The following is a 57,671-nucleotide window of genomic DNA, read 5'->3' on the forward strand; positions in this document are numbered from 1 at the left end:
GAACGGGTTGGTGCAACTTTGGAAATTGAGTCGGGAACCAACGACCCGATGGCGGTGTTTTTGACCGTTACCTTGATCGCAGTGCTTGGCAGCGCCGAAACCAATTTAAGCGCAGGGTTTTTATTGCTCAGTTTTATCCAGCAGTTTGGTGTCGGAGCGCTGCTTGGCTTGGCGGGTGGCTGGATTTTATGGTGGCTAATCAATCGCAACCAATTACCGGAAGGTTTGTACTCGATTCTGGCGGTGAGTGGCGGTTTGATGATTTTCGCCTTGTCTAACGCGTTGGGTGGCAGCGGAATTTTGTCGATTTATTTGACGGGGTTATTGCTCGGCAATCGTCCTACGCGCAGTCGTCACGCGATCCTTAACGTGCTTGATGGCATGACGTGGCTGGCGCAAATTGGCATGTTCTTAGTGCTCGGTTTGTTAGTCACACCATCGGAATTGATGGAGATTGCACTTCCCGGTTTAGCGTTGGCGGTGGGGATGATCCTCTTTGCGCGCCCCATTGCGGTATGGATTGGCCTTGCGCCGTTTAAAAGTTTTACCGCACGTGAGAAATGGTTTGTCTCTTGGGTTGGGCTACGTGGCGCCGTGCCTATCATCCTTGCGGTCTTCCCAATGATGGCGGGTTTGCCCAACGCCCAGCTTTACTTCAACCTCGCGTTTTTCGTGGTTATGGTGTCGCTGGTGGTGCAGGGCGGAACGCTGACCAAAGCCATGTCGCTGGCTAAAGTGGAACTGCCCCCAAAACCGGAGCCGATTTCGCGCACGGGCGTGGAAATTTATCCGACCAGCGAGTGGGAGCTGTTTATCTATAAACTCAAAGCCGACAAATGGTGTATCGGTGAGCCGCTGCGCAATCTCTTTATGCCTGAAGGTACCCGGATTGCGGCGGTGTTTCGCGATAATCAACTGCTGCACCCATCGGGGAGTACCGAATTATGCGAAGGCGATACCTTGTGTGTGATGGCGCAGGAGCGCGATCTGGAATCGCTCAGTCGTCTATTCAGCGAAGCACCAGAAAAAGCTTCTCTTGCGCGCTTCTTTGGGGACTTCTTCCTCGATATTGAAGCGAAATTGCAAGATGTGGCTTTGTTATATGGTCTGGACTTAGGTGAGCTTGAGGCTGACGCTAAGCTTAAAGATCTGGTGTTAGAACATTTGGGCGAAACGCCAGTGCTCGGCGATTACTTCGAATGGCATGGTTTGCAATGGGTAGTCGCCGATGTGGTGGACTGGAAAGTGACCAAAATCGGTCTGCGCTTACCGCCCGAAGAAGAGCTACAAGAAGGCGCGGAGTAACGATCGTTTGCGCCTTGATATTGCGGTGCTGTTCAACGCCGCCGACCAGTAATGCCAAGGCGTTTGGGTATAGCGCGAGTAAGCAGAAATGAGCGAGTAGATCACTCGCTCATTTCTTTTAGCAAGATCACTGCTTGAGTGCGGTTTTTCACCCCAAGTTTGCGGAAAATGGCCGTCATATGCGCTTTTATGGTGGCTTCCGACACATTCAATTCATAAGCAATCTGCTTGTTGAGCAGACCATCAGACAGCATGCCAAGTACCTTGTATTGCTGCGGAGTCAGCGCGGCGACTTTTTCCGCTAGGTCATTACCGACAAAGCCATCAACCAGTAAATGTGCGGGGAAATAAGGCTCGCCGTTGAGCACTTGATTGAGCGCGGCAATCAGGCTGCGCATATCGCTCGATTTTGGAATAAAGCCAAACGCGCCGTGACTTTTCACCTGCGATACCACGCTGGGTTCTTCACTAGCGGAAATGACTACTATCGGTAAATCTGGGTATTCGGAACGCAAGTGAATCAAACCGGACATGCCATTGGCACCGGGCATTTTCAGATCCAGCAGCAGCAGATCGGGCTCTGATTCTTTATTGAGTAGGGTGAGCAAAGCATCCAGCGAGTCCGCTTCCAGCAAATTCGCACCGCTGATCGCCATGTGCACCGATTGAAACAGCGCATTACGAAACAGGGGATGGTCATCAGCAATGATGATGGTGTAGGTCGAGTCCATGACGTCACAACAGGTTTACCAAACAGTTATAGGAATTATTGTTCTGTTTAGCGCAGTGAACAATCTTTACCCGTTAAAAGTCTGAACTGTATCCCTTTTTAAATGCATGAGTTTGAATAGCGAACACGATTTCGGAGGCGTCGCCCCATCGCAGTGCGAATGGGGCGACAACTTATAAACCTTGTTGTGTGAGATGGTCGAGAAACGGTTGCTCGGCCATAAAACCGGTAATACGAGCATTCGGTACCGGCTCGCCTTGCGCATTCCAAAACTCAATGGTTGGCAAACCGAGCACATTCAGCGCCTTGAGTAACTCAATATCCTGCGGCTGATTTTTAGTGACATCGGCTTGCAGCAGTACAAAGCCGCTGAGCTTGGTTTCCACTTGCTTGGCGTGAAAGGTGTATTTCTCAAACTCTTTACAGGCCACGCACCAATCCGCGTAGAAATCGAGCATCACAGGTTTGCCTTGTGCTTTAGCCCCTGCCAGTGCGCCTTGCAGCTCGCTCAGGTTAGCGATGCGAGTAAATTGGATCTGTTTGACCTGCTGAGCGGTTTGAGTCGGTGCCAACCAGTGATTAAGCAGGGGCTGCGCAGAAGCCAGCAGTCCTAAAATCGCGACTATCCCAATTAAGCTCTGTTTCCAACCACCAAACGGCAGACTGTTTTTGACATGGTATAGCCAGCCAAACGCCGCTAAACCGAGAGCCGACCACAGCACGCTGGACCAAAACTCAGGCACAATGCGTTCAAGCAGGAAAATCGGTGCCGCGAGCAGTACAAAACCGAACAGGGTTTTCACTCGCTCCATCCAGTTGCCCGCTTTAGGCAGCAATTTATTGCCAAATACGGCCACCAAAATCAGCGGAATACCCATGCCGATAGCGAGCGCGTAAAGGGCGACCGCGCCGGTGAGCAGATCGCCACTTTGTGCCACATAAAGCAGGGCGCCAGAAAGTGGCGCAGTCGTGCAGGGTGAGCAGACCAAGCCTGAGATGGCGCCCATGGCAAACACACCGGGTAGACTGCCGCCTTGCTGAGCGTTACTCAATGAATTCAGCCAAGTTTGCACCCCGCTTGGTAACTGCAGGCTGTACAAACCAAACATAGAAAGGGCGAGCGCCACAAACAGCACGCTTAAACCCATCAGCACATAAGGGTGTTGTAGTGCGGCTTGAAATTGCAATCCAGCCGAAGCGACCACTAACCCAAGCAAGGTGTAAGTGAGCGCCATGCCTTGCACGTAAATCACGCTGAGCAGTAACGCGCGGCGTTGGGTGAGCTGGGCACCGCCAAGTACGATACTGGTTAAAATCGGATACATGGGCAGCACGCAAGGGGTGAAAGCCAGACCAACCCCAAGCGCTAAAAACAGCAGTGGCGTCCACCAATTTTGCGCCAGTTTGTTGGCCAGTGAATCTTGTGCAGACGTGGGGGCGTTATCGGTTTGTGGCAGTGTTGTTTGCGTTGATGTGTTGGTCTTAGGCTCGATAACGCGGTTTGATTCTGCGTTAAATGGCGTAATGTCGATCACTCGTGTTTCTGGTGGATAGCAGAATCCTGCTTTGGCGCAGCCTTGATACTGCACGATGACTTTGGCTCCGCTTTGATAAGCCACCAAAGGCAGCGGAACAGATAAAGGTGTTGTGTAGATTTTCACATCACCAAAAAACTCATCGTGATAAGGCTCACCTTCGGTCAGTGAGTACTCACCGATCTCAAGATGTTCACCACTGATGCTGATCCTGTCTTGATAGAGGTAATACCCCTCTTTGACTTGCCAATCGATAAACAAGGTTGAGCCTTGCTGGAACGCATTAAACGGAAACGCTTCATCGACCGGAACAAAACGGTTTTGTGTCGGAGCAAAGCTTGCAGTGCCAGCGTTATTGCCAGCGTTATTACCAAAGAGTGCCCAAGCGGGTTGGGTAAGCAGGGCAAACAGCAGTGAAAAACAGAGTATCAGTGTGCGCATGAGTCAAATCGTGATTAATCATTTACCGGTGATAGTAACCCAATCAGACCCGAGAAGGGCGCAATAAGTTTCAATAAGATGAACATCAACAAGGGAAGCCAGTGGCTTCCCTTGTCATTAGGTGTTGTTGATTCGAGGATGCGAAAGCTTTCCCCTTCCTTAAGGATGTCGTTTTTCAAATACGGCGACTGACCATGCAGGAACGCTCAGTCGCTGGTTAACTACGCTCGCGGCTGCGCCGTTATAAGCGATGGAACGATTGCCCAGATCCGCTTGAATGGCATGCAACTGATAATCGGTGGCATCAAAGTGGGCAAACTCGGTGAGCGGTGTTGGGCTGGCGTTGAGTACCACCACCAAGCCTGATCGCGCAGCATCGAGGGAAGCATCATGTAGGTCGCCTTGGTTATCAATGCTCATCACTATGACGCCCGGAATTTGCTCACTGCCTGTGTTGTGGAAATGGACGCGTTTGATGATCTCACTGCCTTTGCCTAACGTGAGTAGGGATGACGAGCGACGCAGTTGCACCAATTCATTGAAATAATCATTCATGGTGGCAATGTCGACGGCTTGTGGCTCGGCATTGGCTCCGGCTTGCGCAATCACGGTTTCAATGATCGACCAGTTGCTGCCGTCCTTGTCTTGACGTGGCAGGCCCACATTCCAGTTATTGCTGGTTTTGCCAAAATCAACGCGGTTATACCAGTCACCAGAGTCGTAAGAGTCACGCTGCATGGATTTAGAACGCAGTAACTCGCTTCCCATGTGCACAAAAGGCACACCTTGGCCTAATACCGCCGTCGCTAAGCTGACCGCTTGCATGCGCACTCGAGTGCGGAGTGGTAGCGCATAGTCAATTTTGTACTGCTGGTTATCCCACAAGGTTTGGTTATCGTGCTTAGAAACATAGTTTTGGATCTCCCAAGCATCATTGGCATAACCTGCCGCTTGCCCGTTGTAGTCGAGTTCTGAGCCCTTGATGGTGTTGCCTGTTTGGTCAATAAAGGTGAAGGCTTTTAAATTCCCAGCCATACCAAGGCGAGTTAAATCTGCCAAGTGCAGTGCTTGAGCTCGCGTGTTGTTGCTCAGATCATTTTTTTGCACATAAATACCGTTACCCCAGCCTTGGTTAGCGCGTAGGCTCGCTTCGCCATCAAATGGGCCGCCACCGCGCACGGCATCACGCAGACGATCTGAAAACGAGCCAATGCCCGTTCCGGCCAAATTGGGTTGGGTTGCCTGTTTGAACTGGCGATCATTCGCCACTTCGCCAAAGTTCCAACCTTCGCCGTAGAAGTAAACATCAGGATTGATTTGCTTGGCCGCCGTTAAGGTTTGCTCAATTTGCGCCAGCGGGTGATGTCCCATCAAATCCCAGCGGAAGGCATCGATTTTGTACTCTTTAACCCAAGTACGAATCGAATCATCAATCAACTTAGCAAACATGCGATTTTCCGGTGCGGTATTCGAGCAGCAAGTAGAATTCTCGACCTGACCACTCCACTCATTCAAGCGTTGGTAGTACCAAGGGACGATGCGATCCAGTACCGATTTATCCGAAACCCCCGCTTCGTTGGTGTGGTTGTAAACCACATCCATCACCACATTCATCCCAATCTCTTGTTTGACCGCTTGCACCATCTCACGAAATTCTTTGATGCGGGTAACGCCGTCAGGTTGAGTGGCATACGAGCCTTCAGGCACGGTGTAGTGGAACGGATCATAGCCCCAGTTGAAGCTATCCACATCACGCAGAAAACCATTCAAACGCTGCACGAGAGGCTGCTCTTTCGAGTCTCTGGCTTTTAACATGGTAAAGACGCTTTGCAGTGTGTCATCACCAGTGCAGTAAGCCGCTAAGTCACTGTCGTTTTTGAGCGCGGGTTTGAGGTCACACAAACGGCTAAATGGCTGATCCAAATTGACCACTTGCTCTGGATCTTCATTGATGGTGGCAATATCAAACACGGGCAGCAAATGCAGATGGGTCACACCAGAACGGGCTAGCTGTTTTAAATGTTGTACGGGCTGACTCTCTTGCTCGCTAAAGGCGGCAAATTTACCGCGGTGCGCCGAAGTGACGGTGGTGTCGTGGGCAGAAAAATCACGGACGTGAGCTTCATACAAAATAAAATCGGCACGCTCGTGTTGTGGATGTGGCGCAGCTAACGTATCCCAGCCCTCAGGTTTGAGATCGGCATGATTGAGATCCACTACCTGACTGTAGAGTGAATTGATGGCCAAACTGTGCGAGTAAGGGTCTGTCACTTGATAGGTTTCAATCTGGTCAGTCGCAGGGTGATAGACGGTGATTTGATAGCGATAGTAATCGCCATGCGCCAGTGCCGTATTGACGGCACTCCAACTGCCTGACTGGGTATCAAAGCTCATCGCAATCGGTGTTTTGGCTTGTTTATCCGTCCCGTAAGGGATCATCGATACCGCTTGCGCTGTCGGAGCCCATAAGCGGAAAGTGGTGCTGCCATCAGGATTGATCAGTGCGCCATATTGCAAAGTGCTCGCGCTATCCGCATACAGCGCATCCAAGGCACTGGCGGGCTGCACTTCGGTTGCTAAAAGGACGCCTGTGGCATCACTGGCGACCAGTAACAGTTGGCCTTGCAATAAAGTTTTGAGATCTAACCCTGCGGCTTGGAAATCAAACTCAAAGCCACGAAAGTCTGAGGTTAAATGCGGTTTTTGCGCTTGCCATTCGGTGCCGCTTGGGCGCTGAGAGGTAATCGTATGGTCGGCATTGAGTACGGTTTTACTGGCACTGTCAAAACGGAGTTGACCTTGTCGGGAGTAATACAGAGTGGCTGATGTCGCTTCCAGATTGCCCACCAGTAAGGTCGACGCATCCGCAAAAATCGCGCTTGCACCACTCAGTTCAACCTGATTTTGTGGCCGTTTTGCCAAAGGCTGGTAGTAAATTTTGTCGGTGCCTTTGAACACAAAGCCGATAGGGCCAATCGCTCCCGTTTTGGTGAAATCTAGTTTCAAATTGGCGGTTTGATAGTCGCCGTTGGTTTTATTGTTGGGGATAACATTGATGCAGTTATCGCGGCCATTAATCGGTAAATCCCAATAAGGGCCATAGGTTTTACTGTATCCGCTCGGCGCGATGCCCGGCCAAGCTGAATTGCTGGCCGCATAGTTTTGGCATTCACCTTCATTCCACACATGCAGGGTGAAGAAGCTTCCATCGCCATCTTGCGTATTGAGATACAGGCGCGCGGTATTGGTCGGCAGTGCATTGCGGGGGATTAACTCTGGATAGACTGCCGCAACGCCTTGCTGGGTGTAAACCGCATTACCGGCACCTAACTGAGTTAAATCGACTTTGGCATCGTAATCGCCCAGTGGTTTTTGCCCATCAATCCGTGGAATAAAGTTAATGCACTGAGTGGATTCATTCGCGTGATAGGGCAACTCCCAATAGGCGCCTAACTCATCATCAATCCCGGTGGGCAATAGACCCTTAGCCCAATCGTTCGCGTCGGGGTGATTGCCCGCATAGGCCGCGCACTGCTCATTGTTCCAAACATAAAGAGAAGCTTTGCTGTAAGGCGAGCTGTCACCACTGCGCTGGGCGGTGGTCACTTGGTAATAGACTTTCACCAACTGTTGAGGGGTGACTGGGCCTTGGGTGTTGTTATCTGGATTAGTGTTTGACTCATTGCAGCCGAGCAGCACGGTACTGGCCAACATCGGCAGCAGCACGCGATTCACGCGTGAGAGATTGAAAGTAGGATTATTCACGTTCTCGTTCCTTAGAATTATAGAGGTTGTTGTTCAACACTATGAATAGGCTAAGGAAAATGCTGGGCTACGGAGTGTGAGACAACTCAATAAAGATCTTTTCGATGAAGAAAAATCCTCAAGCAGGGCAGAACATCACGAATGGTGGGAGGAGGAGCTGTGATTTAGAGCACGGATTGTAGGGTGAGATGACGTGCTATACAGAGCAAAGCCTTACTGAGCGCGCCAGTTAGCCTCGCTGTGCCTGATGGTGATGACAAGGTAGGGTTTGAAACGGATCGCATTTCTCAAGAAGATGATTTTCAGGAGAAATAAAGCTCCTCTAATCAGGAGAATGGCGATTGGCAGCGACAAAAAAGGGAGCCGCAGCTCCCATGATTTTGCACTTTATTCTTAGATAAACAGACTGCCAAATAGGAAGCCAAAGGCAACGGCGCTGGCGATGGTGACCACACCTGGAATAAAGAATGGGTGGTTAAATACATAGCTACCAATACGCGTTGAACCTGTGTCATCCATTTCTACTGCGGCCAACAAGGTTGGGTAGGTTGGCAGTACGAACAGGGCGCTCACCGCAGCAAAAGAAGCTACTGCGGTCAGAGGCGCCACACCAATCGCCAGTGCGGCAGGCATCAGCGCAACTGTGGTTGCACCTTGTGAGTAAAGCAGCATAGAAGCAAAGAACAGCACCAGTGCCAGCATCCATGGGTAGTCAGCCAGCAGAGTACCAGCCACTTCTTTGATGCCATCGACGTGTGCGTTGACAAACGTTGAACCAAGCCAAGCCACACCCAGTACACAGACACAGGCTGTCATACCTGAGCGGAAGGTTGAAGCGGCTGGAATTTGTGCCGCGTCAATCTTAGTCAGTAGCACAATACCGGCTGCAGCTGCGAGCATGAAGGTCATGATCGCTTCGTTACGGCCAAGCGCTGGGTTTTCGATTAGACCAATCGAGTTTGAAATCGCCGCCGCGTAGCACACCACCAGAATGATCGCGGTGAGGAAGATGTAAGTCGCGGTTTTCGCGGTTGGCAGAATTTCACGCTTCTGAGTACCCGCAAGCTTGATCAGACCTTGTGCCAGACGCTCTTGATAAATCGGATCATCTTTCAGCTCGCTGCCCATAAAGTTGGCCACAAACGCGCCGACCATACAGGCGGCGAAGGTAGTTGGGATACAGATCGCCAGCAGTGTTAAGTAATCCACACCAAACGGTACCAGCATTGCCGCGAAGGCAACGACGGCCGCTGAAATCGGTGAAGCGGTGATCGCGATTTGTGAGGCAACAACAGCAATCGAGAGTGGGCGTGAAGGACGCACGCCTTGACCTTTTGCCACTTCGGCAATCACAGGCAAAGTGGAAAATGCGGTGTGGCCTGTACCTGCCATCAGTGTCATCAGGAAAGTGACAATCGGAGCGTAGAAGGTGATTCTTTCCGGATGTTTACGTAGGAAGTTTTCGGCCAGTTGGACCAGCCAATCCATACCGCCAGCCACTTGCATTGCGGCAATTGCGGTGATGACCGACATGATGATCAAGATGACGTCGACCGGAATAAAGGCTTGTTTAGTCGGTACGCCAAGGATTAATGACAAGGCGATCACACCAGCACCACCGGCCAAACCAATGCCGATACCGCCAATCCGTGCGCCTATGAAGATGAAGAGGAGAACAATAGCCAGTTCGACCCAAATCATAATGATTACCTCATTTAAAGATGAAAAAATTATCTCAACACTCACCATAACGAGCGTTCAAATAATGCTTTCACCGCATTGAGTTTGATGAGAAAAGCCCCCAACAAAGGGGGCTTAAACCGAACGATTATTCGTAACGTTTTGCTTTGTACTGAGGATGCATCAGGTTCTCAACCGAGAAGATGTCATCGAGCTGCTCTTCAGTTAGCAAGCCGCGCTCAAGTACCACTTCGCGTACGCTCTTACCGGTTTCGGCACAGATCTTACCGACAATGTCACCCTCATGGTGGCCAATGTATGGGTTTAAGTAAGTCACGATACCGATAGAGTTAAACACGAAGTTTTCACAGATTTCTTTGTTGACTGTGATGCCATCAATGCACTTGTCGCGTAGGTTGACACAGGCGTTAGTCAGCAGAGAGATAGACTCAAACATCGCTTGAGCAATCACAGGCTCCATGACGTTCAACTGCAGTTGACCCGCTTCTGCGGCGAATGTAATGGTGTTGTCGTTACCGAATACTTTAAAGCAAACTTGGTTCACCACTTCTGGGATTACTGGGTTTACTTTCGCTGGCATGATGGACGAACCCGCTTGCAGTTCAGGCAAGTTGATTTCATTCAGACCTGCACGTGGACCAGAAGAGAGCAGACGTAGATCGTTACAGATCTTAGAGAGCTTCATCGCTAGACGTTTCAACGCGCCGTGAGTCATCACGTAAGCACCACAGTCAGAGGTGGCTTCAATCAGATCTTCTGCTGGAACGGTTTCTAAACCTGTCACTTGCGCCAGATATTTCACGGCCAGCTCTTGGTAACCCGGAGCGGCGTTCAGGCCAGTACCGATCGCGGTTGCGCCCAAGTTCACTTCCAAAAGCAGTTTTGAAGTGTATTGCAGCGCGCGGATCTCTTCATTCAGCGTCACAGCCCATGCGTGGAATTCTTGACCTACGGTCATAGGTACAGCGTCTTGCAACTGAGTACGACCCATTTTCAGGATGTTTTTGTACTCAGCCGCTTTAAGTTCGAATGAGCCTTTTAGGTATTCAATCGCATCAATCACTTTCAGGATGCTGTTGTAAACCGCGATGCGGAAACCCGTTGGGTATGCACAGTTGGTTGATTGGCTCTTGTTTACGTGGTCATTGGGGTTGATGAACTCGTATTGACCTTTTTGTTTGCCCATCAGCTCGAGTGCAACGTTAGCAATCACTTCGTTGGTGTTCATGTTCACTGACGTGCCCGCACCACCTTGGAATACATCTGACGGGAATTGATCCATGCACTTACCTGTTTCAAGAATCAAATCACACGCTTGAAGGATGTAGTTCGCCACATCTTTAGGAATCACGCCCAGCTCTTTGTTTGCCAGAGTGGCCGCTTTTTTGGTCATGATCATGCCGCGTACAAATTCAGGCACGTCAGAGATCGTAACGTTAGAGATGTTGAAGTTTTCGACAGCGCGAAGGGTATGAATACCGTAGTAAGCATCAGCAGGAACGTGACGTTGACCTAACAGATCTTCTTCAATGCGGGTAGCCGGAGTCGCTGTTTTAGGCGCTTCAGATAGGGTAGCCATAAGGGGATCCTTAGATAATTATTCTGGTAAAAAACTAAATTAATAGCCATTTCTGTAATTTAAGAATCCATTCGTCAGAGTTTTTGGCTGGAAATCCGTCCTGACTTACGAGGCACATAATACTGTAAATGCATATTAAAAATAGTAACTGGATCACCTTTTAATACAATTTGATGGAAAATTTGCTGAGAGTTTTATCTATAACTATATAAAGAGAGAAAGCGGTATAAAAAGGAACGGATTTATGGTGAATCGTGCCGATTCAGCAAGGTTGTTGTCGGACCAAGATTTACAAGGATATGTCAGCCGCATACTGGATGTGATTCCGCTGCCGATCATTATTTCTAAATCTTCTGTGCTCGGACAAGGCGAGCGTGAGCATCTGCATTTTAATAAAGCTTTTGTGAAAGAGCTCGGGTATACCATGGCGCAGATCCCAAATATCGAGACTTGGTTTGAAAGGGCTTACCCACAAATTGACTATCGACAGGAGATCATTGCGCAATGGCAAAAGACGGTCGATGAAGCGCGGGCGCAAGGCGAAGATGTCGCGCAGATGTCCGCTTTGATCATGTGTGCTGATGGGGTGCAGCGCTGGTTTTCCGTCTCAGCGCAAATCGAACCGTCCTGTCGTGACGATCTGCATATCATTACTTTTCGCAATATTCATGACTATAAAATCTCTCTTGCTGAAGCTGAGCGCCAATCGCAAATTGATCCATTGACTCAACTGAAAAATCGCCGAGGTTTCTTCACTTGGAGTGAGCCGATAGCACCTGAGACGCTATTGGGGTTGATCATTTTTGATATCGACCATTTTAAGCAGATCAACGATACCTACGGCCATCCTGCTGGAGACTATGTGCTGCGCCAAATCGCCGGATTGTTGGAGCAAAACTTACCTCCACTGTCTTGCTGTGTGCGTTGGGGCGGTGAAGAGTTTTTGGTCTGCTTTGAATGCGACGACATGGCGAATGTGATTGGGCTGGCCGAAAACATACGAGACTATGTTGAGAGCCATACCTTGATGTGGCAAGGACAGCAGATTGCGTTGACGCTCAGTGCTGGGTGCACCATGGGAGCGATGATGAGTCACAATTGGGACAATTTGTTACACACTGCTGATCAAGCGCTGCTGTCGGCGAAACGCTTGGGGCGCAATCGGGTGATTGCTGATCGGTAAACAAAAAGTGTTTGTTGGCGTCGGTTTTCTCTCAGGGTGACTTGTCAGCCATCTCGGTTGTGGTTAACGTGACCAAAACCAAGGAGGTATTGTGTTCCCGATACTACTGTTTGTATTTATTGCAGTCCCTGTGATTGAAATCGCGCTGTTTATTCAAGTCGGCGGCGTGCTCGGAGTGTGGCCGACCATCGCCCTTGTGCTGTTAACCGCAATTGTTGGTGCTTCGCTGGTGCGTAGCCAAGGTTTACAAACGCTGTTAACCGTACAACAGCGCCTAGCGCAAGGCCAACTGCCCGCTCAGCAAATTTTAGAAGGGGTAATGTTAGCCGTGGCGGGTGTGTTGTTACTGACCCCCGGCTTTTTCACGGACATCCTCGGTATGCTGGTACTGCTGCCTGCGCCGCGTGCTTATTTCGCAAAGCAGTTGATGAGCCGTGTGGTGGTCGGCAATATCCACGCCAGTGGAGCCGGTTTTGAGCAGCCCAACCCTTTTCACGATCGTGCAAATCCAAACGGCACGACCTATGAAGGTGAGTTTGAGCGCAAAGACGATCAAGACCAGCACCGTTTGAAATAATACCTTAGGTCAGTCGGTTACTTTGATGGTGTATTAGCGTGCGCCATCAAACCCCATTTGACGCCACGCTTCAAAAGCAATAATTGCTACCGCATTGGAAAGGTTTAGGCTGCGCGCTTCTGGCATCATAGGGATGCGAATCCGCTGCTCGGCGGGCAAGCTGGCAATCAGCTCGGCAGGCAAACCGCGTGTTTCTGGACCAAACAGCAGCACATCGCCTTGTTGAAATTGGGCATCTACATGATGTTGTGTGGTTTTCGTGGTGCAAGCAAACACGCGGAAAGAGCCTCGCTCACGCTGTAAGTATTCGATAAACGCGGCGTAATCTTTATGGCGCGTCACTCGAGCTAAATCATGGTAATCCAAACCGGCGCGGCGCACCTTTTTCTCTTCCAGATCAAAACCCAGTGGCTCGATGAGATGCAAGTTCGCGCCACAGTTGGCACACAAACGAATGATGTTACCCGTATTGGGCGCGATTTCGGGTTCGTAGAGAGCGATATCAAACATAACGGATGGTCAATGAAATAAAGAAGGGGCGAGTATAGCCCCTTCTGATGATTTACGCAGCTTGGGTGAGTGCGATGGCGTAGTTTTCACTGACCGCTTCCCAGTTCACCACATTCCACCACGCATCAATGTACTCAGGGCGGCGGTTTTGGTAGCGAATGTAGTAAGCGTGTTCCCACACATCAAGGGCAAGAATCGGCTCGCCACGCACGGCAACCACATCCATCAATGGGTTATCTTGGTTGCTGGTGGAAGTAATGCTCAGTTGACCTTGTTGCACGATAAGCCAGACAAAACCAGAGCCAAAGGTGTTCACGGCCGCTTGCGAGAAGGCTTCTTTGAACTGCGCAAAACTGCCAAATTGACGTTCTATCTCTGCGGCCAATTCGCCTTGTGGCTCGCCGCCACCGTTAGGCTTCATGCAGTTCCAATACACAATGTGGTTATAGTAGCCACCACCGTGGTTACGCACGGCCGCGGGTAAGGTCGAAACGCGCGCGAAAATCTCGCTCAGTGGCCTATCTTCATGCTCAGTCCCCTTGATGGCAGACAGAAATTTATCGTAGTAAGTGCGGTGGTGCTTGCTGTAATGCACCTCCATGGTCTTGGCATCAATATAAGGTTCTAACGCATCGTAAGCGTAAGGTAGATCGGGAAATAGATGGGGCATAGTATCCTCCTTGGATGAATATCGCTTGGCTATCAGCAAGGCGGATAGCAAGGGTATTCTTTCATGTTAATGATAATTAATATCATTAACAACCTGAAGATTGTGAGGATATTGCTGCCCCGAGTTACTGCGTTAAGCGCTCGCCAGAGGTAAAGTAAAGCGAACTTGTAAGCCTCCTAAGTGACTGCGGTTTGCGCTGATAGTGCCACTGTGTTGGCGAATGGCATTTTCGGTGATGGCTAAACCAAGCCCTGTGCCACCGCTGTGTCGATCCCGCGCTGTCGAGACGCGATAGAACGGGCGGAAAATATCCGCCAACTCCTCTTCGGGTACACCTTCGCCATCATCATCGACGCTCACGATGAGTTGCTGGTCTTGAATGGTAAAGGCTACGTGGATCTGCTGTTGCCCGTAGTGGATTGCGTTACGCACCACGTTTTCCAATGCACTCATCAGTAATTTGGGCGTGCCGTTGATGGTTCGCTCTGGGATCGCGTCAAAAGTCAGCATTTTGTGCATCTGTTCAGCTTCAAATTGCGCATCTTTGAGCAACTCTTCCCATAAACTACTCAGTGGCTGCACTTCGCGCATTAAATGGCTATTGATTTGCATGCGTGAGAGCGCCAGTAAATCCCCAATCATCTGCTCTAAACGTTGTGCTTCGGTATCGATCCGTTCTAATTCACTGCTACTACCGAGTTTACGCATTGCCAGCGCGTTGGCCATGCGTAGCCGAGTTAAGGGTGAACGCAATTCGTGGGAAATATCAGAAAGCAGTCTTTGCTGCCCAGAAACCATCTGATTGACTGCATCCACCATCTGGTTAAAGCTGCGTCCCGCCTGTTGAAACTCCGCTGTGCCGCGTTCTAATTTCGGGTCATGCACAAATTCGCCCCGCGCGACACGCTGCGCGGCTTGAGCCAGATTTTGCGCCGGTTTACTCAAGGCCCACGCCAGCCACAGTAGCAGCGGGGTGCTCACCAGCATGATCGCCAACAAGAGTTGGAAGGGTTTATCAAACAGACGCAGCAAAAACGGCGGCGGTTCATCCCAGCGCATACCGACATACAACAGCAGATCTTGCTTAGCTAGCGTAATGGGCACTGGGCCTGCCAACATATAACGGCCATACAGGCGCTGCTGCGGTTTTTGAACCGATTCAATACTGGAGCAGAAGTTTTGCATCGCTTTAAAACGAAAATCGGTCTGCTTTGAGTTGGTGATAATGTTGCTTTCTAAATCGGTGATAAAAAAACGCGGCTGACCATCGTGTTTACGGTGCTGACTGTCTGGCCCTTCGAGCTGAAACAGAATGGCTCTTAAGTCGGTTTGGTTGCGAAATTGCTGTTCAAAGCGATCTCTGCTCTCGAGCAAACGTTGATGCGTTTCGGGTGATAAGTCACGCGATTTACGCGGGTCAAGATGAGGTAGGGTCAATACCGCGAACAGTACCAACAGCATGGTAAACCAGAAAATCGCAAAGATGCGCCCATACAGGTTATTCAATTTCGGTAACGGTAGACGCATTACTCCTCCTGAACCATTAAGTAGCCGCGACCGCGCAAGGTTTTGATCCGTGCTTTGCCATCTGGCCGCTCAGGCAGTTTTTTGCGCAGGTTAGACACATGCATATCGATGGCTCGATCAAATGCCGCAAGGTGTTTGCCGAGCACTTCAATGCTCAGCATCTCTTTGGTCAAGGTTGCTCCGGGCGACTGCACAAAGTGAGTGAGTAGGGCAAATTCCGTAGTCGTCAGTTCCAGCAGTTGTCCTTGGCAGTAGGCTTCCTGTTTCCCGGGGTAGACTTGAATGTCCTGACACTCGATGACATCGCTGTTTTTAGGCGTGAGGCCGTTTTGCGTACGGCGCAAAATCGCACGAATGCGCGCCAGCAACTCGCGATCGCTAAAAGGTTTGGGTAGATAATCATCCGCTCCGAGCTCTAAGCCGATCACCCGATCGATCTCTTCGCCTTTCGCAGTCAGCATTAAAACCGGCGTTGCCCATTTTTCGCGCAGACGCTTGAGGGTTTCCATGCCATTAAGCTTAGGCATCATCACATCGAGTAGGATCAAGTCGATCTCATCGCTGACCGCGGCTAGTCCGGCTTCACCGTCATTGGCTTGTGAAATTTCAAAGCCTTCGTACTGTAAAACCTCGGTTAATAGACTGGTCAATTCGGTGTCATCGTCGATCAAAAGGATATGTGCCATAGCTGCCTCGTGTATTGCTTGGTTACCTTCAGTTTACCGTGAAAAAAGTGCTGTGGTCAGTGAGCAATCTGCTCTTTACGATTCTTTACGCTCCCTATACGTCACTTGACCTTGCAAGTCGTAATCTATGTTCAAGCGCTGCAGAGCAGCCTAATCGATAACGAAACGAAATGTAGAGGAACGAACGATGAAACTTGCCAAAAAAATGATTTTAGCCGCGGCTGTCCTACCACTGACTCTGGGAACGACGGCGGCGCTGGCTTACGGTGGTCACGGTTGGGATAAAGAGGGTGATGGACATTGTGGCGACCGCGGTGAACGTGGGATCTGGAAACAGCTTGATTTAACCGCTGAGCAGCAAGCCCAACTCAAAGAGATGCGTGAGGCTGGACGTGAAGAGATGCGCGCTAATCGCGGGCAAAACCATGATGCGATGAAAGCATTGCACGCGCAGGAGCGCGCTCTGGTGCTCGCGGCTGATTTTGACCAAGCAGCCGCTGAGAATCTGGCAAAACAGATGGTAGATCAGCAAGTGACTCATCGCGTAAAAATGATGGAAAAACGCCATCAAATGATGAGCATTTTGACTGCCGAACAGAAAGCCAAGTTGCAAACCCTGCAACAAGAGAAAATGGCGGACTGCACGCAAGATGGCCAACATGGCAAAGGCAAAAAACACGCTAATCAATAATCGAACGACTCACGACTCTTACTTCAACAAGGCGGCCTAAGTGCTGCCTTGTGGTTTTTGGTTTCTCGGTTATCTCCTCCTTCTTCCGCTTGAAGCGGCGCAGTGTTGACTAGGCTCGTTCTACCCAATACCTGCAACGCTCACTCGTTTGGGTATATACTCGGTCTTCTGTCTGACAACCCAAGAAAAAGGGAAGCGTGATGAAAAAAGAATACGCTCGTTTGGTCACCATGGCCGCTTGGACCGCGACGGCGGTAGCCTCGCTGCTCTTGGTGGTCAAGGTTGCAGCGTGGTGGGTAACGGGGTCAGTGAGCTTACTGGCGTCTTTAATCGACTCGGTACTCGATATCGCCGCCTCTGTGGTTAACCTTATCGTATTACGTTTTGCACTACAGCCCGCTGACCATGAACATGCGTTTGGGCATGGTAAAGCAGAATCGCTCGCGGCATTGGCACAAGCCATGTTTATTTCGGGCTCCGCGTGCTTTTTGATCCTCAACGGTGTCGATCGCTTCTTCCGACCCCATGAATTGAATGCCCCTGAATTAGGCATCTATGTCAGCGCCATCGCCATGTTGGTGACTTTTGGCTTAGTACTGTTTCAGCGCTATGTGGTCAGAAAAACCGGCAGCCAAGCGATTGCCGCAGACTCGCTCCATTATCAATCCGATCTGCTGATGAACGCGGCCATCATGGTTGCGTTGGGATTAAGTTGGTGGGGATTGGGTCAAGCGGATGCCATTTTTGCGATCGGTATCGGTCTCTATATCTTATTCAGCGCCTTTAAAATGGTGCATGATGCGGTGCAGACGCTGCTTGACCGTAAATTACCCGATGAAGAGTTGGAACAAATTCATGCGATCTGCCTCAGTGTGGCTGGCGTGATTGGTATGCATCAACTGCGTACGCGTATGTCCGGCCCGGTGCGCTTCATTCAGCTCCATTTGGAATTAGATGACAACATTTCGTTGCTGGAAGCACATCAGATCTCGGATCGGGTGGAAGATAAATTGCGTGAACATTTTGTGGGGGCTGATGTTTTGATCCATCAAGACCCGCATTCCGTGGTGCTTGAGGCCGAGCAGCAACAAAAATCGCTCCAGTGAGGCGACAAAAGGCGTCAGTTTGACTATCTTTTCCCCAAGTTAACAAAAAAACGCCAACCCTGACATGAATCAACACAGGGTGAGCACAAAACTGTAATACTCTTACATAAGTAGAAAACTTACAGAATTTAGTGCAAATAACAGTAGTATTCCTAATCGGGAAAGGTAACATTACGCACAGTTTTTGAATTTTTCTGTCTGGTTCCTTACAAGCCAGACGGCGTAGAAATTGATATTCGATTCGCAAAGTTCGAGGGTGAGCATGATTAAAAAAATCGGTGTTTTGACGAGTGGTGGCGATGCCCCAGGTATGAATGCAGCTATTCGCGGCGTGGTGCGTACAGCACTTGGCGCAGGTTTAGAAGTGTTTGGTATTTACGACGGCTACCAAGGTCTGTACGAAGATCGTATTAAGCAGCTAGACCGTTCAAGCGTGTCTGACGTGATCAACCGTGGCGGTACTTTTTTAGGCTCTGCACGCTTCCCACAATTTCGTGAAGTTGAAGTGCGCGAAAAAGCGATTGAAAACCTGAAAAAGCACGGCATTGAAGCGCTGGTTGTGATTGGTGGTGACGGCTCTTACATGGGCGCCAAAAAACTGACCGAAATGGGTTTCCCTTGTATCGGTCTGCCAGGCACGATTGATAACGATATCGCGGGCACCGACTACACCATCGGTTATTTGACTGCCCTGAACACCGTTATTGAAGCGATTGACCGTCTGCGCGATACCTCTTCTTCACACCAACGTATCTCTATCGTAGAGATCATGGGTCGTCACTGTGGTGACTTGACGCTGACCTCTGCGATTGCGGGTGGCTGTGAATACATCATCACCCCGGAAACGGGTCTGAATATGGAACAGCTGATTTCCAATATCAAAGATGGTATTGCGAAAGGCAAAAAGCACGCGATCATTGCGCTGACTGAGCTGATGATGGATGCCAACAAACTGGCCAAAGAGATTGAATCGGCGACAGGCCGTGAAACTCGCGCAACTGTATTAGGCCACATTCAACGTGGTGGTAAACCTACCGCATTTGACCGTGTACTGGCATCACGCATGGGTAACTACGCAGTGCATCTATTGATGGAAGGTCACGGTGGTCGTTGTGTGGGTATCCAGAAAGAGCAACTGGTTCACCACGACATCATTGATGCGATTGAAAACATGAAGCGTCCAGTACGCACTGACCTGTACAAAGTCGCTGAAGAGCTGTTCTAAGCTCGCAGCACTTTGTATTCAGAGACAAAAAGACCGCCAAGGCGGTCTTTTTTATACGGGTTTGTTTATATGCGGATTAGAGAATGATGTCGCGCACTTGTTGGTCTTTACGCTCCAGATAGTGAATTGAGCGAATACGACGAATGGTGCGACAGCGGCCGCGGATCAGCAGTGTTTCTGTTGTCGCGATATTGCCTTTGCGACTGATGCCATCAAGCAAATCACCTTTGGTGATGCCGGTGGCCGCGAAAATCACGTTATCGCTGCGTGCCATGTCTTCCATTTTCAGCACTTTACCGGCTTCTACGCCCATTTGTTGACAGCGTTCGAGCTCTTTTGCCCCCCAAATGCGATTATCTTCGCTATCGCCTTTGACTTGATGACGCGGCAGTAAACGGCCTTGCATGTCGCCATCCAGCGCGCGGATCACCGCCGCAGAGACTACGCCTTCTGGTGCCCCACCAATGCAGTACATCATGTCCACTTCACTATCGGGCATACAGGTCAGAATCGATGCGGCGACATCGCCATCCGGCACCGCAAAAACACGTACGCCCATCTCTTGCATTTGCGCAATCACTTGGTCGTGGCGCGGTTTGGCAAGCGTGATCACCACCAAATCGGTTAAGGGTTTGCCGAGTGCTTTTGCGACATGGTTTAGGTTATCTTTCAGCGGCAAATTGAGGTCGATGCAGCCTTTTGCACCGGGGCCAACCACCAACTTTTCCATGTACATATCGGGCGCTTTCAGGAAACTGCCTTTTTCACCGGCTGCAAGCACGGCTAAGGCATTGGATTGTCCCATGGCGGTCATGCGAGTACCTTCGATAGGGTCGACCGCAATATCAACCGCATCGCCCCCCAGACCGACTTGCTCGCCAATGTACAGCATAGGCGCTTCATCAATTTCGCCTTCACCAATCACAATTTCACCGCTGATCTCCGTTTGGTTGAGCAGGATGCGCATCACTTCTACCGCAGCGCCATCGGCGGCATTTTTATCGCCACGTCCTAACCATTTATAGCCTGCGAGTGCGGCACCTTCGGTGACGCGGGAAAAAGCCATTGCTAAATCGCGTTTCATGTTTGCTTTGCTCCAAACCCAAGAGAGAAATTTTGCGCGGCATTCTACCACACTCCCAAGTAAACGTTTGCCTTTTGCGGCGATTCGCCTTTGCCTTTGATCAAAAACGCGCAAGAAAAGTCGAGGTTTGCTCGAAAATGCCAGCTCGGATCGGGCTTAGCGGCTCGTTAAGTTAAGCTTGGGTCAAATTGCGCGGTTTTTTTAACCGAATAGCGAAAAAGATCGAACTTAGGGCGTGTTTCTGTGCACAGGGCTGAGTAGAATGAACTCAATCAGTGAAGTCCACTTCACCTTAACCGAATCAACAAGGGTAAAACGTCATGTCTTTTGAAGTATTAGAAAAACTGGAAGCGAAAATTCAAACTGCAGTCGACACCATTGCACTGCTGCAAATGGAAGTTGAAGAGCTCAAAGAAGAAAAGCAACAGCTGCAAAATGAAGCGCAAGAGCTGCGTGAAGCGCGTGAAGCACTTGAGCAACGTGCACAGCAAGTTCAGCAAGAGCATGCGGCATGGCAAGAGCGCATTCGTAGCCTGCTGGGCAAAATGGAAGACGTGGAATAATTTTCCTCATGCAAACGCCGACAGTGATGTCGGCGTTTTTGATCTAGGCTCGAAGTTTTCACTTAAGCTTGTGGGCGAACGCCCAAGGTGTGGCATAACGCGTAGGTCATTTCGGCACGGTTTAGGGTGTAGAAGTGGAAATCCTTCACCCCTTCACGGCACAGCACGCGCACCATATCAATGGCTTGGCTTGCACCTACCAACTGGCGAGTCACCGGATCGTCTTCTAATCCTTCAAACTGCTTCACCATCCAATTCGGAACTTTGACGTTGTTTTGCGCAGCGAAGCGCGACGCTTGTTTAAAGTTAGAAACCGGCAGAATGCCAGGCACGATTTCTACGTCAATCCCAGCCGCTACGCAGCGATCGCGAAAGCGTAGGTAGCTTTCTACATCAAAGAAAAACTGCGTGATGGCACGATTCGCACCCGCATCGACTTTGCGTTTTAAATTGAGCAGATCCGCTTGCGCACTTTTCGCTTCAGGGTGCACTTCAGGGAAGGCGGCCACGGAAATATCAAAATCGTGGCGTGATTTGAGCAGCGTCACTAGATCGGAAGCGTACATCTCTGGCTTACCACCGCCAGCCGGGATATCACCACGTAGCGCCACAATATTCTGGATGCCGTTATGCCAGTAGTCATCGGCGATCTGGATCAGTTCATCACGAGTGGCATCGATACAAGTCAGGTGTGGCGCGGCAATTAAACCGGTTTGATCTTTGATCGCTTTAATGATCGAGTGAGTACGGTCACGCTCACCAGAGTTTGCGCCATAAGTGACCGAAACAAATTTCGGTTGGAGTGTTTTCAGACGGTGTACCGAGCCCCAAAGCGTTTCTTCCATTTGTGGTGAGCTGGGTGGAAAAAACTCAAACGAAACATTGATGTCGGAAAGCTCCGCAATGTTTTGGTTCAATGCATCGATATGGCTAGCGTGTGTATATCCCATCTTGTACTCCCTGTGACCAAGTGTCACTGCCTGAATCTGAATTGACGTTTAGACGTCTATATGGCTGTAGAATGTCGTGAATGCGCTTTGATGTCAACCTCGCCATTATGAAGATTACTCATGTTGATCGTGAAGTCGATTCACGCTCGAAAATGTCATTCAGCGCTATGTATGGTTCTTGGTGAGAGAGATAGAGCATGATGCTTTCTATACCCAAAAGTATAGAGGATGGGAGGGAAAGCTCGCCATTTCGACGAGCTTTGTTTTAAGGGGCAGAACAAGAGACTTAGAGTAGGCTCGCGAGCAGATTCAAATCCGACTGAATCGCGCCAGCGGTTACTTCACGTCCAGCGCCGGGACCTCGGATCACCAATGGATTATCGCGATACCATTTGCTCTCGATGGCAAAGATGTTGTCACACGGCAGTAAGTTAGCCAGCGGATGATCTTGCTCAAGCGCTTCAACGCCCACGCTGGCTTTGCCATTTTTCTCTAGCCTTGCGACGTAGCGCAGCACCTTGCCTTGCTTCTGCGCACGGGCGAGGCGTTCGGCTAGCTGCTCGTTGAGCAGTTTGCTGTTGTCGAGAAAATCATCCAGTGATACAGAGCGCAGCTCGGCAGGTACCAATGATTCCACTTTGACATTCTGCGGCTCGATCTCAAGGCCAGATTCACGCGCCAAGATCACCAATTTACGCATAACATCAGAACCATCCAGATCACTACGCGGATCGGGCTCTGTTAAACCTTGCTGCCACGCTAAATCCACCAGTTCACTGAATGGCAAGCTGCCGTCGTATTGTTGGAACAGCCATGAGAGCGTGCCGGAGAAAATGCCCGAAAGTGCCATGATGTCATCGCCGCTTTCACGTAGGTCACGCACTGTGTGGTTAATTGGTAAGCCCGCGCCTACCGTGGCGTTATACAGCCAGTGGCGGCCAATTTTGTGAAAGGCATCTTTAACTTGATAGTAATAATTCCCCGCAGCAGAGCCAGCCACTTTGTTGGCGGAAATCAGGTGCAAACCGTGTTCGGCAATGTCGAGATACTGCTCAGCTAACTCTTCGCTGGCGGTGACATCAATCACGACTGCTTCATCGTAACCTTCTAATGCGCCGAGTTTTTTCAGCCAGCTTTGCTCTTGATTGGGCAGTGCTTCATCTTGGAAATGCGTGGCCACTTGGTTTGGATTAATGCCTTGCTCATTAAACCAGTAGGTTTGGCTATCGACTACCGCAACCAACTCAAAATTCATGCCGTGGCGTTGTTCCAATTTCTCTTTTTGTTCAGCAAACAGTTTGAGCCAACTTGAACCAATATTGCCTTTGCCACACAGCGCAATCGCAACGCGTTTTTGAGCTTGGAAGAGCTGTTTGTGAATGGCGTTAACCAATGAATGAATCGGCGTTTGGCGAAGTATGGCAACCAAACTGAGGCTTGATTCTGACGCGCTGATAAACTCGACTGGTAAAGCATTCAGCTGTTGGTAGAAGCCATAACAGTGGTTCGGGTTTTTGGTGACGCCCGCACCGACCGCAGCAATCAGGTCATAGCCTTCTTTGAGTTTGATTTCCGCCTCGAACGCAGCATCTTGCAGCACCGCAAATGCGCCAGGCGCAATTTCTGCTGTGTAAGCTAAACGCAAACGGTATTGGTCAGGTTGTGCTTCGTAAGTCAGCGGTTGCAGTTGTACGCGCAGCAAATGTTGTAACACATCTTCTTGCAAGCGCTGGAAATCATGGTGATGAGCAAAGCTCAGCTCAATCAGCAGCACATCATCGAGTGAAGTAATGATTTTCGCGCCGCGACCAGAAGCCAGTACCCGCTCAATGCGAGTAGAACCCGATTCCGGTTGGTGGCTGCAACGTAAGTGAAGCTCCATGGTGCTTTGTGCCACAGGTTGTAGTGTGCGGCTGTGCATAACTGGCGCAGCTAAGCGTGCCAGCTCATTGGCTTCATCGAGTCTTAGCAGTGGCAGCAAACAGGCATCGCTGACAATGCGTGGATCAGCACTGTACACGCCAGCCACATCACTCCAAATGGTCACGCGTGAGACTTCAGCCAGTGCGCCAATCACGGTCGCAGAATAATCGGAACCGTTACGACCGAGTAGGACAGTATCGCCCTGTTCGTTTTGCGCCATAAAACCGGTGATCACCACACGGCGCTGGTTATGTTGTGCCAACACGGCTTTCAGTAGCGGGTAAGAGCGCGCGCGATCCACTTCCGGCTGTGTGCCCGCTTCGGCACGTAAAAATGTTCGCGCATCTTGTGCGACCGCTGGTAAATCTTGCTGGTTCAGTAATGCGGCGAGCAGGCGTGCCGACCATTGCTCGCCATGTCCTAAAACCCAAGCGTATTGTGCGTGACTAAGAGGAGCCGTGAGCTCGCCTAACACGCTGATCTCTTGTTGCAGTTGGCTAAGTAGTGGTTCGGCTGCTTCGTTGCTGAGTAGCTTAGTAATCAATTCAGACTGATATTGGCGCAGCGCATGTAAGGTTTCATGGGCAACGCGACCATCTTTACTGAGTGCTTCGACAAAACTGATCAAACGGTTAGTGGTTTTGCCAGCCGCAGAAACCACCACCAGATCATCACTTTTGGAATAACTTTTAAGAATTTTCGCGACACGCTGATAACACTCAGGGTCAGCAAGGCTACTACCACCAAATTTATGCAATTGACGGGGATGGGTCATTCACAAATCTCCTTAATTCGCGGCAAGAGTGTGCAAAAAGGCTTGGTCAAGATCGGCAATCAGATCAGAGGCATCTTCAAGACCGACGGAAAGACGCAGCAACTGCTGGGAAATTCCCGCTTCAGCTAAGGCTTCTTCGCCCATTGCACGATGAGTCATAGACGCGGGATGGCAGATAAGACTTTCTACCCCACCAAGTGACTCTGCCAGTGAAAACAGCGCCAACTTACCCACAAAGAATTTCAACTGCTCAAAACTGCCGGCAAACTCGAAACTGAGCATAGCGCCAAAGCCAGATTGCTGTTTTTTGGCAATCTCATGACCCGGATGGTCGAGCAGACTTGGATGATAAATTTTGCCAACCAAAGATTGAGTCTGTAGATAAGCCAAAATCTGTTGCGCACTCTCTTCATGCACGCGCATCCGCGCGCCCAGCGTGCGAATACCACGTAAGGTCATGTAGCTATCAAATGGAGTACCAGTTGAACCTAAACAGTTGCCCCACCAAGCCAACTCTTCTGCATGTTGCTTGTGTTTACAGATCAACACGCCGCCAATCACATCCGAGTGACCATTAATGTATTTGGTGGTGGAGTGCAGCACAAAATCCGCGCCCAAGGTGAGAGGCTTTTGGAATACCGGGGTTAAGAAGGTGTTATCGACCGCTACCAAAGTGCCTTGCGTTTTCGCTAACTGGCAAAGATGAGCAATATCCACCACACGCACTAAAGGGTTGGAGGGGGTTTCAATCAGCAGCAGTTTGGGCTTGCGGGCTAAAGCTTGGGTGAGTGCGGCTGCGTTGGATTGATCCACAAACTGCACTTTGAAATCGCCTTTTTTAGCGCGAGTGTTGAGCAAGCGATAAGTGCCGCCATAGCAGTCATGCGGCGCGACAATCAGATCGTCAGGGCCTAACAAGGCTGTGACCCACAAATTGATGGCCGAAGTGCCACAGTTGGTCACTACGGCACCTTCTCCACATTCAAGCTCATATAAGGTTTGTTCTAATAGGCCTCGGTTTGGGTTGCCTGAGCGGGTGTAATCGTATTTAGGTACTTCGCCAAATGCGGGAAAACCATAGTTGGTCGAAAGATAAATAGGGGGCACAACGGCATGGTATTGAGTGTCCGATTCAATCCCGGTACGAACCGCAATAGTGGCTGGCTTGCGTGTGGTCATGGAGTTTCCTTGCTGGCTATTCTGTCCTAGAGGGCTTCATCATATACCTTTCCTGCTTTAAGCTGCAGTGTCGGTTGTCGCATCGCAACTTTCCCTAACTGGGGGATGAGGTTTATTCGTTGCCCATAAATTACTCGACACTTTACTGATGTTAAATAAAGACGTCAACACTTCTAGACGTCTATATGTCTTTGCTTATGGCGGTAAATCCCGCTAAAATTAGGGCCTTTGAAATTTCGATTCGAACCACAATAACGAAGGTGCGCAATGGCAGACTGGAATGGCGAATACATCAGCCCCTATGCAGAGCATGGGAAAAAGAGCGAGTTGGTAAAAAAAATCACGGTATCCATTCCGCTGAAAGTTCTCAAAGTGCTAACGGATGAGAGAACACGCCGTCAAGTCAATAACTTACGTCACGCAACCAACAGTGAATTGCTGTGCGAAGCCTTCTTGCATGCTTATACCGGCCAGCCGCTGCCGACGGACGAAGACCTACGTAAAGATCGCCCTGATGATATTCCTGCCGAAGCCAAACGTTTGATGACCGAAATGGGGATTGAGTTCGAATCTTACGATGAGTAACGATTGGCGTGAGTGATACGGGTTCATTGAACAAATCCTGCTTATAAAAAAGCCCCTCATATAACTGAGGGGCTTTTTTATCGACTTTTTATCCAAATAAACAAGCAGATTAAGCCTGCATGTAGTTTTCTGGCATTGGGATACGAGCAACACCCGATTCCACTGCCGCTTCCGCGACGGCGCGTGCTACGCGTGGCAATAGGCGTGGGTCCATCGGTTTTGGAATGATGTAATCAATACCGAAACTGAGCTTATCCACTCCAGCAGCTGCCAGCACTTCGGCTGGCACAGGCTCTTTCGCCAGTTGGCGAATCGCCTCTACCGCAGCCAGTTTCATCTGGTCATTGATTTCACTCGCGCGCACATCGAGTGCTCCACGGAAAATGAACGGGAAACAGAGCACGTTGTTAACTTGGTTTGGATAGTCGCTGCGGCCTGTCCCCATGATCATGTCGTTACGCACTTGATGAGCAATTTCTGGCTTGATTTCAGGATCTGGGTTGGAACAGGCAAACACCACAGGCTTGTCGGCCATCAGCTTAAGGGCATCCGCTGGCAGCAAGTTAGGGCCAGAAACGCCTAAGAACAGATCCGCTCCCGCAATCACATCTTCCAACGTACGCTTGTCGGTGTTGTTGGCAAACAGCGCTTTGTATTCATTGAGATCATCACGGCGAGTGTGGATCACGCCTTTGCGATCCAGCATGTAGATTTTCTCACGCATTGCCCCGCATTTGATCAGTAGCTCCATACACGCCACCGCTGCGGCACCCGCACCAAGGCAGACGATAATACAGTCTTTCAGTTGTTTACCTTGCAGCTCAAGGGCGTTAAGCATGCCAGCCGCGGTGACAATCGCAGTACCGTGTTGGTCATCGTGGAATACAGGGACATCACAACGCTCAATCAGGCGGCGCTCAATTTCAAAGCAGTCTGGGGCTTTGATATCTTCTAAGTTGATGCCGCCGAAAGTATCAGCAATGTTAGCGACAGTATCGATAAATTCGTCGATCGTGCGGTGTTTTACTTCAATATCAATCGAATCCAATCCTGCGAAGCGTTTAAACAGCAGTGCCTTACCTTCCATGACAGGCTTAGAGGCCATCGGGCCTAAATTTCCCAATCCTAAAATTGCGGTGCCGTTAGAGATCACGGCCACCGTGTTGCCTTTCGCGGTGTACTTATACACATTGTCAACGTTTTGCGCGATTTCACGCACTGGCTCAGCTACACCTGGGCTATAAGCCAGAGCGAGATCGGCAGCAGAATCGGCTGGCTTGGTCAGTGCAATACCAATTTTGCCCGCGGTTGGGTAAGCATGGTAATCCAGAGCGCGTTGGCGAAATTGTTCTTCAGGTGTTGGGTTGAGGCGATTGTCATCGGACATAGGGCTGTTCTCTTATTGTTATTTATGGGGGAGGTCGCAAATTTTAAAGTAACTATTGCAAACTGCCTAGGTTAGACACTGAGCAAAGCGTACAAAAAAAGCGAAGATCTTGCTGATAAGACCAGTGAAAATGTGAATCACGGAGAAGAAATAGCCAGAATGTGCCAATTCAAAGGGTTGTATATGCAGATAAGTGAGTGTCCAATTCATCCTCGCTGGAAGTGAGATGAGATAGCGGTGGCGGGGTTTAAGCTATGAAAAAAGGACGCCGAAGCGTCCTTTTTCAAAATCTAGCGTAAAGCAGAAATTACTTCTTCGCAGACAGTGCGCCGAAACGCTTGTTGAAGCGCTCAACACGACCACCGGTGTCAACGATACGTTGCTTACCAGAGTAGAATGGGTGGCACTTGTCACATACGTCTAGGTGCATTGTGTCTTTACCTAGAGTAGAGTTGAAAACGAAAGAGTTGCCGCAAGAACAAGTTGCGTTTACTGCTTTGTATTCTGGGTGGATACCAGCTTTCATGGGATAACCTCAATTTAGGCCGTGTCGCCATCCGAATCGATTGTCGTCGGACACCACACGTAGTGTTAAAAATAACGAGTTTGCATATCCAGAGAGGTCAACCCTCTAGGATGCCGTAAGGCGCGATATATTAATGAATCTCGAGTTTCGGATCAACCGATCGCGCCGATTATTTCACCAAAAGCGCGGGTCGAATTTCTGTCAAGCTTCCAGTAGACTGTGATCCGTTTGATTTTTCCCTGTTTTGGACCCTGATGCGACCCACCATTGCCCGAGTTTGCCTGCCTGTACCTCTGGATAAGTCTTTCGACTATCTGATCCCAGCTCATCTATTTCCCGTGCTGGGCGGTCGTGTGCAAGTGCCTTTTGGGCGACAAACCTTGGTCGGTATTGTCCAGTCGCTGACACATCAATCCGATTTTCCTATCGAACAACTGAAATCCGTGCAAGCCGTTTTGGATGACGCGCCCGTGTGGCCAGATAAACTGCAGTCTCTGCTGCACTGGTGTAGCCAGTTTTATCATTATCCGCTCGGTGAAACGTACGCGAATGCCTTGCCCGGCGCACTGCGCAAAGGCAAAGCGGCAGAGCTGACTAGCCATAAAGAGTGGCGTTTGACCGCGCTTGGTCAAGAGCAACTGATGCAAGGGGTGAAGCGTGGCGCGGTAAAACAAGCGCAAGTTCTCCATTTGTTGCAGCACGGCGCTTTATCGCACCAAACTTTGCTTGATGAAGAGGTGAGCAGTACGACCCTCAAAGCCTTGGTCGAAAAAGGGTGGATTGAGTGTGAAGAGCGTAAACCTGTGGCGCGTCCTTGGCCGCAAGAGCTGGAAGCTAAAGTCGATAAACCTAAGCTTAATCAAGAGCAGGCGATCGCGATTGCGGCGGTGAATAGCCAGCAAGGTTTCGGCTGCTTTTTATTAGAAGGGGTAACGGGCTCAGGCAAAACAGAGGTGTATCTTAACCTCATCACCCCTGTATTGGCGCGTGGTGAACAAGCCTTGGTGTTGGTGCCGGAAATTGGTTTAACTCCACAAACCATCAACCGTTTTCGCCAACGTTTTAATGTCCCCATCGAAGTGATGCACTCGGCGCTCAACGATACTGAACGCCTCAACGCTTGGCTGGCGGCGCGCGATAAAGTGGCGGGGATTGTGATTGGTACGCGCTCGGCGCTGTTCACACCCTTTGCCAAATTGGGCATTATTATTGTTGATGAAGAACATGACAGTTCTTACAAGCAGCAAGATAGTCTGCGTTATCACGCCCGAGATGTCGCTGTGATGCGCGCGCATTTGGAGAATATTCCGATTGTGCTCGGCTCGGCGACGCCAGCTTTGGAAACGTTGCATAATGCGCTCAGTGGTAAATACCATCACTTGCAACTGACGCAGCGTGCTGGTAATGCACTACCCACACGTAACCACGCGTTGGATGTGAAAGGGCTCTATCTGGAAAGTGGCCTGTCTGCGCCTTTGATTGCGGAAATGCGCCGCCATTTGTCGGCGGGTAATCAGGTGATGCTGTTTTTAAACCGCCGCGGTTTTTCTCCGGCCTTGATGTGTCACGAGTGTGGCTGGATTGCGGAGTGCCAGCGCTGCGATGCCTATTACACCTATCACCAACACAGCAATGAAATGCGCTGCCACCATTGTGGTTCACAGCGTCCTGTTCTCCATCAATGCAACGGGTGCGGCTCGACTCAACTGGTTACTGTCGGCGTTGGTACGGAACAGCTTGAAGCGCAATTACGCACTCTATTCCCTGAGTATCGTTCAGTGCGGATTGATCGAGATAGCACGCGGCGTAAAGGCAGTTTGGAATCGGCGTTAACCGCGATTCGCAAAGGCGAATATCAGATTTTGATTGGTACGCAAATGCTCGCCAAAGGACATCACTTCCCCGATGTTACCTTGGTCGCGTTGTTGGATGTCGATGGCTCATTGTACAGCAGTGATTTTCGCGCTTCTGAGCGTTTGGCTCAGCTCTTTATTCAAGTCGCAGGGCGGGCAGGGCGTGCCAGCAAGCCGGGCGAAGTGGTGTTACAAACGCATCATCCCGAACACAGTTTGCTACAAGCCTTGCTGCATAAGGATTACCACCATTTTGCCCTGACGGCGTTGGAAGAGCGTAAGCTGGCGCAGTTGCCCCCTTATTCTTTCTTGAGCTTATTTCGAGCCGAAGCCAATCACACCGCTCAAGTGGAAGATTTTTTGCGTCAAGTGCGCGAAACCTTGCGCTGCAATCCTTGGTTTGATAGCGAATGTATGGTGCTCGGGCCTACGCCTGCGCCACTCGCGAAACGAGCGGGAAAATTCCGTTGGCAGCTTTTACTACAAACGCCGAATCGCACCCTGATGCAGAAGATTTTGCAAAGCGCACGTCCAGCACTGCAACAATTACCGCTGTCGAGCAAGGTGCGCTGGTCGATCGATATTGATCCGCAAGATTTGAGCTAATTCACATCGCGTTTTATAACGCTGATGTGTGTTAATTTTGTCAGCAAATTAATGCTTATTATCGTGATGAAAATCACAGTGACTATGCAAAATTTGTTAATCTCGCCGTAACTTTCTGTTCTGAATCCCTTAGACTATCGGTAAAATCCACTCAGTGAATCGTTTTCGTTAAGCCCAACGTCATGGTTATGGCCATGATTTCTAGCATGAACAAGATTTACTGATTGCAGGTTAAGTCTTACAAGATCAGTCATCATGAGTGTGATGCTCAACATCACTCGATAGAGAAAAGAGGGTAAAAATACATGGCGACAATGAAGGATGTTGCCCAGCTTGCTGGAGTTTCAACCGCGACCGTGTCTCGTGCGTTGATGAATCCAGAGAAAGTCTCGTCGTCCACTCGCAAACGAGTGGAAGAGGCCGTGCTGGAAGCGGGTTACTCACCCAATTCTTTGGCGCGCAATTTGCGCCGTAATGAATCGAAAACCATCGTTGCTATCGTGCCAGATATCTGTGATCCCTACTTTTCTGAGATCATTCGCGGTATTGAAGATGCCGCGATGGAGCACGGTTATCTGGTGCTGTTGGGGGATAGTGGTCAACAGAAGCGTCGGGAGAACTCGTTCGTTAATCTGGTGTTTACCAAACAGGCAGACGGTATGTTGCTGCTGGGGACAGATTTGCCGTTTGATGTGAGTAAACCTGAGCAGAAAAACCTACCGCCTATGGTGATGGCGTGTGAATTTGCGCCAGAGCTGGAATTGCCAACGGTACACATTGATAACCTGACCTCGGCATTTGAGGCTGTAAACTATCTCACTCAGCTTGGGCACAAACGGATTGCGCAGATCTCCGGTCCACAACATGCTGCGCTGTGCCAATTCCGTCATCAAGGCTATCAACAGGCGCTGCGTCGTGCTGGCATCACCATGAACCCGACTTACTGCACTTTTGGCGATTTCACTTTTGAAGCCGGGGCAAAAGCGGTGCGTCAGCTGTTGGCATTGCCTGAGCAGCCGACCGCGATTTTCTGTCACAACGATACGATGGCGATTGGCGCAATTCAGGAAGCGAAGCGACTTGGCTTGCGCGTACCGCAAGATCTCTCTGTGGTCGGTTTTGACGATATTCAGTTTGCCCAGTACTGCGATCCCCCATTAACCACCATTTCGCAGCCGCGTTATGAGATTGGCCGTCAAGCCATGCTGATGATGCTTGAGCTGCTTCGCGGACACGATGTGCGTGCAGGATCGCGTCTTTTGGAGACCAAGCTGGTCGTGCGTGAGAGTGCTGCGCCGCCAAGCAAGAAGTAACCCACCTTCGAAACCGAGTTTCATGCTTGAATGGTTTGAACTCGGTTCCTTTTTTCGTTCCTGTCGCAGCGCTGAGATCGGCGATAAGGCCAGTTGTTTGGGCGTAACTCTGTTATCTGGCTGCGATCTGCATTAACATGTGGACAATTTTGTTAATTTCCGAACAACAACGTGGCTAATAGAGATTATGTAAGAGGCGGTCGTAGTCCGAAGAAGCCGACCCGTAGAAAAGCAGCGCCGCGCCGTAAACCATGGCGTAGTGGTTTAGTCGCTATAGTACTCATCGCGGGCTTTGGTTATGGCTTGTATTTGCTCAGCAACGACCCGGAACCTAAAGTCAACACTCAGGTGTCGACGTCATCATCGACATCGAGCAGTAAACCTAAGCCGACAGAAACGCTACCGCCCCCGCCAACGGAAAAGTGGGACTACGTAGACACCTTGCCCAATCGCGAAATTGAAGTCGTGGCCAAAGAGCAGGAAGTGTCGGATATCCCTTACGTGATGCAGTGTGGTGCGTATAAAACCGCAGAGCAAGCCGAAGCGCGTAAGCTGGATATCGCTTTCCAAGGCATCAGCAGCCATATCCGTAAGAAAGCGGACAGCAGTTGGTATCGTGTCGTCCTCGGACCTTACAAATTTAAGCGCGATGCGGAGCGCGATAAGCACAAACTGCAACGCGCAAAAATCGAGCCCTGCGCTATCTGGGCTGAAAAGCAGTAAACGACTCCCCAAAAGCCTGATGTTGATCAGGCTTTTTTGTTGGCATTCGGTCAACTTCTCTCGCTTGGCTTGAAATTGTTTTCCGGTAGCCGCATATAAGCGGGTAACTCTCCGATAAAAATTAAAGAGGCCTCTTGTGACTACTATCGTATCAGTGCGTCGTAATAATAAAGTTGTCATCGCTGGTGACGGGCAGGTATCGCTAGGCAATACCGTGATGAAAGGCAATGCACGTAAAGTGCGCCGCCTTTATAACAACAAAGTACTGGCAGGCTTTGCTGGTGGAACCGCTGATGCATTTACCCTGTTTGAGCGCTTTGAAAGTAAGTTGCAGATGCACCAAGGTCACCTGACCAAAGCGGCGGTTGAGCTAGCCAAAGATTGGCGAAGCGATCGCGCGCTGCGCCGTTTGGAAGCCATTTTGGCGGTCGCCGATGAAACCGCATCGCTGATCATTACCGGTAATGGTGATGTGCTGCAGCCTGAACACGATCTGATTGCGATCGGTTCTGGTGGCAACTATGCACAAGCGGCTGCTATTGCTCTGTTAGAAAACACCGAGCTTGATGCACGCACGATCGCCGAAAAAGCCTTAAATATCGCGGGCGATATCTGCGTGTTTACTAACCACCATCACACTATCGAAGAACTCGAAATTCCGCAGGCGATGTTGCCACAAGGCGCATCTGCGTAGATCAATAAGTCTCCGGCAAATAACCACAAGATAGTGCCCGAAAAGCTGAGTGAAGGATTTGAATCATGTCTGAAATGACTCCCCGCGAAATAGTGAGCGAGCTCAATCGCCACATCATAGGTCAAGATAAAGCCAAACGTGCCGTAGCGATTGCACTGCGTAACCGTTGGCGTCGTATGCAGCTTGAAGAGAGCTTGCGTGTTGAAGTGACCCCGAAAAATATTCTGATGATTGGCCCAACGGGTGTGGGCAAAACTGAAATTGCTCGCCGTTTAGCCAAGCTTGCGAATGCGCCTTTCATCAAGGTTGAAGCGACCAAATTCACCGAAGTGGGCTATGTCGGTAAGGAAGTGGAATCGATCATCCGCGATCTGACTGATGTTGCGGTGAAGCTGACGCATCAGCAAGCGATGGAAAAAGTGAAATTCCGCGCTGAAGAGTTAGCGGAAGAGCGCGTATTGGATGCGCTGCTGCCTCCACCACGCGATGCGTGGGGACAAGCAGAGCAAAAAGAGGAAAACTCCAGCACCCGCCAAGTATTTCGTAAAAAGTTGCGTGAAGGGCAACTGAACGACAAAGAGATTGAAATTAACGTCGCTGTACCGCAGATGGGCGTGGAAATCATGGCACCTCCAGGCATGGAAGAGATGACCAACCAACTGCAGGGACTGTTCCAAAACCTCGCGGGCGACACCAAGAAAAAGCGCAAAATGAAGATTAAAGATGCGCTGAAAGCCTTGGTGGAAGAAGAAGCCGCTAAGCTAGTCAATCAAGAAGAGCTGAAAGAGCAGGCGATTTACAATGTCGAAAACAACGGCATCGTGTTTATCGATGAAATCGACAAAATCTGTAAACGCGGTGAAGTCTCGGGTCCCGATGTTTCTCGTGAAGGGGTGCAGCGCGATCTGCTGCCTTTGATTGAAGGCAGTACGGTATCCACCAAGCATGGCATGGTGCGAACGGATCACATCCTGTTTATTGCCTCAGGCGCGTTCCAAGTAGCAAAACCGTCAGATTTGATCCCAGAGCTGCAAGGCCGTTTGCCCATCCGTGTTGAGTTGGAAGCCCTGTCGAGCAACGACTTCAAACGCATTCTGACTGAGCCGAAAGCATCACTCACCGAGCAATATGTTGCGCTGATGAAAACCGAACAGGTGGATGTGCAGTTTACCGAAGATGGTATCAAGCAGATTGCGGATGCCGCATGGCAAGTCAATGAAACCACCGAAAATATTGGTGCGCGCCGTCTGCATACTGTGCTGGAGCGTTTAATGGATGAAATCTCCTTTGATGCAACAGAAAAAGCCGGCCAAGCCTTTGTGATCGATGCTGCTTACGTGAAAGCGCGTTTGGGTGAGCTGGTCGAAGACGAAGATCTCAGCCGTTTCATTCTCTAGACTGCTTAATTTTTGAAGTGAAAGCCCACCCGAATTTGGTGGGCTTTTTTATCTGGGTGATTTGCGCGTATACTGACGCCATGTTGATCGTACTCTCATTATCATGAATAACTCTGTGCAAATTTGGTTGGATGCCGCGCGTCCGAAAACCTTGCCTCTGGCGCTGATCTCCATTTTAACCGGGAGTGCATTAGCCTTCTCCGCGGGAAATTTTCACTGGCTGATCGCGGTGTTAGCTCTGCTGACCGCGACTTTGCTGCAAATTCTGTCCAATCTTGCCAATGATTATGGCGATGCGGTGAAAGGCACCGACAACCATGCTCGTTTAGGACCGATGCGCGCCATTCAATCGGGGGCGGTGAGCTTAAGTGATATGAAACGCGCCATGGCGATCAATGTTATTCTGACCATGGTTTCAGGCTTGGCATTGGTGCTGTATGCCTTTGATAACTTGCAAAATATCCTGATATTTATTGGCTTAGGCGTATTGGCGATTTTAGCGGCGATTGCTTATACCGTCGGGAATAAACCTTATGGCTATGTCGGGCTTGGCGATCTATCGGTATTCCTATTTTTTGGCTTGCTTGGCGTCTCCGGCAGTTTTTTCTTACACACTGGCTATATCGAATGGAGCTTGTTATTACCCTCTTTAGGCTGCGGTTTACTGGCGGTGGCGGTACTGAATGTCAACAATATGCGCGATATTGAAAACGATGCGCAGTGTGGCAAACGCACTGTGGCGGTGCGCTTGGGTCAAGTGCGTGCGAAGCAGTATCACTTTGCTTTGTTGTTTGGTGCCGTTGCCGCGTTTGCAGGTTACCTCGTTTTACAAGACAAACCACTGTGGATCAGCTTGCCCTTTTTGCTCTGTTTGTCGGTGGTGACTCGTCACGGTCGAGCCGTGTGGTTTACCGAGCAACCCGCGCAAATTGCCCCCATGATGCCCGTGGTGGTGAAAACGTCGGTGATCACCAACCTTTTGTTTGTTGGAGTGATCATTGCCCAAACTCTGACAAGTTAATTTGCACTCTGTCATTGCAATGACTCAATCACTCTATATACTCGTTGGAAGACTTTCGCTAAGAGAACAAAGCTATGGAATACAATACTTCTGCGCTGTGTGATATCTATCTCGACCAAGTCGATGTCGTGGAGCCTATGTTCAGCAACTTTGGTGGCTGTGCTTCGTTTGCCGGTCAAATCACCACGATTAAGTGCTATGAAGATAATGGCTTGATCCGTGAAACCCTTGAGCAAGATGGTCTTGGCCGTATTTTGCTGATTGACGGTGGCGGCTCGCTGCGCCGTGCATTAATTGATGCAGAATTGGCGGCTCTAGCGGAAGAAAATGAGTGGGAAGGCATTGTGGTGTATGGCAGTGTCCGTGAAGTGGATGAATTGGAAGAGATGAGCATCGGTATTCAGGCGATTGCTTCTATTCCTGTCGGCGCAACCTCGCAAGGCATCGGTGAAGTGGACATTCCAGTCAACTTCGGCGGCGTCACCTTCCTACCAGAAGATTATCTGTATGCTGACAATACCGGCATCATCATCTCGCAAGAGCCGCTGAGCGCGGATCTGGGCGAAGAAGAGGAAGATGAGTTGCTGTAAGCGAGCTCTCGCACTCTAAGAATTGAAAAAGCCGATGTCGTTGATATCGGCTTTTTTCATGCATTCTCTATTGGCTTGTAACGAGCTTAATCCAAATCAGGCGTAAGGGTTTGACGCCGCAATCTGAGCGCATAGAGATAACCCAATAATCCGCCCAGTATGTTCCCCACCGCAATACCGATAAATAACCCTTCAATGTTGTACAGTCTGCCGCCAATCCAAGCTGCGGGTAGGGTGAACACAAACAGGCGCATAAAGCTCCATTGAAAAGCCTTGAGTGGTTGATGTAAGGCGTTGAGGGCGGAAACCAACATCATCACCACGCCTTGGAAGCCGTAGCTGACCGGCACGACTAACAAATAGTGCCACAGCAGATCGCGCACGGCTTGCTCTTGAGAAAACAGCGCCGCCAGTGGAATGCTCAGCGGTACCATCATGATAAACACCATAAGTTGAAACAGCAGAGAAAAGCGTAGACTCAGAAAGAGTCCGGCAAAGCTGCGTGCAGGATTTTGCGCCCCAAGATTTTGCGCCATAAAGGGGGTGAGGGCAGACGTGAGCGACATCAGTACCAAAATCAGAATCGACTCAATGCGCTGCGCCGCACCATACGCGGCCACCGCTGCAGTGCCGTGGCTTGAGAGCATGATCATCAGCAGTGCGCCAGAAATTGGGTTCATTGCGGTAGAAAGCGCAGCCGGAGTGCCGATTTTTAAAATCTGTTGCCAGTCATCGCGCAGATGAGGCAGCGATGGTATGGCGAGCAGTTTTTCACGCTTGATCAGCAAATAGAGTGAGCCGATTAATGCCCCCAACCAAGAGAAAGCGCTAGCAATCGCAGCACCTTGGATGCCGAGTTCAGGAAATGGGCCGTAGCCAAAAATCAGCAGTGGGTCGAGCGCGCCGTTAATCAGCCCCGCCAGCATCATAATTTTGGCGGGTGTTTTGGTATCGCCAGTGGCGCGAATCGCGCTGTTACCGGCCATAGGTAGCACGAGCAGGGGAATCGTGAGGTACCACACCACCATGTACTCTTTGATAAGAGGGATCAGCTCATGGCTGGCACCAAGCAGCAAAAACAGCGGTTCTATGGTCAATAAACCGAGTGTTGAAGCTGCGGCCACTAGCAATAAGGCGAGCAGTAACCCATGACTAGACACGCGCGCGGCTTGTCGTCCATCACCTTGTCCGAGCAAGCGCCCTATGCAAGTGGATAACCCAACCCCAATGCCCATGGTAATACAGTTGACCGCAAAGGTGACCGGAAAGGTATAACTGATTGCCGCCAGCGCCTGTGTACCTAGTAAGGAAATAAAGAAAGTATCGACAAGGTTGAACATCAAAATGGCCACCAAACCGAAAATCATCGGTACGGTCATTTGCCGTAAAACGAGGGGGATGGGGGCAGAAAGCAGGCCGTGTTTATCGTGCATAAGCTGGGCAACGAAGGGAAACAAGGTGCCTAGCATACCTGAACTTAAAAACAGGGACTAGGGAAGGCAGCCTAGGGAGTGAATTGCGAGGGGCTAAAAACAACAAGGCCAGCATTATGCTGGCCTTGAACGATCAGTGGCGAGAATCGCAAATTACGCTTTTTTCGCTTCTGCTGCGGCTTTGGCGATCGCGGCAAAGCCTTTCGCATCCAGTGATGCACCGCCAACCAGCGCACCATCGATGTCTGGTTGTGCAAAGTAAGACGCTGCGTTTTCTGGTTTTACAGAACCGCCGTACTGGATGATCACTTGCTCAGCCACTGCAGCATCTTTCGCAGCGATCAGTGCACGGATTGACGCGTGGATACGCTGTGCATCATCTGCTGTCGCGGCTTTACCCGTACCGATTGCCCAGATTGGTTCGTAAGCGATGATCGCGCCGTTCAGTGCTTCAACGCCGTAAGCATCGATCACTGCGTTGATTTGGCGAGCACATACCGCTTCTGTTTCGCCCGCTTCGTTTTGCGCTTCAGTTTCACCGATACAGAAGACTGGCGTTAGGCCGTTTTCTTTCAGGAACGCAAATTTCTTAGCGACGAACTCATCTGATTCTTTGTGGTAATCACGACGCTCAGAGTGACCGATGATGATGTGCGAAGCACCGAAATCTTTCAGCATCGCAGGAGACATATCACCTGTGTACGCACCACTGTTGTGAGTATCGGTGTTTTGTGCACCCAGGATCAGCTTGTTGCCGCCTTCTTTGATCAGGCGCTCAGCCAGATCCAAATACATTGCTGGTGGCGCAACGACAACATCAACACCTGCAACACCTTCAAGTTCTGCATTCAAACCGTTTAGCAGGTCAGTGACCATAGCTTTGCTGCCATTCAGTTTCCAGTTACCCATCACAACAGGACGACGCATAGGAATATCTCCATATCTAATCAATGTAAAAAATAAACTCGCAGGACTATAGCAGAATAAATTCGTCAGATCATGACTCGTATCATGTCTTTATGGGATCTCATCGACGCGACAAATCAGCAATCGAGTGATCTGAGTGACAGATTATTCGGTAGTGGCTCGGTTTTTTAGGTTGAACTTGTTATTACTATCCCTCTCTCTAGGACAGAACGATTTTTATCCACCGTTAGCAAGGAAAACCGAATGCCAAACTTAGTCATGGAATACTCAAACTCAGTCGATGAACGCATCAATGTGCAAGGATTGCTGGAAGATTTACATCGAGCCGCGATTGATTCAGGACTGTTTGAAATAAGTTCGGTAAAATCTCGCGCGCTGCGCTGCCACCATTGGTTGATTGGGGATGAAGGCGACAGCGTTGATTTTATTCACCTCAGTTTTGAGTTGCTGGCAGGACGCAGTCCTGAGCAAAAGCGAGAGTTATCGCGTAAGCTGATGGAGATTCTGGCGGCGAAAGCCAGCCATGTGCGCAGTTTGACCATTAATATTCGAGATATGGATACAGACTGCTTTCAAAAAGTCATCAATCGATGACCTTGTTTAGGTAAAAGTCATGTCGTTACAAACACTGTTGTTTTCTTTTCAGGGGCGTATTGGTCGCCAAGCTTTCTGGCTGTGGAATATTTGCTACTACGCCATGATTGCCGGCTTTGCAATGGGATCGAATCTGCTATTTCCCGATGTTGCGCACCTGATCTTGCCGGTTTTTCTGCTAGTAGTCCTAGTGCCAGATTTGGCGATTACTGCTAAGCGTTGGCATGATCGTGACAAATCCAGCTGGTGGTTGCTACTCAATGTGCCGCTTGTGATTGGCCGCATGACGATTCCGGCAGGAGAATTGGCCGTGAATACCCAACCCGGGATGCTGGAAACACTTATCTCGTTTGTGGCGTTACTGTGTGGTGCATGGATTTTGGTGGAGTGCGGATTTCTTTCTGGCACGGATGGCAGTAACCGTTTTGGCCCCGATCCGAAGTGGATCAAAAAAAGCTAGTCTAGCAATAAGCGGTATCAAATGCGTAAGAGAGGAGGTTTCTCTCCTCTCTTTATTGTCATCCCTAAACCACCGCTTTTAGCGGTGGTGATTGTTTCTTGCCACTTTTGCCATCTCGGCTGAGAGCGTTATCGCCAGCCGTCGTCTTGAACCATTCTCGGGCGAAACGGCACCACATCCGCGACGGTTTCTTGCTGCAAATCGCCCTCCAATGCATTGCGAAAACGCACCATTTGTTGGCTCAGTTCACGCATTAAAGTTACGTTGGCGTGTACGGGGTTTTTACATTGACCCACTACGCGATCAATATGGCTCTGCTGTGCCCAAAGCCTTTGCTGCATGGCGTGCGAGGCAGAGAGGATCATCTCTTCGCACATCTCCTTCTTAAACTGATCAAAAGCATCAGGATGGTGCTTTGCGAGGGCGACCAACTCATCAAAGGGTGGTAGCACCTGATTACAGGGTTCGGGTGAGTGTGGGGGCGTCATGTGGCAATCCTCCGCCTTTGGCTAAACTGATGCTTTTGTCAACAATACTAGCTTAAGCGATTTTTGCGCAGTTCGGCGGAACGAATATCGCCCTTCTTATAAATAAGACGAAAAGGGCGAAAAACAGCATGAGAGAGATTATCGCGCGGCAATAAAGTAGGTGCAGCGACGCTCTCCGGCGACAATGTGTTCGCGGCGTTCGATATGGCATTCTTCGCCCAATAAACGGCGAAAAACATTCAATTCGGATTGGCACAGGCTGGGACAGCGGGTGGCTGCTTTGCAAATCGGGCAGTGGTTTTCAATCAAAATAAAGCCGTCGGCCGTCGACTCTAACTCGGCCATATAGCCTTCTTGTTCACGCAGGGTAACCAAAGCTTCGAGTTTTTCTTGTAGAGAGTGGCACCCCACTAAGGCGTTGTGATAGGCAGCAAAGGTTTGGGCTTCCCGTTCCGCCGCCACCTTGGCGAGTCCTTCTTTACCAAAAATATGCTCGACCGCATCAATCACTTGAATGGTCAGCTCACCATGACGATCGGCAAACTGATTGTGTCCTTTCGCGGTTAAAGACCAATGGCGAGTCGGACGACCGACCTTGACTTTCACATCATGAAAGGCCAGCACACCTTCTTCTTCCAGACTTTGTAAATGCTGACGAGCGCCCATGGTCGTGATACCTAGGTCTTCAGCCAACTGTTTGGCGGTTACTGTGCCTTCACGTTTGATCGTGTGAAGAATGCGGTCAACCGTTTTCATCGTCTCTTATTTTCCTAACAAGGTGTGGTTTCTAAGCGGAGCCATTGTGCCTGTCACCATTCATTTTGGGTGTTGCTGGATCGGTGCCTCTTTATACTGCCGTTATTATGGAATGCGAATTTAATAAAGCAAACTATTTACTATACCTAAGGACTCGCTAGCGGGTTGCCCTTGATCACCAGCAGGATCGAAAGCGCCACCCTGCCCAGAGCGATTTGCTGTTTGAAAATGTTAAATTAATCACGTTTTTTTACGCTTGCCCCCTTGGGATATGCTGCAAGTTCCCCCACATATGTGACACATGCTGATGATCAGCGTTTTATCAACCATACGGAAAATTAAATCAGGAGAGACGACCGATGAATATTCGTCCATTACATGACCGAGTGATCGTTGAACGCCAAGAAGTTGAATCAAAATCTGCTGGTGGAATTGTTCTAACTGGTTCTGCGGCGGAAAAATCAACGCGCGGTAAAGTGTTGGCTGTTGGTAAAGGCCGCATTCTAGAGAACGGTTCAGTTCAACCTTTGGACGTGAAAGTAGGCGACACCGTGATCTTCGCAGAAAGCTACGGCACAAAAACAGAAAAGATCGATGGCAAAGAAGTGCTGATCTTGGCTGAACATGACATTTTGGCAATCGTTGAATAATTGATTCTGAATCCCAACGAAATCAATAACTGAATTTAGAAAGGAAATGAAAAATGGCTGCTAAAGACGTACGTTTTGGTAATGACGCTCGTGTAAAAATGCTAGAAGGCGTAAACATTCTGGCCGATGCGGTAAAAGTGACCTTAGGTCCTAAAGGCCGTAACGTAGTTCTCGACAAATCTTTCGGTGCACCAACCATTACTAAAGATGGTGTATCAGTTGCGCGTGAAATTGAACTGGAAGACAAATTCCAGAACATGGGCGCACAAATGGTCAAAGAAGTCGCTTCTCAAGCCAACGACGCGGCGGGTGACGGTACAACCACAGCGACCGTACTGGCTCAAGCGATTGTGAACGAAGGCCTAAAAGCGGTTGCTGCTGGCATGAACCCAATGGATCTGAAGCGCGGTATCGATAAAGCGGTTATCGCTGCGGTAGAAGAGTTGAAAGCACTGTCTGTACCTTGTGCCGATACTAAAGCGATTGCCCAAGTAGGTACTATCTCTGCGAACTCAGACTCTAGCGTGGGCAACATCATTGCTGAAGCGATGGAAAAAGTGGGTCGCGATGGCGTGATCACCGTTGAAGAAGGCCAAGCGCTGCAAGACGAGCTGGATGTGGTTGAAGGTATGCAGTTTGACCGTGGTTACCTGTCACCATACTTCATCAACAACCAAGAATCAGGCAGTGTAGAACTGGATAACCCATTCATCCTGCTGGTGGATAAGAAAATCTCTAACATCCGCGAACTGCTGCCAGTACTGGAAGGCGTAGCGAAAGCCTCTCGTCCACTGCTGATCGTGGCTGAAGATGTGGAAGGCGAAGCGCTGGCGACTCTGGTTGTCAACAACATGCGCGGCATCGTGAAAGTGGCAGCGGTTAAAGCTCCTGGCTTTGGCGATCGTCGTAAAGCGATGCTGCAAGATATCGCGATCTTGACTGGCGGTGTTGTGATCTCTGAAGAGATCGGTCTGGAGCTGGAAAAAGCGACTCTGGAAGACCTAGGCCAAGCGAAACGCGTTTCTATCACCAAAGAAAACTCAACCATCATCGATGGTGCTGGCGATCAAGCTGCGATCCAAGGTCGTGTTGCGCAGATCCGTCAACAAATCGAAGAAGCCACTTCTGACTACGACAAAGAGAAACTGCAAGAGCGCGTAGCAAAACTGGCTGGCGGCGTTGCAGTAATCAAAGTGGGCGCAGCAACCGAAGTGGAAATGAAAGAGAAGAAAGATCGCGTAGAAGACGCGCTGCACGCGACTCGCGCAGCGGTAGAAGAAGGCGTTGTTGCGGGTGGTGGTGTAGCCCTGATCCGCGCAGCTTCTAAACTCTCTTCTCTGGTGGGTGACAACGAAGAGCAAAACGTGGGTATCCGTGTCGCACTACGTGCGATGGAAGCGCCACTGCGTCAAATCGTGAAAAACGCGGGTGACGAAGAATCAGTGGTTGCCAACAATGTTCGTGCAGGCGAAGGTAACTACGGTTACAACGCGGCAACGGGCGTGTACGGTGACATGATCGAAATGGGTATTTTGGATCCAACCAAAGTAACCCGTTCTGCTCTGCAATTCGCAGCGTCTGTTGCGGGTCTGATGATCACCACTGAAGCGATGATCTCTGAGCTGCCGAAGAAAGATGCACCAGCAATGCCAGACATGGGCATGGGTGGCATGGGCGGCATGATGTAATCATCCCCCTTAGCAGGAAAAGCCGGAGCCCAAGCTCCGGTTTTTTTATGCCGTGGTTATGCTAAAGCATGGTTAAGATTGGTCAGCATGACCAAGAACATGACCATAAACTGCGCGGAAAAATGACACAATATTCACATTACCTTATGCAAGATATGGATAATGTTGCCTAGTTTTCCCCCTTATCCATCCTGATTGGAGGTTATTTTTATGAACAAGCCGTTTGCTTTGATGGCGCTTACTGCAGCGATGGCTGCACCAGCCGCATTGGCTTCAACACCCGTTATGTTCTCTTCTATCGATAATTTCAACACGCCAGATGCGAACCAAGTTGCGGGTGTACGTTTGTCGGCACTGCACGGTAAAGTGAATGAAGTCAAAGGGGTTGATTTCTCGATTCTTGGCCTGTCTGAAACCGACAAAACCACAGGTGTGAACTTTGGCTTATTCTTCGGTGCAAGCAAAGTGAACCAAGAGATGACGGGTGCATCTTTGGGTCTTTTGAACTGGAACACGGGTAATACTTACGGTGCGAACTTAGGTTTTGTGAACCTGACTCATGATGTGAAAGGCGCGAACTTGAGCTTTGTGAACTACTCAGAAGGTAACACTCTCGTTGACTTAGGTGCGGCCAACTTCTCGAACACTTCAACAGTGCAGTTTGGCCTATTCAACAAAACGGAAAAAATCGAAGGCGTGCAGATTGGTTTGATCAACTGTGCGGACAACGGCTTCTTTAAGTGTTTCCCAATCATTAACTTTGCGAAGTAATGATGCAAAAAGCGTTGCCTAGGCAACGCTTTTTCTTTATTCAAGATGCAGATCAAGCGGTGTCTTGCTGGGCCTGCCACCGATTTCTCGAGTTAATTTCGGTACCAGATAGCCTGACACCTGCTCAATCAAGCCTGCCATAATCTGCCTTGCTTTATCATCACTGACGTAAAAATGCGCCGCGCCTTGCACCTTATCCAACACATGCAAGTAATAAGGCAGAATGCCTGCATCAAACAAGGTTTCGCTGAGCGCCACTTGTGCGTCAACCGTGTCATTGACCCCTTTGAGCAACACACCTTGATTGAGTAAGGTGACATTGACGGCTCGCAAACGGGCCATCTGCTGTTTAAGCTCAAGATTGATCTCATTGGCGTGGTTGATGTGTGTCACCAGCAGTACTTGCAAGCGGGTTTGCGCGAACAGTTCAACCAATTCATCGGTGATGCGCGCGGGGATCACCACGGGTAATCGCGAGTGAATGCGTAACCGTTTGATGTGCGGAATTGCTGCGATACGCTCCATCAGCCATGCAAGCTCATGATCTTTGGCCATTAAAGGATCGCCACCGGAGAGAATCACTTCGTTGAGCTGTGGATTTTGCGCAATGTAATCGAGGCTTTGTTGCCAAATCGCTTTACTGCCTTTGTTATCTTCATAGGGAAAATGACGGCGAAAGCAATAACGGCAGTTGATGGCGCAACCGCCTTTGACGATCAACAAGCAGCGATTTTTATACTTGTGCAGCAAGCCGGGCACGGTGTTGTTTTGTTCATCCAGTGGGTCATGTGAGTAGCCGGGATGAATCTCAAACTCGGCACTCAGCGGTAAAACTTGCCGTAAAAGTGGATCGGCAGGATTGCCTTTTTGCATGCGATCGACAAAACTTTGCGGCACCCGCTGCGCAAACAGTTTGCGCGCTTCAAATCCGTCTTGCCATGGCGAAGGATCGATCTCAAGTTGCTGCAATAATTGCAGAGGATCGGAGATCGCGTTTGCCAGCTGTTGCAACCAGTTTTGCTCAACAGAAATGACTTTTCGGGTTATGATGTGCGGCATTGATTTTAACTCGAAGATAGTAAGAGGAAAAAATGGCTACTGTTAGCACGAATGAATTTAAAGGCGGTCTCAAAATTATGCTTGATAACGAGCCTTGTGTCATTCTCGAAAACGAGTATGTAAAACCAGGTAAAGGTCAGGCATTCAACCGCGTGAGAATCCGTAAGCTGCTTACTGGTAAAGTTCTGGAAAAAACTTTTAAATCGGGTGACACAGCGGAAGTTGCTGATGTTGTCGATATCGATCTGGATTACCTGTACAACGATGGCGAATTCTACCACTTCATGAACAACAGCACCTTCGAACAGCTTGCTGCAGATGCAAAAGCGGTTGGCGAGAATGCGAAATGGTTGGTAGAAAACAACACTTGTATGCTGACGCTGTGGAATGGTAACCCAATCGCGGTCACTCCACCAAACTTCGTTGAGCTAGAGGTGACTGAAACGGATCCAGGCGTGAAAGGTGACACTCAAGGTACTGGCGGCAAACCAGCGACTCTGTCTACCGGCGCTGTCGTTCGTGTACCTCTCTTCGTACAGATTGGCGAAGTGATCAAAGTGGACACTCGCTCTGCAGAATACGTTGGCCGTGTGAAGTAATCACCTCGGTCACAAGAAAAAACCAACCTTGCGGTTGGTTTTTTTATGCGTGTAGTTTTAGCCTTGCAATCAAAAAGCTGGCCTGTTGTCAGCCAGCTTTTTGATGTTTCATGTTAGATCATGAAGATAAACACGACCGCCAGTGCGGAGATGATGGTTGCAAAGCCGTAGCAAGCGATTTTCCCTGCCACACCGGTGTGGAATTTCAAATCATGCATCCCGTGGTGAACACGGTGCATGGCATGCCACATTGGCAGAGCTAAGGTGCCGATGATGAACAGTGCACCAATGATGCTGGTTGCAAAGCTAGACACTCGCTCATAGCTCAGTGCTTCGGCATCAATCACTCCCAGTGGCGCAAGAATGCCCAGTACCAGAACGGTAATCGGGGTGATCATGGCAAACCAAGTGCCACCAGCACCAAACAGGCTCCACCATACGGGTTCGTCTGAACGTTTTGGGTTGGTATTAATCACAATAAGCTCCTTACACCACAATAAGAACAATCAGTGAGATAAAGGCCACGGCCGCCCACTGTGCTAGCACGATGATCTTTTTATCAACCAGTTTGCCGCCTAAACGAATAGGCACGACTTGTGGCATCATGCTGAAGAAGGTTTGCGCATGGAATAAGCTTCCCGCCAGCGCCACTAGGTTGATCGCAATGACGAGTGGGTTAGCCATAAAGTCCAACCAGGTTTGCCATGCTTCAGGCCCTTTCACCAAAGAACCTAAACCAACGGTGAGGAACAGGGTAAACAGGATCAATGGCAGAACCGTCGCTTCACGTCCCATGTAGAAGCGGTAGAAAGGATGATCCTTCCACCAAGTGCGTTTCATTTCACGAACATAAGGTTTACGGTTACTCATCCTTAGGCCTCCACTTTCTTCGGTGAACCATCTGGGTTCAACATCGCGATCACGAAGTCTAATGAGGACTCCACTTTGCCTTGGTTTACGGCTGCCGCTGGGTCAACGTGTTTTGGACACACTTCAGAGCAGTAACCCACGAAGGTACAACCCCAAGCGCCATTATCACCGTTAATAAGCTTCATACGCTCGGCTTTACCGTTGTCACGGCTATCGAGGTTGTAGCGGTGCGCCAGAGTGAGTGCCGCAGGGCCTAAGAACTCAGGGTTTAGACCAAACTGTGGACAAGCTGCATAACACAAACCACAGTTGATACAACCAGCAAACTGCTTGTAGCGTGCCATTTGCTCTGGGGTCTGCAGGTTAGTGCCGTCTTCAGGCTTACGATCGTTACCTATGATGTATGGTTTGATCGCTTCCAAACGCTCGATGAACGGCGTCATATCCACGATCAGGTCTTTCTCGATGGGGAAGTTGGCCAGTGGCTCGATCTTTACGCCTTCTGGGTAATCACGTAAGAAGCTCTTACATGCCAGTTTTGGTACACCATTGACCATGATGCCGCAAGAGCCACAAATCGCCATACGGCATGACCAGCGGTAAGAAAGATCTTTATCTAAGTGATCTTTCACATAGCCAATCGCATCCAGTACCGACATAGTTTCATCAAACGGAACTTCGAAGCGTTGCATGTGTGGCTCTGCATCGTTGGCTGGGTCGTAGCGCAGAATGTCCACTTTTTGAATACGTTGTGCTGACATTATTTTTGCTCCTCTACGCTTTTTCCGGCCGCTTCAGCTGCGGCAGCTTTTTCGGCTGCTTCACCGTACAGACGCGCTTTTGGCTGCGACTTGGTGATTTTCACTGGGCTGTAATCGATCTTCGGTGTTTGACCTTCTTGATAGAATGCCAAAGAGTGTTTGAGGAATTGCACGTCATCACGCTCGGTGCAACCTTCATCAAGACGTTGGTGTGCGCCGCGCGATTCTTTACGCAGAATAGCGGAGTGAACCATGGCTTCTGCCACGTCTAGACCGTAACCTACTTCAATCGCGTATAGCAGGTCAGTGTTGAACACTTTGCCTTTGTCTTTGATGCTGATGCGCTTGTAACGCTCTTTCAACTCGGCCAGTTTGTCGATGGTTTCTTGCATCAGATCTTCCTGACGGTAGATACCACAACCCGCTTCCATGGTGTGACCCATTTCTGTACGGATGGTTGCCCAATTTTCATCGCCTTCTTGCTGCATCAGTGCTGCGATGCGATCTTCAACCGCTTTGACTTGTGCGGCGATGGCTTTTTCATTCCAGCCTTTAAACTCTGCAGCGCGCTCAACCGCTTTTTCACCAGCAACGCGGCCAAAGACTACGAATTCCGCTAGCGAGTTAGAACCTAAACGGTTCGCACCATGCAGACCAACAGAAGCACATTCACCCACGGCGAACAGGCCTTTAATGCGGGTTTCACATTCGCCATTGGTTTCGATACCACCCATGGTGTAGTGCACGGTTGGACGAATTGGAATCGGCTCTTTTGCTGGGTCAACGTTCACATACGCTTTGGCCAGTTCACAGATAAATGGCAGACGTTCTTGCAGGTATTCTTCACCTAAGTGGCGCAGGTCAAGCAGTACCACATCACCCAGTGGGTGTTTGATGGTGTTGCCTTTTTGCTGCTCATGCCAGAAGGCTTGAGAAACTTTGTCACGCGGACCCAGTTCCATGTATTTGTTCTTTGGTTGACCCACTGGAGTTTCAGGGCCCATACCGTAGTCTTGCAGGTAACGGTAGCCATGTTTGTTGACGATAATACCGCCTTCACCACGACAACCTTCGGTCATCAGAATACCCGTGCCTGGTAGGCCTGTTGGGTGGTATTGAACGAATTCCATATCACGTAGAGGAACACCGTGACGGAAAGCCATCGCCATACCATCACCAGTCACGATGCCGCCGTTAGTATTGCAGTGGTAAACGCGACCCGCACCGCCAGTGGCTAGAACAACCGACTTAGCTTTAATGGTGACCAGCTCGCCTTCCGACATATGAATCGCAATCAAACCTTGGATTTCACCTTCATCAACCAGCAAATCCACCACAAAGTACTCATCCAATCGCTTGATTTGTGGGTACTTCATTGAAGTTTGGAACAGGGTGTGCAGCATGTGGAAGCCGGTTTTATCGGCAGCAAACCATGTGCGCTCAACTTTCATGCCGCCGAAGCGACGTACGTTGACTTCACCATTCTCTTTACGGCTCCAAGGACAACCCCATTGCTCCATCTGGATCATTTCGCGGGTTGCATTGGCAACAAAGTATTCAACAACATCCTGTTCACATAGCCAGTCACCACCGCCAACGGTATCGTTGAAGTGGTTATCTAGACTATCTTCATCCTTGATAACTGCTGCGGAGCCACCCTCGGCTGCGACTGTGTGAGAACGCATTGGATAAACTTTAGAAATCAGAGCAACTTCTAAATGAGGGTTTGCTTCTGCCGCTGCAATAGCAGTACGAAGACCAGCGCCACCAGCGCCGATGACTGCGATATCTGTGGTGAGAATTTGCACAGTTATCCTCCAGTGTGATTATTTTATTTTATGGACTGAGTTCGTTTCAGTACCTAGAGTTTTCAAAGTATTGATTTGGAAGTTACTGAGATGGAACTCACTGACTCAACACCTGACCACCCATTAAGTGGTAGGGGTAGTGTAGGAGAGCTTGAAGAATGAAAAATTGATTCTGTTGGGCTTTTGCTTCGGTATTGCAAACTTAAGCATACTATTTGCCCTATATGTGACTGGTGTCACAATTGAGTTTGGCTTTTTGTTCTGAAAGAGTACAATTCGTTATCTCTGTTTCTTGTGATGAGCCACTGATGACTAATTCCGATTGGATGCCGACCGCATCAATAAGCCAATTAAAACAACGCGCGACCTTGTTGCGTCAGATTCGTGAATTTTTTGCTGAGCGCAATGTGCTGGAAGTCGAAACGCCAGCCATGAGCCACGCCACGGTGACGGATATCCATCTGCACACGTTTAAAACGGAATTTGTCGGGCCGGGGTATGCCAAGGGCAGCGCGCTGCATTTGATGACCAGCCCTGAATTTCATATGAAGCGTTTGTTGGCCGCGGGCAGTGGTTGTATTTACCAGCTGGGTAAAGCTTTTCGTAACGAAGAAAATGGCCGTTACCACAATCCAGAATTCACCATGTTGGAATGGTATCGGATTGGTTTTGATCACCATGCTTTAATGGATGAGATGGACGCTTTATTGCAATTGGTGCTGCGTTGCGGCAGTGCCGAGCGAATGACTTACCAAGAAGCGTTTTTGAATGTGCTTGGCGTTTGCCCAATCGAAGGGGAGATGCGTGAGTTAAAGCAAGTGGCTGCAACGCTGGGTTTAAGTGATATCGCAGAGCCTGAAGAGGATCGTGACACCTTATTACAACTGCTGTTTAGCATTGGGATTGAGCCTAAAATTGGCCAAATCACACCAGCATTTGTGTATGATTTTCCGGCTTCACAAGCGGCGCTGGCCAAAATTAATCCGGCGGATCCGCGCGTGGCTGATCGCTTCGAAGTCTATTTTAAAGGGATTGAGCTCGCGAACGGCTTCCATGAATTGGATAACCCTGCCGAGCAGTTAGCCCGTTTTAAAGCAGATAATGCCAAGCGTTTAGAGATGGGATTGACAGAGCAACCGATTGATTACCATCTGATTGCGGCGCTGGAGGCCGGTTTGCCAGAATGTGCTGGGGTGGCTTTGGGTATTGATCGTCTGATCATGTTGGCGCTTGGCGAGGATCATATTGATAAGGTCACTGCCTTTCCGTTCCCTCGAGCCTGATCGGATTCTCAGTTTGCAACATATTCACCCTGTTCAGGCCCAGTTTTAACGAGGTAAGCGCTCGCGTCATGCTGCCAACCTCGTTATACTCCTTGTCTGATTTGAATCCCCATTGCAAGAGCACAGGATATGCAAGAGTACATTGAGTTTTTTCAGCAAAATATGATCCTTTCACTGGCTTGGATCGGTATTTTGGTCGCGTTAATCGCCAGCATCTACAAATCGGCCACCGCGGCTTATCAAGAAGTCACGGCCACCCAAGCCACTCTGTTGATTAACCGTGAAAACGGCATCGTGGTCGACATCCGTAGTAAAGATGAATTCAAACAAGGCCACATTACCGACGCAATTCACATTTTGCCGTCAGACATCAAGGCGGGTAACTTGGCTGGCCTTGAAAGCCATAAATCGAACCCCATTATTGTGGTATGCAAAACAGGTCAAACCGCACGTGAAAGTGCAGATTTACTGACCAAAGCCGGTTTTGAGAAGGTCAATCTTCTTAAAAATGGCTTGATTGCTTGGAATGAAGCTAACCTGCCTTTGGTACGCGGTAAACGCTAAATCCTTAGAGCACCCCGTCGGCGCTGGTGAAAAGATCAGCGCTTGACGCTCAGAGTTGTGATATCTACCACGTAATGGCTTGCCCACCTAGTGATCGCACACACTCTCAGTTAGTCTCAGGACACATTGACCTTTGAACCGAATTATCTGAATTAAGGATGAAATCATGGCTGAAGCAGCACAAGCCCCACAACAACAGTTTGCTATCCAACGTATCTATCTAAAAGATGTCTCTTTTGAAGCGCCAAGCTCACCAGTGATGTTCCAAAAAGAGTGGAACCCAGATGTCAAACTGGATCTCGACACGCAAAGCCGTGAACTGGGCCAAGGCGTTTACGAAGTGGTACTGCGCCTGACAGTGACTGTGAAAAACGCAGAAGAGACCGCATTCCTGTGTGAAGTACAACAAGCGGGTATCTTCAGTGCAGAGCAGATGGAAGCAGGCCAATTGGCCCATTGCTTGGGTGCTTTCTGCCCGAACATCCTGTTCCCATACGCACGTGAAACCATTTCAAGCCTAGTGGTGAAAGGTACTTTCCCACAACTGAACCTTGCTCCAGTTAACTTTGACGCGCTGTTCATGAACTACCTGCAACAGCAAGCTCAAGAAGGCGCAACGGCGAACGCATAATTCGCGCGATTGAGTTTTCAGTAAGAATAAAATGCACAGCGCCACCGCGATGTGCATTTTTTGTTTATCACTCGAGTATTGGTTTTTGCACTCTTTATCTGAGACAGCCTTGGCGAAGAAGGTGCAGACTGCAATAGCCTATGTTTGGGTATAGAATAGAGCACAACTTCGTTATCGATAGGCGGAACAATGAGCGAAACACAGAACCACAATAGCTACGGAAAACCTGTTGAAATGACCGTGATAGGTGCGGGCTCCTACGGTACCTCACTGGCGATCTCTTTGGCGCGCAATGGCGCAAATATCGTCCTGTGGGGACATGATGCAGAGCATATGGCGCGCCTTGACGCTGACCGCGCTAACCATGAATTTTTGCCCGGAATTGCTTTTCCTGACACTCTGATTGTGGAAACTGACTTGCAAAAAGCGGTGCAAGCGAGCCGTGATCTGCTGGTGGTAGTGCCTAGCCATGTGTTTGGTATCGTGTTGAAAAGTTTGCAGCCACACCTGCGTGCGGATAGCCGCATTTGTTGGGCAACCAAGGGGCTAGAGCCTGAGACTGGACGGCTACTCCAAGATGTCGCCCATGATGTACTTGGTGATAGCTACCCCCTTGCGGTGCTTTCTGGTCCTACTTTTGCCAAAGAGCTGGCGATGGGGATGCCAACCGCGATTTCAGTGGCTTCGCCGGATGCGCAATTTGTATGTGACCTGCAAGAGAAAATTCACTGCAGCAAAACTTTCCGTGTGTACGCCAACAGTGACTTTATCGGTATGCAGCTTGGCGGCGCGGTAAAAAACGTGATTGCGATTGGTGCGGGGATGTCCGATGGTATTGGCTTTGGCGCGAATGCGCGAACCGCTCTTATCACTCGTGGCTTGGCGGAAATGAGCCGCTTAGGCGCCGCTTTAGGCGCGCAGCCGGAAACCTTTATGGGTATGGCAGGATTAGGTGATTTAGTGCTGACTTGTACTGACAACCAATCGCGTAACCGCCGTTTTGGTTTGGCACTAGGTCAAGGTAAAGATGTGGATACCGCGCAAACCGATATCGGCCAAGTGGTTGAAGGGTATCGCAACACCAAAGAAGTGTGGATGCTAGCGAAACGCATGGGCGTTGAGATGCCGATAGTTGAACAAATTTACCAAGTATTGTATCAAGGAAAAGATGCGCGACTCGCCGCTCAGGATTTGCTGGCACGAGATAAGAAGATGGAGCGTTAATCCGCAGCGCAAGAGATGGAATTGAATCGATAGGGTATAGCTTGCCCTATCTTGATTAGGACTGAGTAAGTAATGAAACAGTGCGCACACACCAAGGTTTGGCAAACTATTGTCGCTGAAGCTCGCGAGCAAGCCGAGCAAGAGCCGATGCTCGCCAGTTTTTACCATGCCACCATTATTAAGCATGACAGTTTAAAAGCGGCCTTGAGCTATATTCTGGCCAACCGTTTGAACACTGCCTCCATGCCTGCGATGGCAGTACGAGAAGTGATTGAAGAAGCGTTTGCTGCCGATCCGAGTATCTCAGAAGCGGCGGCGTGTGATATTTGCGCGACAGTCAACCGCGATCCTGCCGTCTCTATGTACTCAATGCCGCTACTTTACCTAAAAGGCTATCACGCTTTACAAGGCTATCGGGTGGCTAACTGGTTATGGCGACAAGGGCGTAAGGCGCTCGCGACCTATTTTCAAAATCAGATATCTGTAGCATGTCAGGTGGATATTCACCCTGCTGCGCGTATTGGTCGCGGCATCATGCTCGATCACGCGACGGGAATTGTGATTGGTGAAACCGCCGTAGTAGAAGATGATGTATCGATTTTGCAGGACGTCACGCTTGGCGGTACAGGTAAAGAGTGCGGCGATCGTCACCCGAAAATTCGGGAAGGGGTGATGATTGGTGCGGGCGCGAAAATCTTAGGCAACATCGAAGTTGGAGAAGGGGCGAAAATTGGCTCGGGATCGGTCGTGTTACAAGCTGTACCGCCCCATACCACAGTCGCTGGAGTACCTGCTCGTATTGTGGGGCGGCCACAATCGGATAAGCCTTCTTTGGATATGGATCAGCAGTTTAATGGTCGTTCACAGACGTTTATCGGCGGTGATGGTATCTAGAGGCTCTCTCTATCTCAGCTCTCACGGTATTTAAGTGCTCATTCCGCGCTTGAGCAAAAAATAAAAAGGATGATGGTGACATCATCCTTTTTTACATCGGCAGGTTTGGCTTGGCTTATGCCATCGCGTTCAATTCTGCCAACACTTCGTCCGCCCATTGAATCCATGCTTGGCGAACCAGTAAATTACGACGTAGCGTTAAACGCTCTAAACGTTGCTGCTTGTCTAACACGGCTGGGTTAGCGTAATAAGCGGCTTCGATTTCCTGATAGTGAGCGACCAGTTTACGCGATTCTTCAACCAGTTCAGCCAGTTGCAGACGGTAAGGTTCTGCCGATTGTACTGAACAAGCCATCAATTTCGCACTAAACTCATCACGCACGGTTGGGTGTGCGGTTGGTTGATCAAACCACTCACCTAAAGCGCTGCGGCCAGCTTGGGTTATAGAATAAACCTTGCGATCTGGTTTGCCTTCCTGTGGTTCCAGAACACAAGTCACTAAACCCTGTTCCCCCATTTTATTGAGTTCACGATATACCTGCTGATGGCTGGCTTTCCAGAAGTAGCCAATGCTAGCAGAAAACTCTTTGGTTATATCGTACCCGGTTGCATCGCGTGTGCTAAGAACAGTAAGGATAACGTGTGGTAATGACATGTCTTCAATCCAAAAATTAAGTCAACATAAACTTCTATCTAAACGGTTGTTGTGCTTCTAATGGCACGCATATCAACGCATTTAAATACCTGCAGCGCAAAATTCGGCTGCTTATGTCACCTTATAAAGCCGGTTATCACCTAGAGTGGCGTATGTCTTTGCATACTTTAACTGTGAGATTGCTTTACATTACTTATCACAGAGGGAACGTAGTATATCTAAATAATAAGCATAAAGTGGAATACAAATATGCTGATTAGTCGAAAAACTGACATTATTCTCAATAATGCAAAAATGTAAAACAAAAGGCCACAAAGTTGTGACCTTTTAGTTTTTTATACTGACATTTAGCGATTTGTTAACCAGTATTGCGCATTCCCGCCGCAATTCCCGCAATGGTCACCATCAAGGCTTCTTCCAGTTCTGGAGCAGGAAGTTCTGATTGACGGGTGCGATACAGCAGTTCTGCTTGCAGCATATTGAGTGGTTCAATATAGATGTTACGCAGACGAATCGACTCTTGTCCCCAAGGATCGCTTTGCATCAGGTTCTCGTTGTTCTCAACGTTCAGCACAACTTTAATGTCTTGCTGTAATTGAGCACGCAATTTTTCACCCAATGGACGCAAAGTCGGTTCAACAAGTCGCTCATCATAATGACGCGCGATGCTTACACTGCATTTGGTGTACACCATTTCCAGCATGCCAAGGCGAGTTGAGAAGAATGGCCATTCGCGGCACATCTCTTCAAGTAGCGCTTGGTGTCCTTCATTAATGGCAATTTGGATCGCTTCACCCGCACCTAACCAAGCAGGAAGAATGAGACGATTCTGGCTCCATGAGAAGATCCATGGAATGGCTCGCAGGCTCTCGACTCCACCAGTAGGATTACGTTTGGCGGGTCTGGAACCCAATGGCAGCTTGCCGAGTTCTAATTCTGGTGTGGCTTGACGGAAGTAAGGAACAAAGTCTGGTTCACCACGCACGACTTTTCGGTAAGCATTACATGAAATTTCCGACAGAATATCCATCAGCGCACGCCATTCATTTTTAGGCTCTGGTGGGGGGAGCAAGTTGGCTTCCAAAATAGCGCTGGCGTACATGTTAAAGCTGTTGACCGCCACTTCTGGTAGACCCAGTTTAAAGCGGATCATTTCGCCTTGTTCGGTTACACGCAGACCGCCCTTCAAACTCTTCGGTGGCTGAGAAAGCAGTGCCGCGTGTGCAGGAGCACCGCCGCGACCAATTGTGCCGCCGCGACCATGGAATAGAGTGAGTTCGATCCCCGCTTCTTCGCCCACTTTCACTAGCGCTTCCATCGCTCGGTATTGCGCCCAGCCTGCCGCCATCACCCCCGCATCTTTGGCGGAATCGGAATAACCAATCATCACCATTTGGTGGTTCTGAATAAAGCCGCGATACAGATCAATGTTCATCAGTTGACGGATCACCGATTCTGCATTGTTCAAGTCATCTAAGGTTTCAAACAGCGGGCAAACATCCATACGATAAGGGCATCCCGCTTCTTGCAGTAGCAGGTGCACGGCGAGGACATCCGATGCAGTACGTGCCATCGAAATCACATACGCACCAAACGCATCTTTGGACTGCGCAGCGATGATCTTACAGGTATCCAACACCTCTTTGACTTGAGGCGACGGTTGCCAATCACGTGGTAGCAGTGGGCGTTTCGAGTTCAGCTCTGTGGTCAGGAAAGCGATTTTATCTTGCTCGCTCCACTGATTGTAATCGCCGATGCCGAGATGGCGGGTCAGTTCCGAGATCACTTCTGCATGGCGTGAGCTCTCTTGACGAACATCGAGGCGAACCAGATGCACGCCAAAGGCTTTAATGCGGCGCAGGGTATCGAGCAAGGAACCATCTGCGATTACGCCCATGCCACACTCATGCAGTGATTGGTAACACGCGTAGAGCGGTTCCCACAATTGATCTGCGGTTTGCAAAGGGGCTTTTACTGCCAGTTTTTGGCCGTTGAGTTTTGCATCAAGAATTTCAATCGTCTCTTGCAGCAAGCTTCGTACTGGCTTGAGGATGGCGCGATAAGGTTCGTGCTCTTCGCCAGCTAAAGCGCGTACGGCTTCATTACACTTGGTCATCGAAAGTTCGCTGACCAGTTCATTGATATCGGTGAGATACAAATCAGCTGCTTTCCAGCGTGACAGTAACAGCACTTCGCGAGTGATAGTGTGGGTCACAAAGGGGTTACCATCGCGATCTCCACCCATCCAAGATGAGAAATGCACAGGGCGTGCATCAATCGGTAAACCTTCACCTAGGTAAGATTTCACCTGTTCATCTAACTCACGCAAAAACTCAGGGACGGCGTGCCACAATGAGTTTTCTACGACTGCGAACCCCCATTTGGCTTCATCTAATGGCGTTGGCCGCTGCTGACGAATCACATCTGAATGCCAACTTTGGGCAATTAATTGCTCAAGGCGGCGCTCGGTTTTATGGCGCTCTTTCGGAGAGAGGTCGCTGAGCTCAAGTTTGGATAGACACTCGTTGATTTTGACCAGTTTGTTGATCATGGTGCGACGAGTGATCTCAGTCGGGTGAGCGGTCAATACCAGCTCAATGTTGAGATCGCGAATGGCTTGCGCCGTATCGAATTTACTGACCGACTTCTGCGCCAGTTTAGCAAACAGGCTACCAATCGCATCCAACTCATTCACGTGGCTTTCACAGTGGCGTGAGATGGTGTGATACTGCTCGGCAATATTGGTCAGGTTCAGGAATTGGTTAAAGGCACGAGCCACGGGAGTCAGTTGGTGGTTAGGAAGATTTTTGATCTCTTCGATCAGCAGCTCGCGGTCTGCTTGGTTGCCCGCTCGGGCAGATTTGGAAAGTTTTCGGATGGTTTCCACTTTCGCTAAAATAACGTCACCATCGGCGGCTTGAATTGTCTGGCCGAGTAGTCGTCCTAACATGCTTACGTTACTTTTGAGCGCAGCGTATTTTTCGTTCATTGTCATCCTGCCTTGAAAAAAAATTACATCCAATGTGAGTTCAGTTAATTACACAATCTTGACTATTTTGTCCAGTGGACTTGCGGATAAGACTAAGATTCCATTTATTGTCATCCGCATTGGTGCAGAGATTGTTTAACTAAAAACACCAAATTATTGAAAATTTC

General features: G+C 49.6%; 52 protein-coding genes (1 of these 52 cut by a window edge). 26 read left to right on the top strand and 26 right to left on the bottom strand.

Annotated elements, in window-relative coordinates:
• A protein-coding gene (locus F0316_RS00810) for a potassium/proton antiporter (RefSeq protein ID WP_000340298.1) crosses the window boundary here: on the top strand, positions 1-1,305 show its 3' portion. The gene continues 441 nt to the left of window position 1, outside the view; only the last 1,305 of its 1,746 coding nucleotides appear in the window; the start codon falls outside the window, past its left edge; its stop codon occupies positions 1,303-1,305.
• Between the two features lie 101 nt (positions 1,306-1,406).
• Here the strand turns inward: F0316_RS00810 and F0316_RS00815 are convergent, their stop codons facing one another.
• The 5 genes from F0316_RS00815 to aspA form a co-directional block, all read right to left on the bottom strand.
• Positions 1,407-2,036, bottom strand: a complete 630-nt coding sequence (locus F0316_RS00815) for a response regulator (RefSeq protein ID WP_000378642.1) — start codon at positions 2,034-2,036, stop codon at positions 1,407-1,409.
• Positions 2,037-2,208: 172 nt separating this feature from the next.
• Positions 2,209-4,011, bottom strand: coding sequence for a protein-disulfide reductase DsbD (locus F0316_RS00820; RefSeq protein WP_116671739.1), 1,803 nt, complete (start codon positions 4,009-4,011; stop codon positions 2,209-2,211).
• 159 nt (positions 4,012-4,170) lie between these two features.
• Complete coding sequence (pulA, locus tag F0316_RS00825) at positions 4,171-7,776, bottom strand: pullulanase-type alpha-1,6-glucosidase (protein ID WP_149560144.1); 3,606 nt, start codon at positions 7,774-7,776, stop codon at positions 4,171-4,173.
• Positions 7,777-8,169: 393 nt separating this feature from the next.
• Positions 8,170-9,477, bottom strand: coding sequence for an anaerobic C4-dicarboxylate transporter (locus tag F0316_RS00830; RefSeq protein ID WP_000638377.1), 1,308 nt, complete (start codon positions 9,475-9,477; stop codon positions 8,170-8,172).
• Between the two features lie 127 nt (positions 9,478-9,604).
• Positions 9,605-11,056: an aspartate ammonia-lyase gene (gene aspA / locus F0316_RS00835; protein WP_000224048.1), complete on the bottom strand. Its 1,452-nt coding sequence runs from the start codon at positions 11,054-11,056 to the stop codon at positions 9,605-9,607.
• A gap of 244 nt (positions 11,057-11,300) precedes the next feature.
• Here aspA and F0316_RS00840 point away from each other — a divergent pair, with 244 nt between their 5' ends.
• Positions 11,301-12,239, top strand: a complete 939-nt coding sequence (locus F0316_RS00840) for a GGDEF domain-containing protein (protein WP_149560145.1) — start codon at positions 11,301-11,303, stop codon at positions 12,237-12,239.
• A 91-nt stretch (positions 12,240-12,330) separates the two neighbouring features.
• Entirely contained in the window at positions 12,331-12,816 is a 486-nt protein-coding gene (locus F0316_RS00845) for an FxsA family protein (protein ID WP_148500345.1), read from the top strand.
• Positions 12,817-12,849: 33 nt separating this feature from the next.
• On the opposite strand, the gene trmL is transcribed toward F0316_RS00845, so the two are convergent.
• From trmL to F0316_RS00865, 4 genes are all read right to left on the bottom strand, one after another.
• On the bottom strand, positions 12,850-13,326 hold the full coding sequence (gene trmL / locus F0316_RS00850) for a tRNA (uridine(34)/cytosine(34)/5-carboxymethylaminomethyluridine(34)-2'-O)-methyltransferase TrmL (protein ID WP_000459575.1): 477 nt from the start codon (positions 13,324-13,326) through the stop codon (positions 12,850-12,852).
• A 52-nt stretch (positions 13,327-13,378) separates the two neighbouring features.
• Positions 13,379-13,996 (bottom strand): superoxide dismutase, encoded by a 618-nt coding sequence (locus F0316_RS00855; RefSeq protein WP_001120291.1) that lies wholly within the window; start codon positions 13,994-13,996, stop codon positions 13,379-13,381.
• Positions 13,997-14,128: 132 nt separating this feature from the next.
• On the bottom strand, positions 14,129-15,523 hold the full coding sequence (cpxA, locus tag F0316_RS00860; protein ID WP_001239209.1) for an envelope stress sensor histidine kinase CpxA: 1,395 nt from the start codon (positions 15,521-15,523) through the stop codon (positions 14,129-14,131).
• A complete protein-coding gene (locus tag F0316_RS00865) occupies positions 15,523-16,209 on the bottom strand; it encodes a response regulator (RefSeq protein ID WP_000940152.1) in 687 nt (228 codons plus the stop codon). Before F0316_RS00865 ends, cpxA begins: the two co-directional genes overlap by 1 nt.
• Positions 16,210-16,396: 187 nt before the next feature.
• On the opposite strand from F0316_RS00865, the gene F0316_RS00870 reads away from it, so the two are divergent.
• The 3 genes from F0316_RS00870 (at position 16,397) to pfkA (ending at position 19,231) form a co-directional block, all read left to right on the top strand.
• Positions 16,397-16,900: a CpxP family protein gene (locus F0316_RS00870; protein WP_148495361.1), complete on the top strand. Its 504-nt coding sequence runs from the start codon at positions 16,397-16,399 to the stop codon at positions 16,898-16,900.
• A 200-nt stretch (positions 16,901-17,100) separates the two neighbouring features.
• Positions 17,101-18,006, top strand: coding sequence for a CDF family cation-efflux transporter FieF (gene fieF / locus F0316_RS00875; RefSeq protein WP_000712635.1), 906 nt, complete (start codon positions 17,101-17,103; stop codon positions 18,004-18,006).
• Between the two features lie 262 nt (positions 18,007-18,268).
• Entirely contained in the window at positions 18,269-19,231 is a 963-nt protein-coding gene (gene pfkA / locus F0316_RS00880) for a 6-phosphofructokinase (protein ID WP_000591796.1), read from the top strand.
• Positions 19,232-19,307: 76 nt separating this feature from the next.
• On the opposite strand, the gene glpX is transcribed toward pfkA, so the two are convergent.
• Positions 19,308-20,315: a class II fructose-bisphosphatase gene (gene glpX / locus F0316_RS00885; protein ID WP_111674143.1), complete on the bottom strand. Its 1,008-nt coding sequence runs from the start codon at positions 20,313-20,315 to the stop codon at positions 19,308-19,310.
• A gap of 320 nt (positions 20,316-20,635) precedes the next feature.
• On the opposite strand from glpX, the gene zapB reads away from it, so the two are divergent.
• The gene (gene zapB, locus F0316_RS00890) at positions 20,636-20,878 is read left to right on the top strand and encodes a cell division protein ZapB (protein ID WP_000007388.1); all 243 of its coding nucleotides are present in this window, start codon (positions 20,636-20,638) and stop codon (positions 20,876-20,878) included.
• A 62-nt stretch (positions 20,879-20,940) separates the two neighbouring features.
• On the opposite strand, the gene metF is transcribed toward zapB, so the two are convergent.
• From metF to F0316_RS00905, 3 genes are all read right to left on the bottom strand, one after another.
• Positions 20,941-21,828 carry a methylenetetrahydrofolate reductase gene (gene metF / locus F0316_RS00895; RefSeq protein ID WP_000542395.1) on the bottom strand — a complete coding sequence of 296 codons (888 nt, stop codon included), beginning with the start codon at positions 21,826-21,828 and terminating at the stop codon, positions 20,941-20,943.
• A 286-nt stretch (positions 21,829-22,114) separates the two neighbouring features.
• Entirely contained in the window at positions 22,115-24,526 is a 2,412-nt protein-coding gene (locus tag F0316_RS00900) for a bifunctional aspartate kinase/homoserine dehydrogenase II (RefSeq protein ID WP_149560146.1), read from the bottom strand.
• A 12-nt stretch (positions 24,527-24,538) separates the two neighbouring features.
• Entirely contained in the window at positions 24,539-25,705 is a 1,167-nt protein-coding gene (locus F0316_RS00905) for an O-succinylhomoserine (thiol)-lyase (RefSeq protein ID WP_000213242.1), read from the bottom strand.
• A 267-nt stretch (positions 25,706-25,972) separates the two neighbouring features.
• Here F0316_RS00905 and metJ point away from each other — a divergent pair, with 267 nt between their 5' ends.
• The gene (metJ, locus tag F0316_RS00910; protein ID WP_000796267.1) at positions 25,973-26,290 is read left to right on the top strand and encodes a met regulon transcriptional regulator MetJ; all 318 of its coding nucleotides are present in this window, start codon (positions 25,973-25,975) and stop codon (positions 26,288-26,290) included.
• Positions 26,291-26,399: 109 nt separating this feature from the next.
• Here the strand turns inward: metJ and F0316_RS00915 are convergent, their stop codons facing one another.
• A complete protein-coding gene (locus tag F0316_RS00915; RefSeq protein WP_001278588.1) occupies positions 26,400-27,677 on the bottom strand; it encodes a malic enzyme-like NAD(P)-binding protein in 1,278 nt (425 codons plus the stop codon).
• A gap of 307 nt (positions 27,678-27,984) precedes the next feature.
• Positions 27,985-28,203 (bottom strand): 50S ribosomal protein L31, encoded by a 219-nt coding sequence (rpmE, locus tag F0316_RS00920; RefSeq protein WP_000643446.1) that lies wholly within the window; start codon positions 28,201-28,203, stop codon positions 27,985-27,987.
• 254 nt (positions 28,204-28,457) lie between these two features.
• On the opposite strand from rpmE, the gene priA reads away from it, so the two are divergent.
• The 7 genes from priA (at position 28,458) to rraA (ending at position 36,400) form a co-directional block, all read left to right on the top strand.
• Complete coding sequence (priA, locus tag F0316_RS00925; RefSeq protein WP_149560147.1) at positions 28,458-30,662, top strand: primosomal protein N'; 2,205 nt, start codon at positions 28,458-28,460, stop codon at positions 30,660-30,662.
• Between the two features lie 305 nt (positions 30,663-30,967).
• Positions 30,968-31,975: a DNA-binding transcriptional regulator CytR gene (gene cytR / locus F0316_RS00930; protein WP_000224452.1), complete on the top strand. Its 1,008-nt coding sequence runs from the start codon at positions 30,968-30,970 to the stop codon at positions 31,973-31,975.
• Between the two features lie 171 nt (positions 31,976-32,146).
• Positions 32,147-32,698, top strand: a complete 552-nt coding sequence (locus tag F0316_RS00935; RefSeq protein ID WP_001891621.1) for an SPOR domain-containing protein — start codon at positions 32,147-32,149, stop codon at positions 32,696-32,698.
• A gap of 136 nt (positions 32,699-32,834) precedes the next feature.
• Positions 32,835-33,392: an ATP-dependent protease subunit HslV gene (gene hslV / locus F0316_RS00940; protein WP_000208249.1), complete on the top strand. Its 558-nt coding sequence runs from the start codon at positions 32,835-32,837 to the stop codon at positions 33,390-33,392.
• 65 nt (positions 33,393-33,457) lie between these two features.
• Entirely contained in the window at positions 33,458-34,789 is a 1,332-nt protein-coding gene (gene hslU, locus F0316_RS00945; RefSeq protein ID WP_001293366.1) for an HslU--HslV peptidase ATPase subunit, read from the top strand.
• Between the two features lie 103 nt (positions 34,790-34,892).
• Complete coding sequence (locus F0316_RS00950; RefSeq protein WP_001066162.1) at positions 34,893-35,810, top strand: 1,4-dihydroxy-2-naphthoate polyprenyltransferase; 918 nt, start codon at positions 34,893-34,895, stop codon at positions 35,808-35,810.
• A 74-nt stretch (positions 35,811-35,884) separates the two neighbouring features.
• Positions 35,885-36,400, top strand: a complete 516-nt coding sequence (gene rraA, locus F0316_RS00955) for a ribonuclease E activity regulator RraA (protein ID WP_000456236.1) — start codon at positions 35,885-35,887, stop codon at positions 36,398-36,400.
• Positions 36,401-36,486: 86 nt separating this feature from the next.
• On the opposite strand, the gene F0316_RS00960 is transcribed toward rraA, so the two are convergent.
• Both F0316_RS00960 and tpiA read right to left on the bottom strand, forming a co-directional pair.
• Positions 36,487-37,869, bottom strand: coding sequence for an MATE family efflux transporter (locus F0316_RS00960; RefSeq protein ID WP_071179779.1), 1,383 nt, complete (start codon positions 37,867-37,869; stop codon positions 36,487-36,489).
• A gap of 117 nt (positions 37,870-37,986) precedes the next feature.
• On the bottom strand, positions 37,987-38,760 hold the full coding sequence (tpiA, locus tag F0316_RS00965) for a triose-phosphate isomerase (RefSeq protein ID WP_001254171.1): 774 nt from the start codon (positions 38,758-38,760) through the stop codon (positions 37,987-37,989).
• Between the two features lie 243 nt (positions 38,761-39,003).
• Here tpiA and F0316_RS00970 point away from each other — a divergent pair, with 243 nt between their 5' ends.
• Positions 39,004-39,354, top strand: coding sequence for a 5-carboxymethyl-2-hydroxymuconate Delta-isomerase (locus tag F0316_RS00970; protein WP_001133286.1), 351 nt, complete (start codon positions 39,004-39,006; stop codon positions 39,352-39,354).
• Between the two features lie 19 nt (positions 39,355-39,373).
• The gene (locus tag F0316_RS00975) at positions 39,374-39,814 is read left to right on the top strand and encodes a DUF805 domain-containing protein (protein ID WP_000058340.1); all 441 of its coding nucleotides are present in this window, start codon (positions 39,374-39,376) and stop codon (positions 39,812-39,814) included.
• A 128-nt stretch (positions 39,815-39,942) separates the two neighbouring features.
• Here F0316_RS00975 and F0316_RS00985 read toward each other — a convergent pair whose 3' ends face one another.
• Positions 39,943-40,302, bottom strand: coding sequence for a DUF3135 domain-containing protein (locus F0316_RS00985; protein WP_019829437.1), 360 nt, complete (start codon positions 40,300-40,302; stop codon positions 39,943-39,945).
• Between the two features lie 138 nt (positions 40,303-40,440).
• Positions 40,441-41,058: a helix-turn-helix transcriptional regulator gene (locus F0316_RS00990; protein ID WP_000859361.1), complete on the bottom strand. Its 618-nt coding sequence runs from the start codon at positions 41,056-41,058 to the stop codon at positions 40,441-40,443.
• Positions 41,059-41,417: 359 nt separating this feature from the next.
• Between F0316_RS00990 and F0316_RS00995 the strand changes: the two genes are divergently transcribed.
• From F0316_RS00995 to F0316_RS01005, 3 genes are all read left to right on the top strand, one after another.
• Positions 41,418-41,708 (top strand): co-chaperone GroES, encoded by a 291-nt coding sequence (locus tag F0316_RS00995; RefSeq protein WP_001026274.1) that lies wholly within the window; start codon positions 41,418-41,420, stop codon positions 41,706-41,708.
• Between the two features lie 53 nt (positions 41,709-41,761).
• On the top strand, positions 41,762-43,396 hold the full coding sequence (gene groL, locus F0316_RS01000; protein WP_149560148.1) for a chaperonin GroEL: 1,635 nt from the start codon (positions 41,762-41,764) through the stop codon (positions 43,394-43,396).
• Between the two features lie 210 nt (positions 43,397-43,606).
• The gene (locus tag F0316_RS01005) at positions 43,607-44,167 is read left to right on the top strand and encodes a VC2662 family protein (RefSeq protein ID WP_001039513.1); all 561 of its coding nucleotides are present in this window, start codon (positions 43,607-43,609) and stop codon (positions 44,165-44,167) included.
• Positions 44,168-44,203: 36 nt separating this feature from the next.
• On the opposite strand, the gene epmB is transcribed toward F0316_RS01005, so the two are convergent.
• Entirely contained in the window at positions 44,204-45,226 is a 1,023-nt protein-coding gene (gene epmB, locus F0316_RS01010; protein WP_148502389.1) for an EF-P beta-lysylation protein EpmB, read from the bottom strand.
• A 32-nt stretch (positions 45,227-45,258) separates the two neighbouring features.
• On the opposite strand from epmB, the gene efp reads away from it, so the two are divergent.
• Positions 45,259-45,825, top strand: coding sequence for an elongation factor P (gene efp, locus F0316_RS01015; protein WP_000246893.1), 567 nt, complete (start codon positions 45,259-45,261; stop codon positions 45,823-45,825).
• Between the two features lie 113 nt (positions 45,826-45,938).
• Here the strand turns inward: efp and frdD are convergent, their stop codons facing one another.
• Genes frdD through frdA form a run of 4 tightly spaced genes read right to left on the bottom strand, consistent with a single transcriptional unit; the run spans position 45,939 to position 49,264 of the window.
• The gene (gene frdD, locus F0316_RS01020) at positions 45,939-46,301 is read right to left on the bottom strand and encodes a fumarate reductase subunit FrdD (RefSeq protein ID WP_000611152.1); all 363 of its coding nucleotides are present in this window, start codon (positions 46,299-46,301) and stop codon (positions 45,939-45,941) included.
• Positions 46,302-46,311: 10 nt separating this feature from the next.
• The gene (gene frdC, locus F0316_RS01025) at positions 46,312-46,695 is read right to left on the bottom strand and encodes a fumarate reductase subunit FrdC (RefSeq protein WP_149560149.1); all 384 of its coding nucleotides are present in this window, start codon (positions 46,693-46,695) and stop codon (positions 46,312-46,314) included.
• Between the two features lie 2 nt (positions 46,696-46,697).
• The gene (locus tag F0316_RS01030) at positions 46,698-47,456 is read right to left on the bottom strand and encodes a succinate dehydrogenase/fumarate reductase iron-sulfur subunit (protein ID WP_001276017.1); all 759 of its coding nucleotides are present in this window, start codon (positions 47,454-47,456) and stop codon (positions 46,698-46,700) included.
• Entirely contained in the window at positions 47,456-49,264 is a 1,809-nt protein-coding gene (gene frdA, locus F0316_RS01035; protein ID WP_001166594.1) for a fumarate reductase (quinol) flavoprotein subunit, read from the bottom strand. The genes F0316_RS01030 and frdA overlap by 1 nt, the downstream gene beginning before the upstream one ends.
• 308 nt (positions 49,265-49,572) lie before the next feature.
• Here frdA and epmA point away from each other — a divergent pair, with 308 nt between their 5' ends.
• The 5 genes from epmA to cysE all read left to right on the top strand — a co-directional run bounded on the left by epmA (position 49,573) and on the right by cysE (position 53,860).
• A complete protein-coding gene (gene epmA, locus F0316_RS01040) occupies positions 49,573-50,547 on the top strand; it encodes an elongation factor P--(R)-beta-lysine ligase (protein ID WP_000185038.1) in 975 nt (324 codons plus the stop codon).
• Positions 50,548-50,676: 129 nt separating this feature from the next.
• Positions 50,677-51,111, top strand: coding sequence for a rhodanese-like domain-containing protein (locus F0316_RS01045; protein WP_001158897.1), 435 nt, complete (start codon positions 50,677-50,679; stop codon positions 51,109-51,111).
• 166 nt (positions 51,112-51,277) lie between these two features.
• Positions 51,278-51,742, top strand: coding sequence for a protein-export chaperone SecB (gene secB / locus F0316_RS01050; RefSeq protein WP_000796512.1), 465 nt, complete (start codon positions 51,278-51,280; stop codon positions 51,740-51,742).
• Between the two features lie 189 nt (positions 51,743-51,931).
• Positions 51,932-52,966 carry an NAD(P)H-dependent glycerol-3-phosphate dehydrogenase gene (gpsA, locus tag F0316_RS01055; protein WP_001898334.1) on the top strand — a complete coding sequence of 345 codons (1,035 nt, stop codon included), beginning with the start codon at positions 51,932-51,934 and terminating at the stop codon, positions 52,964-52,966.
• 72 nt (positions 52,967-53,038) lie between these two features.
• Complete coding sequence (gene cysE / locus F0316_RS01060) at positions 53,039-53,860, top strand: serine O-acetyltransferase (protein ID WP_000806519.1); 822 nt, start codon at positions 53,039-53,041, stop codon at positions 53,858-53,860.
• Positions 53,861-53,975: 115 nt separating this feature from the next.
• Here cysE and F0316_RS01065 read toward each other — a convergent pair whose 3' ends face one another.
• Together F0316_RS01065 and ppc are read right to left on the bottom strand one after the other, a co-directional pair.
• The gene (locus F0316_RS01065) at positions 53,976-54,515 is read right to left on the bottom strand and encodes a PadR family transcriptional regulator (protein ID WP_000056565.1); all 540 of its coding nucleotides are present in this window, start codon (positions 54,513-54,515) and stop codon (positions 53,976-53,978) included.
• A 358-nt stretch (positions 54,516-54,873) separates the two neighbouring features.
• The gene (ppc, locus tag F0316_RS01070; protein ID WP_001003595.1) at positions 54,874-57,504 is read right to left on the bottom strand and encodes a phosphoenolpyruvate carboxylase; all 2,631 of its coding nucleotides are present in this window, start codon (positions 57,502-57,504) and stop codon (positions 54,874-54,876) included.
• Positions 57,505-57,671: the final 167 nt, after the last annotated feature.

The organism is Vibrio cholerae (assembly GCF_008369605.1).
Classification (GTDB): Bacteria; Pseudomonadota; Gammaproteobacteria; order Enterobacterales; family Vibrionaceae; genus Vibrio; species Vibrio cholerae.

What these genes read in the sequence shown, in the direction of transcription:
- F0316_RS00815 (WP_000378642.1), bottom strand. Translation starts at nt 2,036, where the DNA reads ATGGACTCGACCTACACCATCATCATTGCTGATGACCATCCCCTGTTT.
- F0316_RS00820 (WP_116671739.1), bottom strand. Translation starts at nt 4,011, where the DNA reads ATGCGCACACTGATACTCTGTTTTTCACTGCTGTTTGCCCTGCTTACC.
- F0316_RS00830 (WP_000638377.1), bottom strand. Translation starts at nt 9,477, where the DNA reads ATGATTTGGGTCGAACTGGCTATTGTTCTCCTCTTCATCTTCATAGGC.
- aspA (WP_000224048.1), bottom strand. Translation starts at nt 11,056, where the DNA reads ATGGCTACCCTATCTGAAGCGCCTAAAACAGCGACTCCGGCTACCCGC.
- F0316_RS00840 (WP_149560145.1), top strand. Translation starts at nt 11,301, where the DNA reads ATGGTGAATCGTGCCGATTCAGCAAGGTTGTTGTCGGACCAAGATTTA.
- trmL (WP_000459575.1), bottom strand. Translation starts at nt 13,326, where the DNA reads ATGTTTGATATCGCTCTCTACGAACCCGAAATCGCGCCCAATACGGGT.
- F0316_RS00855 (WP_001120291.1), bottom strand. Translation starts at nt 13,996, where the DNA reads ATGCCCCATCTATTTCCCGATCTACCTTACGCTTACGATGCGTTAGAA.
- cpxA (WP_001239209.1), bottom strand. Translation starts at nt 15,523, where the DNA reads ATGCGTCTACCGTTACCGAAATTGAATAACCTGTATGGGCGCATCTTT.
- F0316_RS00865 (WP_000940152.1), bottom strand. Translation starts at nt 16,209, where the DNA reads ATGGCACATATCCTTTTGATCGACGATGACACCGAATTGACCAGTCTA.
- F0316_RS00870 (WP_148495361.1), top strand. Translation starts at nt 16,397, where the DNA reads ATGAAACTTGCCAAAAAAATGATTTTAGCCGCGGCTGTCCTACCACTG.
- fieF (WP_000712635.1), top strand. Translation starts at nt 17,101, where the DNA reads ATGAAAAAAGAATACGCTCGTTTGGTCACCATGGCCGCTTGGACCGCG.
- pfkA (WP_000591796.1), top strand. Translation starts at nt 18,269, where the DNA reads ATGATTAAAAAAATCGGTGTTTTGACGAGTGGTGGCGATGCCCCAGGT.
- glpX (WP_111674143.1), bottom strand. Translation starts at nt 20,315, where the DNA reads ATGAAACGCGATTTAGCAATGGCTTTTTCCCGCGTCACCGAAGGTGCC.
- zapB (WP_000007388.1), top strand. Translation starts at nt 20,636, where the DNA reads ATGTCTTTTGAAGTATTAGAAAAACTGGAAGCGAAAATTCAAACTGCA.
- metF (WP_000542395.1), bottom strand. Translation starts at nt 21,828, where the DNA reads ATGGGATATACACACGCTAGCCATATCGATGCATTGAACCAAAACATT.
- F0316_RS00900 (WP_149560146.1), bottom strand. Translation starts at nt 24,526, where the DNA reads ATGACCCATCCCCGTCAATTGCATAAATTTGGTGGTAGTAGCCTTGCT.
- F0316_RS00905 (WP_000213242.1), bottom strand. Translation starts at nt 25,705, where the DNA reads ATGACCACACGCAAGCCAGCCACTATTGCGGTTCGTACCGGGATTGAA.
- metJ (WP_000796267.1), top strand. Translation starts at nt 25,973, where the DNA reads ATGGCAGACTGGAATGGCGAATACATCAGCCCCTATGCAGAGCATGGG.
- F0316_RS00915 (WP_001278588.1), bottom strand. Translation starts at nt 27,677, where the DNA reads ATGTCCGATGACAATCGCCTCAACCCAACACCTGAAGAACAATTTCGC.
- rpmE (WP_000643446.1), bottom strand. Translation starts at nt 28,203, where the DNA reads ATGAAAGCTGGTATCCACCCAGAATACAAAGCAGTAAACGCAACTTGT.
- priA (WP_149560147.1), top strand. Translation starts at nt 28,458, where the DNA reads ATGCGACCCACCATTGCCCGAGTTTGCCTGCCTGTACCTCTGGATAAG.
- cytR (WP_000224452.1), top strand. Translation starts at nt 30,968, where the DNA reads ATGGCGACAATGAAGGATGTTGCCCAGCTTGCTGGAGTTTCAACCGCG.
- hslU (WP_001293366.1), top strand. Translation starts at nt 33,458, where the DNA reads ATGTCTGAAATGACTCCCCGCGAAATAGTGAGCGAGCTCAATCGCCAC.
- F0316_RS00950 (WP_001066162.1), top strand. Translation starts at nt 34,893, where the DNA reads ATGAATAACTCTGTGCAAATTTGGTTGGATGCCGCGCGTCCGAAAACC.
- rraA (WP_000456236.1), top strand. Translation starts at nt 35,885, where the DNA reads ATGGAATACAATACTTCTGCGCTGTGTGATATCTATCTCGACCAAGTC.
- F0316_RS00960 (WP_071179779.1), bottom strand. Translation starts at nt 37,869, where the DNA reads ATGCTAGGCACCTTGTTTCCCTTCGTTGCCCAGCTTATGCACGATAAA.
- tpiA (WP_001254171.1), bottom strand. Translation starts at nt 38,760, where the DNA reads ATGCGTCGTCCTGTTGTGATGGGTAACTGGAAACTGAATGGCAGCAAA.
- F0316_RS00970 (WP_001133286.1), top strand. Translation starts at nt 39,004, where the DNA reads ATGCCAAACTTAGTCATGGAATACTCAAACTCAGTCGATGAACGCATC.
- F0316_RS00975 (WP_000058340.1), top strand. Translation starts at nt 39,374, where the DNA reads ATGTCGTTACAAACACTGTTGTTTTCTTTTCAGGGGCGTATTGGTCGC.
- F0316_RS00985 (WP_019829437.1), bottom strand. Translation starts at nt 40,302, where the DNA reads ATGACGCCCCCACACTCACCCGAACCCTGTAATCAGGTGCTACCACCC.
- F0316_RS00990 (WP_000859361.1), bottom strand. Translation starts at nt 41,058, where the DNA reads ATGAAAACGGTTGACCGCATTCTTCACACGATCAAACGTGAAGGCACA.
- F0316_RS00995 (WP_001026274.1), top strand. Translation starts at nt 41,418, where the DNA reads ATGAATATTCGTCCATTACATGACCGAGTGATCGTTGAACGCCAAGAA.
- groL (WP_149560148.1), top strand. Translation starts at nt 41,762, where the DNA reads ATGGCTGCTAAAGACGTACGTTTTGGTAATGACGCTCGTGTAAAAATG.
- F0316_RS01005 (WP_001039513.1), top strand. Translation starts at nt 43,607, where the DNA reads ATGAACAAGCCGTTTGCTTTGATGGCGCTTACTGCAGCGATGGCTGCA.
- epmB (WP_148502389.1), bottom strand. Translation starts at nt 45,226, where the DNA reads ATGCCGCACATCATAACCCGAAAAGTCATTTCTGTTGAGCAAAACTGG.
- efp (WP_000246893.1), top strand. Translation starts at nt 45,259, where the DNA reads ATGGCTACTGTTAGCACGAATGAATTTAAAGGCGGTCTCAAAATTATG.
- frdC (WP_149560149.1), bottom strand. Translation starts at nt 46,695, where the DNA reads ATGAGTAACCGTAAACCTTATGTTCGTGAAATGAAACGCACTTGGTGG.
- F0316_RS01030 (WP_001276017.1), bottom strand. Translation starts at nt 47,456, where the DNA reads ATGTCAGCACAACGTATTCAAAAAGTGGACATTCTGCGCTACGACCCA.
- epmA (WP_000185038.1), top strand. Translation starts at nt 49,573, where the DNA reads ATGACTAATTCCGATTGGATGCCGACCGCATCAATAAGCCAATTAAAA.
- F0316_RS01045 (WP_001158897.1), top strand. Translation starts at nt 50,677, where the DNA reads ATGCAAGAGTACATTGAGTTTTTTCAGCAAAATATGATCCTTTCACTG.
- secB (WP_000796512.1), top strand. Translation starts at nt 51,278, where the DNA reads ATGGCTGAAGCAGCACAAGCCCCACAACAACAGTTTGCTATCCAACGT.
- gpsA (WP_001898334.1), top strand. Translation starts at nt 51,932, where the DNA reads ATGAGCGAAACACAGAACCACAATAGCTACGGAAAACCTGTTGAAATG.
- cysE (WP_000806519.1), top strand. Translation starts at nt 53,039, where the DNA reads ATGAAACAGTGCGCACACACCAAGGTTTGGCAAACTATTGTCGCTGAA.
- F0316_RS01065 (WP_000056565.1), bottom strand. Translation starts at nt 54,515, where the DNA reads ATGTCATTACCACACGTTATCCTTACTGTTCTTAGCACACGCGATGCA.
- ppc (WP_001003595.1), bottom strand. Translation starts at nt 57,504, where the DNA reads ATGAACGAAAAATACGCTGCGCTCAAAAGTAACGTAAGCATGTTAGGA.